Here is a 56,709-nt window from a genome sequence, read left to right on the forward strand (position 1 = left end):
AAACCTGACAAACATCAACCAACAGGCTGACAAAAACAACCACACCCACAAACGGGAAAACAGGGTGCAGCCAAAAACAACAAACAAAAACCACCAAACACACTATTGAGTTCTCAAACAACACGCCCGATCGCGGGCAACCCTGACACTGTACTGCACGTGACCAGGGAGGTCAAAACCGCGTCCGCCGGGGCCCTTCCGGGCTCGTGGCCGTCGGTATGACCAAAGCTTACGCCGAAGGACCGCAGACCTTCAAATCCGCAGCTCAACCCGGCTCGAGGCGCCTCGTTGCGCCCGCAACCACCGCCGCTACGGGCGCCGTCAGGCGACGCGTTCGATCTCCGCGCCCAGGCTCTTGAGGTTCTCGACGAACAGCGGATAACCGCGGTCGATGTGGAACACGTCGTGGACCTCGGTGTCGCCGTCGGCCACCAGGCCGGCCAACACCAGGCCGGCGCCGGCGCGAATGTCCGACGCCCACACCGGCGCGCTGGAGAGCTGCGGGATGCCCCGCACCACCGCATGGTGTCCATCGGTCCGCGCGTCGGCGCCGAGCCGGATCATCTCCTCCACGAACCGGAACCGCGCTTCGAAGACGTTCTCGGTGATCATCGAGGTCCCGTCGGCGATCGCCGCCAGGCCGATGGCCATCGGCTGCAGGTCGGTCGGGAAGCCCGGGAACGGCAGCGTCGCGACGTTGACGGCCTTCGGCCGCTCGTACTGCACCACCCGGAAGCCGTCGTCGTGCTGGGTGACGGTCGCACCCGCGGCGTGCAGCTTGTGCAGCACCAATTGCAAATGCTGCGGGTCGACGCCGGTGACGGAGATGTCGCCGCGAGTCATCGCCGCCGCTATCCCCCACGTCGCCGCCACGATCCGGTCGCCGATCACCCGGTGCTCGGTGGGATAGAGGCGCGTCACGCCCCGGACCGTCAGCGTCGACGATCCGGCGCCCTCGATCTCGGCGCCCATCTGGCTGAGCATCGTGCAGAGATCCACCACATCGGGTTCGCGGGCCGCGTTGTGGATGACCGTGGTGCCCTCCGCGAGCACGGCGGCCATCAGGATGTTCTCTGTCGCGCCCACCGACGGGAATTCCAGCTGGATCTCCGCGCCGCGCAGGCTGTCGGCCTCGGCCACGACGCAGCCGTGCTCGATGTTGCACCGAGCGCCGAGCTGGCGCAGGCCCGCCTGGTGCATGTCGAGGGGACGCGAGCCGATGGCGTCGCCGCCCGGGAGTGCCACCTTCGCGCGTTTGCACCGGCCGACCAGCGGCCCGAGCACACACACCGACGCCCGGAACTGGCGCACCGCGGCGAAGTCGGCGTCGTACTTGAGCTCGTCGGGCGAGGTGACGCGCACCGTGTCGCCGTCGAGGTCGACGTTGGCGCCGAGCCCGCGCAGCACCTCCGCCATCAGTGGCACGTCGAGGATGTCGGGGCAGTTGGTGATCGTGCTGGTGCCTTCGGCCAGCAGGGCGGCCGCCATCAGTTTGAGCACGCTGTTCTTCGCGCCACCGACGGCAACTTCACCCGACAACCGGGTACCGCCGGTCACGACGAAGCGGTCGCTCACGCCGGTCAGTGTAGGTGAGCGCCAACGGCGGTGTCAGTTCCGCGCGGTACGGTTTGGCCCATGGCCGTGCACCTGACCCGCATCTACACCCGCACCGGTGACGACGGCACCACCGGGCTGAGCGACTTCAGCCGGGTCCCGAAGTCCGATCTGCGGCTCATCGCCTATGCCGACTGCGACGAGGCGAATGCGGCGCTCGGCGTGGCGGTCGCGGTGGGTGAACCGGACGAGCGGCTGGCAGCGGTGCTGCGTCAGGTGCAGAACGATCTGTTCGACGCGGGCGCGGATCTGTCGACACCGGTGGTCGAGCACCCGAAGTATCCGCCGCTGCGGATCACCCAGGACTACATCGACCGGCTCGAACGCTGGTGCGACGAGTTCAACGACCCGCTGCCCGCGTTGCACTCGTTCGTGCTGCCCGGCGGCACGGCGCTCTCGGCGTACCTGCACGTGGCGCGCACCGTCACGCGGCGGGCAGAGCGGTCGGCGTGGGCGGCGGTCGACGCGCATCCGGAGTCGGTCAGCCCGCTGCCGGCCCGATACCTGAATCGGCTCTCGGATCTGCTGTTCATCCTGTCGCGCGTGGCGAACCCCGACGGCGACGTGCTGTGGCAACCGGGCGCCAACGGCTAGACCGTGCGTCTGCGGGCGCGCGGCGACGGCCGTGACTCCAGCCAGGACAAGAAGGCAGTCAGCGCTCCCCGGTCGAGGGCCAGCTCGTAGCCGCGGCGCGCGTCGGGTGCGGTGTCGCGCAGTTCGAGCACCACGATCTCGGCGGTCATGATGTCGAACTCGTCGCCGCGCGGAGCCCGACGGGCGACGATCTCGATGCCCCGCCGACTCAGCCGGCGGTCGGGCCACAACCGGACGCTCGACAGCCGGTAGAAGTCGGCCTCGCCGCCCTTGTAGCGGACCACGCCGTGGCGCCAACCGTGCCCTCCCACAGCGGGGATGTCACGCAGGATCGCCGCGGTGCCGCCCTGCCGGAGCTTCCACAGCCGGTAGAGCAGGGCGAGCACCGCGAGGAACAGCACAGCCGTCAACGCGGCCATGACGATCAGGGGCGCGCTCACGACGGGGCTATCGGCCCGGTACGCAGGTGACCACGAGACAGCTGCCCGCGACGCCTGCGCTCATGTCGACGCCCGCCTAGTCGATCTGTCCGAGCGCGCGCAGCCTGGCGCGGCCCCGGGCGGCGGTGCGTTCGTCGTCGGACTCGGCGTCGCGACGGGCGGCGTCGGCGTCGATCTCGTCCTCGAACTCCGCCGACTCCGCGAGGATGATGACCCCCTCGTCGGTGACGGACAGGAAGCCGCCGTCGATTGCGATCCGCAGATCGTCCTCGCCGTCCCGCTCGACGCGCACCATGGCGTCGTCCACCAGCTGCGCGACCAGCGGGATGTGCCTCGGCAGGATGCCGATCTCCCCGGTCGTGGTGCGGGTGAAGACGAACGTCGCCTTACCCGACCAGATCTCGCGCTCGACGGCGACGATGTCGACGTCCAGGTCGGCCATCGTCAGTCGTCCTTGCCGGCGTCGCCGTCCTCGGCGTCCCCGTCCTTCTGCTCGCCCTGGCCGTTGTCGGACGGCGCGGGCGCGCCGTCGCCGCCACCCTGGTCCATCTTGACGCCGAGGCTTTCCGCCTTCTTCGCGAGATCCTCGAGGCCGCCGATCAGGAAGAACGCCTGCTCGGGCAGGTGGTCGAATTCGCCCTTGCTCAAACGGTCGAAGGCCTCGATGGTCTCCTTGAGCGGAACGGTCGAGCCGGGCTGACCGGTGAACTGCTCGGCGGCCATCATGTTCTGGCTCAGGAAGCGCTCGATGCGACGCGCCCGATTAACCAGCTGCTTGTCCTCTTCGGACAGCTCGTCGACGCCGAGGATGGCGATGATGTCCTGCAGGTCCTTGTAGCGCTGCAGGATCCGGATGACCTCCTGCGCCACCCGGTAATGCTCGTCGCCGACGACGCCCGGATCGAGGATCGTCGAGCTCGACGCCAGCGGATCCACCGCCGGGAAGATGCCTTTCGAGAACACGCTTCGGCTGAGTTCCGTGGTGGCGTCGAGGTGCGCGAACGTCGTGGCGGGCGCCGGGTCGGTGTAGTCGTCGGCGGGCACGTACACGGCCTGCATCGAGGTGATCGACCGGCCGCGCGTCGAGGTGATGCGCTCCTGCAGCTCACCCATCTCGTCGGCCAGCGTCGGCTGGTACCCCACCGCCGACGGCATGCGGCCCAGCAGCGTCGACACCTCGGAGCCCGCCTGGGTGAAGCGGAAGATGTTGTCGATGAACAGCAACACGTCCTGCTGCTTCTCGTCGCGGAAGTACTCCGCCATGGTCAGCGCGGACAGCGCGACACGCATACGCGTGCCGGGCGGCTCGTCCATCTGGCCGAACACCAGCGCGGTGTCCTTCAGCACGTTCGCGTCCCCGAGCTCGACCCACAGGTCGTTGCCCTCACGGGTGCGCTCGCCGACACCGGCGAACACCGACGTGCCGCCGAAGTTGCGGGCGATGCGGTTGATCATCTCCTGGATGAGCACCGTCTTGCCCACGCCGGCGCCGCCGAACAGCGCGATCTTGCCGCCGCGGACGTAGGGCGTCAGCAGGTCCACGACCTTCAGGCCGGTCTCCAGCATCTCGGTGCGGGGTTCCAGGTCGGAGAATGCGGGCGGCTTGCGGTGGATGGACCAGTGCTCGAAGTCCTTGCCGTATCCCGGGTCGTCGAGGCAGTCGCCGAGCGCGTTGAAGACGTGCCCCTTGACACCCTCGCCGACCGGCACCGAAATGGAGTTGCCGGTGTCGGTCACCTCGACGCCCCGGACCAGGCCGTCGGTGGGCTGCATCGAGATGCACCGCACGAGGTTGTCGCCGAGGTGCTGCGCGACCTCCAGCGTCAACGTCTTCGACAGCTCCTTGAAGTTGATGTCGACGTGCAGCGCATTGAAGAGTTCGGGTACCTCGCCGCGCGGGAACTCGACGTCCACGACGGGGCCGGTGATCCGCACGACGCGGCCCGTCGTGTCCTTGTTCTTGGTGCTGGTTTCTTTCTCAGCGGTGACAGTCATGGTCTTTCGCTTTCTGCAGGGGGTCTACTGGCCAGCGGCATCGGCGAGCGCGTTGGCGCCACCAACGATTTCGCTGATCTCCTGGGTGATCTGGGCTTGACGCTCACGGTTGGCCTGCAGCGTGAGGTCCCGGATGAGGTCGTCGGCGTTGTCGGAGGCGGATTTCATCGCCCGCCGCCGCGCCGCGGACTCCGACGCCGCCGCTTCGAGCAGCGCCGCATAGATCCGGGTCGCGACATACCGCGGCAGCAGCGCGTCGAACAGGGTGTCGGCGCTCGGCTCGAACGAGAACAGCGTCTGCGGTGCGTTGTCCTCCTCCTCGACGTACTCCACGACCATCGGCGCGATCCGCCGCGCCTCGGCGCTCTGCGAGAGCATCGACTTGAACTCGGTGAACACGATGTGCAGCTCGTCGACGCCGAGCACACCGTCCTCGCCGGGATCGTCGCCCTCGTCGTCGGCGCCGGACATGAAGGACGCCACCAGCTTCTCGGCGATGTCCTGCGCGTGCTCGTAGGTCGGCTGTTCGGAGAAGCCGGTCCAGGAGTCCACGACGTCGCGCTGGCGGAACGAGTAGTAGCCCAGCGCCTTGCGGCCGACCGCGTAGACCACCGGCTCCTTGCCCTCGTCACGCAGCAGCGCCATGAGCTCCTCGGCCCGCCGCAGCACGTTGGAGTTGTAGGCGCCGCACAGCCCGCGGTCCGAGGACACCACCAGCACGGCCGCCCGCTTCGGGTTCTCCCGCGCCACCAGCAGCGGATGATCCAGCGCGCTGGCCCCCGCGAGGTTGGTGAGCATGTTGGTGATCTCGGCGGCGTAGGGGCGAGCGGCCTCCACCCGCGCCTGCGCCTTGGAGATGCGCGATGTCGCGATCATCTCCTGCGCCTTGGTGATCTTCTTGATCGACCCCGCGGACCGGATACGGCCCCGGAGCTCCCGCAGTGTGGCTGCCATGCCCTACTTCTTCTTCGGCTTCGGCTTGCGGACCTGGACCGACTCCTTGCCGACCTCGTCGGAATCCATCGCCTCGACGTTGTCGTCCTCGGGCACGACCGAGCTGCCGTCGGAGGCGGAGAAGCCCTTCTTGAAGTCGGCGATGACGTCTTCGAGCTTGCGCTCGGTGTCGTCGGACAGCTTCTTGGACTCGCGGATGTCGTCGAGGATCTCCGTGTGGCTGCCCTTGATGTGCTCGAGGATCTCCCGCTCGAAGCGCTGCACGTCCTCGACCGGCACCGAGTCGAGGTGACCCCGGGTACCCAGGAAGATGGCGACCACCTGGTCCTCGACGGGCATCGGGCTGTTCTGTGGCTGCTTGAGCAGCTCGACCAGCCGGGCGCCGCGGTCCAGCTGCGCCTTGGAGGTCGCGTCCAGGTCGGACGCGAACGCCGCGAAGGACTCCAGCTCGCGGTACTGCGACAGGTCCAGGCGCAGACTTCCCGCCACCTCTTTCATCGCCTTGATCTGCGCGGCGCCACCGACGCGGGAGACCGACACGCCGACGTTGATGGCCGGCCGGACGCCCTGGTTGAACAGGTCGGTCTCCAGGAAGCACTGGCCGTCGGTGATGGAGATGACGTTGGTCGGGATGTAGGCCGAGATGTCGTTGGCCTTGGTCTCGATGAGCGGCAGGCCGGTCATCGAACCGCCGCCGAGCTCGTCGGACAGCTTCGCGCAACGCTCCAGCAGCCGCGAGTGCAGGTAGAACACGTCGCCGGGGAACGCCTCGCGGCCCGGCGGGCGACGCAGCAGCAGCGAGATCGCGCGGTAGGCCTCGGCGTGCTTGGTGAGGTCGTCGAACACGATCAGCACGTGCTTGCCGTCGTACATCCAGTGCTGGGCGATCGCCGAGCCGGTGTAGGGCGCCAGCCACTTGAAGCCGGCCGAGTCGGACGCCGGCGCCGCGACGATGGTGGTGTAGTCCATCGCGCCGCCCTCTTCGAGGGTCTGCCGCACGCTGGCGATCGTGGTGCCCTTCTGGCCGATCGCCACGTACACGCACCGCACCTGCTGGGCGGGATCGCCGGTCTCCCAGTTCTGGCGCTGGTTCAGGATCGTGTCGACGCACACCGCGGTCTTGCCCGTCTTGCGGTCGCCGATGATGAGCTGACGCTGGCCGCGGCCGATCGGCGTCTGCGAGTCGATGGCCTTGATGCCGGTCTGCAGCGGTTCGCCGACGCCCTGGCGCTGCACCACCGTCGGGGCCTGCAGCTCCAGTGCCCGGCGCTCGTTGGTCTCGATGTCACCACGGCCGTCGATCGGCTGGCCCAGCGGGTTGATGACGCGACCCAAAAAGGCGTCGCCGACCGGCACCGACAGCACCTCGCCGGTCCGCTTGACCTGCTGGCCCTGCTCGATCTGCTCGAAGTTGCCGAGGATGACGGCGCCGATCTCGCGCTCGTCGAGGTTGAGGGCCACCCCGAGCACGCCGCCGGGGAACTCGAGCAGCTCCTGGGTCATCACCGAGGGCAGGCCCTCGACGTGGGCGATGCCGTCACCGGCGTCGATCACGGTGCCGACCTCTTCGCGGTCGGTGTCGGAGGAGAAGTTCGCGACGTACTGCTCGATCGCGCCCTGGATGTCGTCAGCGGAGATGGTCAACTCAGCCATGTTCGTCTTTCTGCCTTGAAGGTCTGGGGTGGGTTAGTCGGGCAGTTGCGTCTCGGCGGCGGCCAGGCGGCTCGCGAGCGATCCGTCGATCACCTCGTCGCCGACCGCGATCGACAGTCCGCCGAGCAGGGCCGGATCGATCTCCAACTGGATGGCGACGGGCCGGCCGTAGATGCGGCCGAGCACCTCGGCGAGCCGTTCGCGCTGACCGTCGGACAGCTCGGCAGCGGCGCGCACCTGGGCGACCGCCTCGCCGCGCCGCTCGACCGCGAGTTCGGCGAGCTCCAGGACCGCCTCGTCGGCGCGCTGGCCGCGCAGCAGCCCGATGGTCTGCCGTAGCAGCGCGGCCGCCGTGGCGTTGGCGGCGTTGCCGTCGCCGAGCACGGAGTCCAGCAGCGCCAGGCGGCCGTCGAGCGGCGTGGTGTCGTCGCTCAGCAGGCTGGTCAGCCGCGCCTCGGTGTCGAGGATCCGACCGAAGCGGAACAGCTGGTCCTCGACCTCGTCGACGTCGCCGTCGCGCTCGGCCCGCACCAGGAGCGCCAGCCGGGCGACGTGCTCGACCGCGTCCACCAGGTCGTCCTCGGCGGACCACCGCTGCGACACGGCGGTGCGCAGGATGTCGAGCGTGGCGTCGGCCACCTTGCCCGACAGCAGCGCCTCGACCAGCCCCACCTTTGCGGTGGGGTCGTCGGCCGGCTCCGCGAGGTGCTTCTTGACCACGTGTTCGCGGACCAGCAGCCGCGCCACGGACGCCAGCTCGTCGGCGAGCGTCGAGAGGTCGGCAGCGCTGCCACCGTCGGTGACCTCGTCGAACGTGTCGGTGGTGGCGCCCAGCGCCTCGCGGCTGGCCGAGCGCAGCTTCGCCGCGGTGGTGGGACTTTCCAGCGTGGTGCCGGACGGCGCCATGTCGGCGAGCTCGTCGAGGAAGCGATCGACGGTCTGCGACTGCCGCTCGCTGTCGGACACGTGCTCGCGGACGAGCTCACCCGCCCGGCGCACCGACTGCACGCCAAGCTCGGCCCGGAGCTGGCGGACCAGCTGTGCGTGCAGCAGCTGAACCTGCTGCGCGCCCTGGATCTTGATCCGTTCGACCTCGGCGTCCGCCTGCGCCCGCAACTGCTCGCGGATGCGCTCGGCGTCGGCGCGCGCCTCCTCGGTGATCCGCTTCGACTCGCGCTTGGCCTCGTCGAGCGCCTTGGCGTGCGCCGCGTCGGCGCCCTCGAGCTTCTTCGCCGCGGCCTCGCTCTCCTCGAGCTGCCGGCGCACCGTCTCCTGCTGCGTCTGCATCATGCCGCGGACCAGCGGGACGACCCACCGCCACACGACGACGATGATGACGACGAAGCCGATGAGCTGTCCGATGAACGTTGACATGACCTACCGTCCCGATCCGGTTGCCGCCGTCGACGACACGTCCACGCCGAGCACCCGGCTGGCCAGTGTCGCCGACAGCGTGTCGATGGACGACCGCAGTTCCGCCGTCGCCCGCTCGCCCTGCCGGCGTAGGTCCTCGCTCGCCTGCTTGAGCATCGCCGATGCCTCCTCGCTGGCGCGGCCGCGGTGCTCCTCGACGATCGCGCGCCCCTCGGCGCGGGCCTCGTCGCGGATCCTGGCGGCCTCGCTGCGCGCGGCGTTCAGCTCCTTGCGGTAGTCGGCGTCGGCCGCCGCCGACAGCTCGGCGGCCTTCCGGTTGTCCTCGGCCGTCTTGGTGACCATGGCTTCGCGGTCGCGCAGCACCTGACTGATCGGCGGCACGACGAATTTGCCGATGACGCCGAGCACGATCAGGAAGATCAACAGCACGAAGAAGAACGTGCCGTTGGGGATCAGGAAGTTGCTCTGACCCCCCTCTTCGGCTGCCAGGACGATGGCCGTCACGTCACCCATGCCGCTGGACTACTTGACGGGGGTGGCGAAGACGAACAGCGCCATGAAGGCCAGGTTGATGAAGTACGCCGCCTCGACCAGACCGACCGTGATGAAGAACGGGGTGAAGAGCCGTCCCTGCGCCTCGGGCTGCCGCGCGATGCCGGCGATCAGCGCGTTACCGGCGATGCCGTCACCGATGCCGGCGCCGATGGCGCCACCGGCCATGATGAGTCCGCCGCCGATGAGGGCGCCGGCCGCGATGGTGGGATCCATTCCTTATCCTCCTTGATAACTGGTAGTCGTCCTACCAGGACGGGTACTGCTTCGAGCGGTCAGTGGTCGGCGTCCTGTTCGTCGTGCTCGAGCTCCATCGACTGCCCGAAGTACAGGACGGTCAGCAGCGCGAAGATGAAGGCCTGGATCAGGCCGACGAAGAGGTCGAACATCTTCCAGATCGCGTTCGGCGCCCACATGATGTACGGCGGGAACAGCGCGATCAGCGCGACCAGGATGCCGCCGGCGAAGATGTTGCCGAAGAGCCGCAGCGACAGCGAGATCGGCTTGGCGAGCTCCTCGACCAGGTTGATCGGGGCGAGGATCGCCACGTGGCCCTTGACCAGCCGGACCGGGTGGCCCAGCACGCCCCGGCGCCAGAAGCCGGCGGCGTGGTAGCAGATGAAGACGAACAACGCGAGCGCCAGCACGAAATTGATGTCGCTGGCCGGCGGCTTGAGCAGCTCGTGGATCGCGCCGCTGGAGTCGGTGTACTGCACCGGCAGTACCGAGAGCCAGTTGGATACGAGGATGAAGACGAACAGGGTGACCGCCAGCGGCAGCACGAAGCCGGCGATCTTCATGCCGATGGCGCTCTCGATCTGATTGCGCATCTGCACGGTGACGGCCTCGAAGAACAGCTGCACGCCGTTGGGCACGCCGCGCGACGTGACCTTGGATCGCAGGAAGAACGCCAGCGCGATCACGATGGCCGCGGCGATGGCGGTGGCCAGCACGGTGTCGGTGTTGACGGTGAGGCCGAACCACTTCGCCTCGGTGTGGTGGCCGACCTGGATACCGGACTCGGCGGCGAGAACCGTGTCGATCATTTCGCGGGCTCATTCCCTTCGTAACCTTCGGCGGCGTTCTCGGCGCGCATGGCGCGAAGCACCGGCAGCGAGGTGGAGAACACGAGCAGCACCTGGAACAGCGCCAACCCGAACACCACGGCCAGCCCGTCGGGCCGGAACGCGAATGCGATGGCCAGCCCTACCGCCGTGATGATCAGCAGCCGGGTGGCGGAGTTCATGGCCATCTTCTTCTTGAGCGGATGGTCGCGGGCGGTGATGGCCTGCACCGAACGCTGCACCAGCAGTGCGTTGATCAGCCCTAGCCCGAGACCGACTCCGAAGAAGGCGCCGAACATGACGCGGTCGAGGAGTCCGGCGGCCACCAGCGCGAGGGCAGTGAGTGCCACGCAGATCGCCGCGAGCCGCACCGGTCGGAACGCGACGTGCGGAAACACCAACGGCGCATCCTGCGCTGGCGTCGTCACTGACTTGACCTCAATCCCGCGTTGTGGAGTTGCTACCCGGCTGACCTGTGCGTGGCCCGCCGAGCGTATCGAACGGCGGACATCGCGCTGGAATCACCCAAGGGGCAGCTCCCTTTGTCGGTCGATGTGACCCTCTCGAAGGGTTTTCGAGTGGGCCGATGGCCGGCAACCCGCGAGGCTTCTTTCGGGTTCTGAAAGGACCGTACCACATGGTCAGCGGCCCTAAACGGGGTCTACTACTTTTCGTCGTATTCGTCGCCGGCGGGGCGCAGCAGCGGGATGGCGGTGACGATCACGGCCACCGCGATGGCGGCCAGCATGACGGCCCCGGCGTAGACCGGCGGGAAGAAGATGGTGCTGGCGGTGCCGAATGCCACGATGCCCACCCACAGGTACACCAGCAGCACGACGCGGCGGTGCGAGTGACCGATTTGCAGCAGCCGATGGTGCAGGTGCATCTTGTCCGGGCTGAAGGGGCTGCGGCCGGCCCGGGTGCGCCGCACGATCGCCAGCAGCATGTCGAGCGCGGGGACGAACACCACCGCGACGACGAGCAGGAACGGCGACAGCAGCGCGAACACGTCGCGGGCGCCGTAGGCGCTCTGCGAGATGGGCCCCGCCGCGGTGGTCGAGGCGGCGGCCAGCATGAGCCCGATCAGCATCGAGCCCGAATCGCCCATGAAGATTCTCGCGCGGTGGAAGTTGTGCGGCAGGAAGCCGAGGCACGCCCCGGCGAGCACCACGGAGATCACGGCCGGCGGATAGAACAGCACGTCGCCGCCGTGGTCTCGCAGCAGGCCCACCGAGAACAGGCAGATGGCCAGCGCGGTGATCAAGCCCAGCCCGGCCGCGAGCCCGTCGAGGCCGTCGACGAAGTTCATCGCGTTGACGATCGCGACCGTGAGCGCCAGCGTCAGCAGGATCGACGACACCTGGTCCAGCACGATGGTGCCGACCCCGCCGAGCGGGATGTACAGCACGCTCCACGCGACGCCCATCGTGACGAGGATGCTGGCGGCGGTGATTTGGCCGGCGAACTTCGTCAGCGCGTCGAGGCCCCACTTGTCGTCGATCAGGCCGACCGCCATGATGACGCCGCCGGCGACCAGTACCGCCGGCATGCCCGACGAATAGACGAAGCCGCGGTTGAGCGCGGGCAGCTGGGACGCCAGGAGCACCGCGCCCAGCACCCCGATGTACATCGCCAGCCCGCCCATCCGCGGTACCGGCGCGACGTGCACGTCGCGCTCCCGCGGAACGGCGACGGCCTTCACGCGGATGGCCAGCGAGCGCACCCAGCCGGTGCAGAAGTAGGTGATGATCGCCGCGGCGAGGCCCACCAGGGCCAGCTCCCGCAGCGGCACCCCGGCGCCGCGTTCGGTGAGTGCGAGCGGGGTCACGGGGCGTCCGTCAGGTCGGCGGCGTCGATGCCGAGCACGGCGGCGATCGCGTCGGCGGACACCGGGCCGGTGCGCAGGATGCGCGGCGCGGCGCCGGTGAGATCGCAGATGGTCGACGCGGCCTGCTGCGGCGCCGGCCCACCGTCGAGATAGACGTCGACGAGGTCGCCGAGCTGGCGGCGCGCATCGTCGGCGGTGACGGCCGCGGGCTGCCCGGAGATGTTGGCGCTCGACACCGCCATCGGGCCGACCTCGCGCAGCACCTCGATGGCGACCGGGTGCAGCGGCATCCGGAGCATGACGGTGCCGCGGGCGTCGCCGAGATCCCACTGCAGGGAGGGCGCCTGCCGGACGATCAGGCTGAGCGGCCCGGGCCAGAACGCGCGGATCAGTTCCCGCGCGGCCGGCGGCACGCTGAACACCAGACCCTCGATCGAGTGCCACGAACCGACGAGGACGCCGACCGGCATGTCGCGACCGCGCCCCTTGGCCGAGAGCAGCGCGGCGACGGCGCTGCTGTCGAACGCGTCGGCGCCGAGCCCGTAGACGGTGTCGGTGGGCATGACCACCAGCCGGCCGTCCCGGACGGCGGCCACGGCCGCCGCGATCCCGGCGGTGCGCGCCACCGGATCGGTGCAGTCGAAGAACTGGCTCACCGGTTCACCGTCCCATCCGCTGGAGTTACGACGCGCGTCGCGGTGACGAACCGCGGCCGGCCCGTCCAGTCGTCGCGGGGCGTCACGTCGACGAAAGCGCCGGTGCGGGCCAGCACCTGGACAGTCTGTGCCGACGTCGTGTCGTCGTGCTCGACGGCGAACCGCCCGCCGGGGCGGAGCCAGCGGGCGGCCTGCTCGGCGATGGCCGTGATCACCCGCATGCCGTCGGGCCCGCCGAACAGCGCGTGGGCCGGGTCGTGTCCGGCGACCTCCGGTTCCAGGGGCGTGGCGTCGGGCACGTACGGCGGGTTGGCGACGAGCAGGTCGACCGCCGCGTCGAGCTCGGCAAGCAGGCCGGGCGCCGTCACGTCGGCGCGCACCAGCTCGACGCCGGTGCCCTCGGTGTTGCGGCGGGCGTATCGCAGCGCGTCGGCCGAGTCGTCGACCGCGATCACCCGTGCCCCCGGCCGGTGGTGGCGCAGCGCCAGGGCCAGCGCGCCGGAGCCGGTGCACAGGTCGACGATCGTGGCGTCGGCGGGCAGTGGTTGCGCCATGGCCCATTCCAGCATGGCCTCGGTCTCGGGTCGCGGGACGAAGACGCCGGGGCCGACGCGCAGCGTCACGGGCCCGAAGGCCGCGGTGCCCGTCAGGTGCTGCAGCGGAACCCGCTGGGAGCGGGCGTCGACGAGCTCGGCGTAGCGGACGAAGAAGTCGTCGCCGGGTGGGTCGAGCAGCGGCAGCATGCCGCGCGAGGTGCCGGCGGCGAACGCGGCCAGGCTCTCGGCGTCGACGCGCGGCGAGTTGACACCGGCTGCGGTGAGTGCGGCGGCGGCGGCGTCGACGACCTGCCGGAGTCGGGTCAGCTGCGGGTGGTGAGCGCGCATCCTTCGCTCACGCCTGCTGCAGCCGCGCTTGCTTGTCGGCGGTCGCGAGCGCGTCGAGCAGCGCGTCGAGATCACCGTCGAGCACCTGGTCGAGGTTGTGCGACTTGAAGTTGATGCGGTGGTCGGCGATGCGGTTCTCGGGGAAGTTGTAGGTCCGGATGCGCTCGCTGCGGTCGACCGTGCGGATCTGGCTGGCGCGGTCGGCGGAGGCGTCGGCGAGCGCCTGCTCCTCGGCGAGCGCCTGGAGCCGGGCGGCGAGCACCTGCATCGCGCGGGCCTTGTTCTGCAGCTGCGAACGCTCGTTCTGACAGGTGACGACGATGCCGGTGGGCAGGTGGGTGATGCGGACCGCGGAGTCGGTGGTGTTGACCCCCTGGCCGCCCTTGCCGGAGGACCGGTAGACGTCGATGCGCAGATCCGCCTCGTCGATCTCGACCTGCCCGACCTCCTCGGGCTCCGGGTAGACGAGGACTCCCGCGGCGGAGGTGTGCACGCGGCCCTGCGATTCGGTGACCGGCACCCGCTGGACGCGGTGCACGCCGCCCTCCCACTTCAGCCGGGACCACACCCCGTCGGCGGAGTCGCCCCTGCTGGCGATCGACAGCGTCGCTTCCTTGTAGCCACCGAGGTCCGACGTCGTCTCGTCGAGCACGGTGACCGACCACCCGTGCCGCTCGGCGTAGCGGATGTACATCCGCGCGAGGTCGGCCGCGAACAGCGCCGACTCCTCGCCGCCCTCCCCCGACTTGAGCTCCAGGACGACGTCGTCGGGGTCGTGCGGATCGCGCGGGGCGAGCATGTCGGCCAACTGGTCTTCCAGGTGCGCCACCCGCTGCTGCAGCTCGACGACCTCGGCGGCGAAGGAGCTGTCGTCGGCGGCGAGCTCGCGGGCGGTGTCAAGATCGCCGCGGGCCGCTTCGAGCTTCCGGTAGGTCGCCACGATGGGCGACACCTGCGCGAACCGCCGACCGACCCGGCGGGCGGCGCCGGGGTCGGCGTGCAGTGCCGGATCGGCCAGCCGGTGTTCGAGCTCGGCGTGCTCAGCCAGCAGCGCGTCCATCGCCGGTGCGCTCTGCGTCACTGATCCTCCTGTGCCGATTGCCCGTCAGACGCGAACCGGCGCCCGGCCTGGCACCTCGGTGCGACAGAGCGGGCGCCGGTGGCGGAATTACTTGTCGGCCGCGGCCTGACCGGTATTGCGCTTGCCGTAGCGCTTCTCGAAGCGCGCCACCCGCCCGCCGGTGTCCAGGATCTTCTGCTTGCCGGTGTAGAAGGGATGGCACTGCGAGCACACCTCGACCACGATGTGGCCGCTCTCCTTGGTGCTGCGCGTCTGGAACGTGTTGCCGCAGCCGCAGACCACGGTGGTCTCGTGGTAGGCCGGGTGGATGTCCGATTTCATGGTGTCCTCTGCAATCGTGGCCGCCGGGTCGCCTGCACGCGCGCGCGTGCGAGACGTGAACCGGAACCGAGGGGTCTGGCGGTCGATTATGCCAGCTGGGCCGCCGCGTTCATAAACGCCGCCGAGGCGGGCGCTATTCCGGCGCTGCCGGTCACCGACCCGCTCGCGTGGCGGCGTCCTCGCGGCGACGGAACGTCGTGCGGCCGTCGCGCACCCACAGTTCGCCGCCCTCGACGTCGGTGCCGCGCGCCCGCAATTCGCGTTTGAGGATCTTGTTGGTGGCGGTCGTGGGCAGCTCGTCGGCGATCCACAGGTACCGCGGCCACGCCTTGGGTGACAGGTCGGGCTGTTCGGCCAGGAACGCCTCGAAGTCCGCCGGCGAGAGCGTCGCGCCGTCCTGCAGCACCACCGCCGCCATCACCTGGTCGCCGACGTGCTCGTCGGGCACCGGGTACACCGCCACCTGGTTGATGGCGGGCAGCCGCTCCAGGATCCGCTCGATCGGGGCGGCGGTCAGGTTCTCCCCGTCGACGCGCAGCCAGTCGCCGCTGCGGCCGGCCAGGTAGATCCAGCCGTCGGCGTCGCGGTAGGCCAGGTCCCCCGACCAGTACATGCCGTGGCGCAGCCGCTGGCCGGTGGCATCCGGGTCGTTGTAGTAGCCGCGGAACAGCCCGGCGCCGGCGGTGTTGACGAGCTCCCCCACCGCGTCGGCGGCGTTTCGCAGCGCGCCGTTCTCGTCGAATTCGGCGACCGCACACGGCTGGACGGTGTCGGGATGGTAGATCTCGACACCCGGGAAGCCCTTGCCGATGGAGCCGGGCGGGGTGTTCTCGGGCCGGGTGATGATGACGGCCGTCTCGGTGGAGCCGAAGCCGTCCCACACCGCGGCGCCGAAGCGGCGACCGAACGCCTCGATGTCTCGCTCGCTGGCCTCGTTGCCGAAGGCGATCCGCAGCGGGTTGTCGGCGTCGTCGGGTCGTTCGGGCGTGGCCAGGATGTAGGCGAGCGGTTTGCCGACGTAGTTCATGTAGGTGACGCCGTATTCGCGGACGTCGGACAGGAACCGGGACGCCGAGAAGGTGGCCGGCACCATCGCGGCGCCGGCGTTGACCGCCACCCCCCATCCGGCGTACACGGCGTTCGAGTGGAACAGCGGCATGGCCAGGTAGCAGGTGTCGGCCGGCCCGAGGCCGTACCGCTCGACCAGCGCCTGGCCGGCGAACAGCACCGTCAGGTGTGCGACCTGGACGGCCTTCGGGTCGCCGCTGGTGCCGGAGGTGAAGATGAGCATGAAGGTGTCGTCCGCGGCGACCTCGCGGTACGGCGTGAGCGCTCCCGCGCCGGCCAGCAGCTGCTCCCACTGCGGGCTGGACGTGTCGAGCACGGTCACGCCCGGCAGCTCGAGACCGTCGAGCAGGTGGCGGTGCTGCGCGTCGGTCAGCAGCAGCTGGCACTCGACGCGCGCGATGTCGCGGGCCAGTCCGGCGCCGCGGCGGGTGGTGTTGATACCGCACAGGGTGTAGCCGCCGAGCGCTGCGGCGGCCAGCGAGGTGAGCATGTCGGGGGTGTTGCCGAGCAGGACGCCGATGTGCATCGGCCGTGTCCGGTCGGCGGCACCCAGCAGGGCAGCGGCCCACGTGCCCGCTTCGGCCAGATGCTCGCGCCATGTCCAGGTGCGGCCCGCGTACTTGACCGCGACGGTGTCGTCGGACGAGCGCTCCCGGAGCAGTTGTTGCAGCGTCTCGGCCACGTTCCAGCCCACCTCTTCGTCGAGTGAACACTTGACAGAAAGTGTTCACTATAGGCTCGGCGAGCGGAACTGAACCGCCGCTTCGACGGAAGGGAGCCTGCGCGCGTGGCCGCCGACGACGAGACGAAAAGCGTCCGCGACCGCCTGATCGAGGCCACCAAACAATCGCTGGCCACCAAGGGCATCCGCGGGACGACGGTGTCGGATGTCGCCGACGCGGCCGGCGTGTCGCGCGGTTGGCTCTACCGCCACTTCCCGGACAAGACGTCGCTGATCGGCAGCGCCATCGTCCGCCTGAACGAAACGTTCTGGGCGGAGTCGCACGCGGGCCTGGCAGGGGTGACGACGCTCGCCGAGCAGATCGCCACCGCACTGCGCGTCGGACGCGAGGCGTACGACACCCCCGGCGCACTAGCGCTGAAGCTGCGGTTGTCCGAGCCGGCGGAGTTCGCGGCGTGCGCGGGCCACGGCGTCGCGTCGTTCGTGCCGGATCTCGCCGAGTTCTGGGAGCCGTACCTGGAGGCGGCGCGCGACCGCGGTGAGATCCACCCGGACACCCGCATCGCCGAGGCAGCGGAATGGGTTGCGCGCGTGCTGATCTCGTTGGGCACCGTCAGCGGCGAGACGCTCGACACCGAGGATCACGCCGCGGTGCTGCGGTACATCCGGCGTTACGTCATGCCGGGGCTGCGCGCCGATCCGGCGGACGCCTGAAACCTCAGTTGTCGGCGTCCATGCCGGGCGCCGTCTTCGACACCTGCACCAGGAACTCGTAGTTGTTCTTGGTCTTGCGCAGCTGGCTCATCAGCAGGTCGATCGCCTGGTGGCTGTCCAGGCCGGACAGCACGCGACGCAGCTTGTGCACGATCGCGAACTCGTCGGGCGAGAGCAGCAGTTCGTCCTTGCGGGTGCCCGACGGGTTGACGTCGACGGCCGGGAAGACGCGGCGCTCGGCGATCTTGCGGTCGAGTTTCAGCTCGGCGTTGCCGGTGCCCTTGAACTCCTCGAAGATCACCGTGTCGCCGGTGGAGCCGGTCTCGACCATGGCCGTGGCGACGATGGTCAGCGAGCCGCCTTCCTCGATGTTGCGGGCGGCGCCCAGGAACCGCTTCGGCGGATAGAGCGCCGTCGAATCCACACCGCCGGACAGGATGCGGCCCGACGCCGGTGAGGCGTTGTTGTAGGCGCGGCCCAGCCGGGTGATGGAGTCGAGCAGCACGACGACGTCCTTGCCCTGCTCGACGAGGCGCTTGGCCCGTTCGATCGCCAGCTCGGCGGCCTGCGTGTGGTCGGACGGCGGGCGGTCGAACGTCGAGGCGATGACCTCGCCCTTGACCGAACGCTGCATGTCGGTCACCTCTTCGGGCCGCTCGTCGACGAGCACGACCATCAGGTGACACTCCGGGTTGTTGCGGGTGATCGCGTTCGCGATGTCCTGCATGATCGTTGTCTTGCCCGCCTTGGGCGGCGACACGATGAGCGCGCGCTGACCCTTGCCGATCGGCATGATCAGGTCGATCACGCGGGTCGTCAGCTTCTCGCTCGAGGTCTCCAGGCGCAGCCGCTGGTTCGGGTAGAGCGGCGTGAGCTTGCCGAACTCGGGGCGCTTGCGGGCGTCCTCGACCGGACCGCCGTTGACGGTGTCGAGCCGGACCAGCGGGTTGAACTTCTGGCGCGAGTTGCCGCCGTCGCCGCCGCCGCCGTCCTTGGGGACGCGGACTGCGCCGGTGATCGCGTCACCGCGCCGCAGGCCGTTCTTGCGCACCATGTTCATGGACACGTAGACGTCGTTGGGGCCGGCGAGGTAACCCGAGGTTCGGACGAACGCGTAGTTGTCGAGGACGTCGAGGATGCCCGCCACCGGCTGGACGACGTCGTCCTCCCGCAGGTCGGTGTCGGTACCGCCACCGCCGCCCGTGTTCTCGCCGCCGCGCTCGCCACGGCGTCGGCGATCGCGGAACCGGCGGCCCCGCCGGCCCTGGCGGCCGTCACCGTCGTCGTCGCCGTCGGCGTTGTTCGCGTTATTGGCGCTGTTGGCGTTGTTGCGGTTCTGGTTCTGGCGATCGCCCTGATCGTTGGTGCGCTGGTCATTGCGCTGCTCGTTGGCGCGCTGCTCGTTGGCGCGCTGCTCGCCGTCGCGCTGGTGGTCCGCCCGGCGGTCGGCGTTGGTGCGGCCGCCGCCGGTGGCACGGGCTCCGTCGCTGCGGGGCGTTTCCGCTGCCGCGGGCGCGTCCTGCGCGGGCGTGTCGACCTTCGCCTCGGCGGCCGGCGCCTCCTGCGCGGGCGCCCTTTGCGCGGGCGCCTCGACGGCGGCCGGCGCCTCCTGCGCGGGGACCTCGACGGCGGCGGGCGCGTCTTGGGCGGGCGCCGCTGCGGCGGCCGGCTGGCCGTTCGGCTCGTCGACGGGCGCGCCGGCGGCGCGGGACGCCGTACGGCGCGAGCGCCGCGCAGCGGTGGCGGCCGGCGCGTCCTGGCCGCCGTTGCCGCCGTTGCCGTTGGCCTGACGTTCCTGGATGGCGGCGATGAGGTCGCTCTTGCGCATCCCGGAGGTGCCCTTGACGCCCGCACGGGCGGCCAGGGCGCGCAGCTCGGGCAGCACCATGGTGCTCAGCGACGGGGCGCTCGGCGCCTCGGCGACCGGCGCGATGTCGGTGGCCGTCGCCGGCGCGACCTGGGCGGTGCTGTCCTCAGCAGTGATGAGGTCCGTATCTGTCACGGATTTCCCTTTCCTCCCCCGCTGATGACGTCACGCGAGGGGAACCTGTGCGTTCAGCAGACCGCCGAACGCAAGTCACACCGCGGGCTTCGCCACGGTGATCGCCTGAGATTCGCGGTAGCGCGAACCGTCAGTCCACGAGTTGAACTTCGAAAAGATGAGGAGTCGTCCTATTGTCGGCGCAGGTAGAGTCGCTGCGGTTGCCGGACGGAACCGAGGATAACCCGGTTGGGTGACCGAAGCAAGAAACCCCTCGGCGGTGTCGTCGGCCGGCTCAGCGTGCCGTTTCGATCCCGGCACGCCATCGCACGGCATCCCCCACGCCCGTCGGGCGGATGGTGAACCCGTGGGCGACGCCGGCCGCCGTCACCGCGGCGGGCAGCTCCGGCTCGGTGGTCAGGGCGATCACCGAAGGCCCCGCGCCGGAGAGCACCGCCGCAATGCCACAACGACGCAGCTGGCGCAGGTATTCCGCGGAGGCCGGCATGGCGGCCTCGCGCTGCGGCTGGTGCAGCAGGTCCTCGGTCGCGGGGAACAGCAGATCGGGGCGCTCGGTCAGCGCGACCACGAGCAGCGCCGCCCGGCTGACGTTGAAGCTGGCGGCGTCGTGGCGCACGGTGTCGGGCAGCAGCACCCGGGTCTCGGCGGTGGACGAGCGCTGCTCGGGGACCGCCACCACCAGCCGGATGTCCGGGTGCAGGCGCAGCGGCGCCGCCGCGTACACCGGGGTCGCCGCGGTGCCCGAGGTCCACGACACCACCGCGCCGCCCAGCACGGCGGCGGCGGCGTTGTCCGGATGCCCCTCGAACTCCGACGCGAGCTGCACCAGCTGCGCCCTGCTCAAGATCGGGTGCCCGGTCTGCGCCACGAGTGCGTTCGCGACGGCGAGCCCGCCGGTCACCGCGGCCGCGGACGAGCCCAGGCCCCGCGAGTGCGGGATGACGTTGCGGCAGCGGACCTTCAGCCCGGCGACGGCCACACCCATCGCCTCGAGTCCGGTGTGGATGGCCCGCACCACCAGGTGGTCCGGCGTGCGGGGAACCTGGCCGGCGCCTTCGCCGACGACCTCGATGTGCAAGCCGGATTCCGTTGTCTGCGCGCTGATCTCGTCGTACCAGTCGAGTGCCAGGCCGAGGCTGTCGAAGCCGGGGCCCAGGTTGGCGCTCGAGGCGGGCACCGCGGCCGCAGCCGTCAGCCCGGCGGGCAGCGTTGAGATCACGGACCCGATACCGCCCTACGACAGCCCGAGCTTGGCGACGACCAGCGAGGCGTCGACGGGCACCGGCGAGACCGTCGGCATGTCCCGCAGCGCGGTGTCGGGGTCCTTCAAGCCGTTGCCGGTGACCGTGCAGACCACCGTCGACCCGCGTTGCACCCAGCCGTCCTCGATGGACTTCAGCAGGCCGGCGACGCTCGCGGCGGACGCCGGTTCGACGAACACCCCTTCGCGCTCGGCGATCAGGTGGTACGCCGCGAGGATCTGCTCGTCGGTGGCGGCGAGAAAGCGGCCGTCGGAGGCCTGCTGCGCCTCGACCGCGGGCTGCCACGACGCCGGGGAGCCGATGCGGATGGCGGTGGCGACGGTCTCGGGGTTGGCGACGGGCTCGCCCGACACCAGCGGCGCGGCGCCGGCGGCCTGGGTGCCCAGCATCCGCGGCAGCGTGTCGGCCAGCCCGTCGCGGTGGTACTCGGTGTAGCCCTTCCAGTACGCGGTGATGTTCCCGGCGTTGCCGACCGGCAAGGCGTGCACGTCGGGGGCGCGGCCGAGCGCGTCGACGATCTCGAACGCGGCCGTCTTCTGGCCCTCGATGCGCACCGGGTTCACGGAGTTCACCAGGGCGATGGTCGGGAAGTCGTTGGTCATCTTCCGGGCGAGTTCGAGGCAGTCGTCGAAGTTGCCGTCGATCTGGATGATCTTGGCGCCGTGCATGACGGCCTGCGCCAGCTTGCCCATCGCGATCTTGCCCTGCGGCACCAGCACGGCGCAGGTGATGCCGGCGCGGGCCGCATACGCCGCGGCCGACGCCGAGGTGTTGCCGGTGGACGCGCAGAGCACGGCCTGCTGACCGCGGGCGATGGCGTCGGTGACGGCCATCGTCATGCCGCGGTCCTTGAAGGAGCCGGTGGGGTTGAGGCCCTCGACCTTCAGGTGCACCTCGCAGCCGGTCAGCTGCGAGAGGTACTGCGCGTGGATGAGCGGCGTGCCGCCTTCGAGCAGCGTGATGGGCTGCCAGTCGTCGCCGACGGGGAGCCGGTCGCGGTAGGCGGCGATGAGCCCGGGCCAGGGCCGGTGCACGGGCTCGGCTTTGCGCTTGATCATTCGCTGAAGCCTTCCAGGCGCAGCACGCTGGTGACCTCGCGCACGGCTTCCAGGTCCTGTAGCGCGGCGACGGTCTCGGAGAGCGCGGCGTCGGTGGCCGTGTGCGTCACGACGACGACGCGGGCGCCGACGCGCTGGCCGTCCTCCACGACGCCTTCCTGGCGCACCTCGGCGATGCTGACACCCCGGGTGCCGAATTCCGTGGCGACGGAGGCGAGTACGCCCGGGCGGTCGTCGACGTTGATGCTGACGTAGTAGCGGGTCGGGACGACGCCGATGGGGGCCACGGGCAGCTGCGCGTACTTGGACTCGCGCGGTCCGCGACCGCCCTGCACCCGGTTGCGGGCCGCCATCACCAGATCGCCCATCACCGCCGACGCGGTGGGCGCACCGCCCGCGCCCTGGCCGTAGAACATCAGCCGACCGGCGGCTTCGGCCTCGACGACCACCGCGTTGAAGGCGCCGGTGACCGCGGCGAGCGGATGGGTCAGCGGCACCAGCGCCGGATACACCCGCGCCGAGACGCGCTCCTGGCCGTCGCCGGAAATACGTTCGCAGATCGACAGCAGCTTGATGGTGCAGCCGAGCGCGCGTGCCGACTGGAAGTCCTCGGCGGTGACCTTGGTGATGCCCTCGCGGTAGACGTCGTCGGCCGTGATCCGGGTGTGGAACGCGATGGAGGCCAGGATCGCGGCCTTCGCGGCGGCGTCGTACCCCTCGACGTCGGCGGTGGGATCGGCCTCGGCGTAACCGAGTGCCCCGGCCTCGGCGAGCGCGCTGTCGTAGTCGGCGCCGGTGCTGTCCATGGCCGACAGGATGTAGTTGGTGGTGCCGTTGACGATGCCCGCCACCCGGACCACCGAGTCGCCGGCCAGCGACTGGGTGAGCGGCCGGATCACCGGGATCGCGCCGGCGACCGCGGCCTCGAAGTAGAGGTCGACGTGGGCGCGCTCGGCGGCCTGCGACAGCTCGCCGGTGGATTGCGCGAGCAGCGCCTTGTTGGCGGTCACCACCGACTTGCCGCGCTCCAGCGCGCCGAGGATGGCCTTGTGCGCCGGTTCCACGGGACCCATCAGCTCGACGACGATGTCGACGTCGTCGCGGGCGACCAGGTCGTCGATGTCGGTGGTGAGCAGTGCGGCGGGGACCCCGCGGTCGTCGGCGACGCGACGCACACCGACACCGCGCAGTTCGAGCGGCGCGCCGATGCGGGCGGCGAGGTCGGCGGCGCTCTGCCCGATGATGCGCACCACTTCGCTGCCGACATTGCCCAGGCCGAGCACCGCCACGCCGACCGGCTTATCCGTGCTGCTCATCGAGCGGTCACCTCCAGACTCAACAGATCGTCGACCGTCTCGCGGCGCAGGATCACCCGCGCCTGCCCGTCGCGCACGGCCACCACCGCCGGGCGGCCGATCAGGTTGTAACGGCTCGACATGGAATAGCAGTAGGCGCCGGTGGCGGCGACACCGATCAGGTCGCCCGGCGCGATGTCGTCGGACACCCAGGTGTCGCGCACGACGATGTCGCCGCTCTCGCAATGCTTTCCGACGATGCGGGCGAGCGCGGGCGGTGCGTCGCTGCGGCGAGACACCAGCCGCGCGTCGTACTGCGCGCCGTAGAGCGAGGTGCGGATGTTGTCGCTCATGCCGCCGTCGACGCTGACGTAGCGCCGATGCGAGTTCGACGACACCGCAACGTCTTTCACGGTTCCCACCTCGTAGAGCGTGATGGTGCCGGGGCCGGCGATCGCGCGGCCGGGCTCGACGACGAGCTGCGGCGTCGGCAGCCCCAGCGCGTCGGCCTCGTTGCGGACGATCGCGCTCAGTTTGTCGGCCAGCTCGCCGACCGGCGGCGGATCGTCTTGCGGCAGATATGAGATGCCCAGACCGCCACCCAGGTCGACCGTCGCGATCTGGCTCGTCTTGTCGACGCCGAACTCGTCGACCACGTCGTGCAACAACCGCAAGACCCGCCGGGCGGCGATCTCGAAGCCGCCGACGTCGAAGATCTGCGAGCCGATGTGGCTGTGCAACCCCACCAACCGCAGGTGGTCGGCGGCGAACACGCGGCGCACGGCCGCCATCGCCTGACCGCCGGCCAGCGACAGCCCGAACTTCTGGTCCTCGTGCGCGGTCGAGATGAACTCGTGCGTGTGGGCTTCGACGCCGACGGTCACGCGGATCAGCACGTCCTGCACGGTGCCGGCGTCGGCGGCGATGGCGTCGAGGCGCTCGATCTCGGTGAGCGAGTCGACGACGACGTGGCCCACCCCCGCCGTGACGGCTGCCGCGAGCTCGGCGATCGATTTGTTGTTGCCGTGCAACGCCATTCGCTCGGCGGGGAAGCCGGCATGCAGCGCAACGGCGAGCTCGCCGCCCGAGCAGACGTCGAGCGCCAGGCCCTCCTCGTCGAGCCAGCGGGCGATCTCGCTGCACAGAAACGCCTTTGCGGCGTAGCGCACGTTGTCGCCGCCGCCGAACGCCTCGACCATGTCGCGGCAGCGGGAGCGGAAATCGTCCTCGTCGATGACGAACAGCGGTGTGCCGTACTGCTGTGCCAACTCCGTGACCGCGACACCGCCGATGTGGGCGACGCCGTCGTCGTCGCGGACCGTGCTGCGCGGCCAGACGTTCGGCGCGAGGGTGAGCATCTCCTGCGCCGACGACGGCCGCGGCGGCGCGCCGGCGTGGCTGATCTCCTCGGCGTGGCGGGGGCCGGCGGGGTGGGCGTTCACATGCGCTCCGGGGCGGTGACGCCGAGGATGTGGAGCCCGTTGGCGATCACCTGCCGGGTGGCCGCGCACAGCGCGAGACGGGCGGCGTGCAGGTCGCCCGGTTCTTCGTCGCCCAGCGGCAGCACGCGGCAGGAGTCGTAGAAGCGGTGGTAATCGCCCGCGAGGTCCTCCAGATACCGGCAGACGCGGTGCGGTTCCCGCAGCGCCGCAGCGCTATTGAGGATCCGCGGGAACTCGCCGAGGTTGCGGATGAGCGCGCCCTCTTTGTCGTGGGTCAGCAGCTCCAGGTGCTCGGTGGCCGGCGCGATGCCGAGATCGGCGGCGTTGCGCGCCAACGCCGACAGCCGGGCGTGCGCGTATTGCACGTAGTAGACCGGGTTTTCGTTCGACGCCGAGGACCACAGCGACAGGTCGATGTCGATCGGGGTGTCCACCGACGAGCGGGTCAGCGAATAGCGGGCGGCGTCCACGCCGATCGCCTCGACCAAGTCGTCGAGCGTGATGACCGTGCCGGCGCGCTTGCTCATCCGGACGGGCTGGCCGTCGCGCACGAGGTTCACCAGCTGACCGATGAGCACCTCGACGGTGTCGGGGTTGTCGCCGAGCGCCGCCGCGGCGGCCTTGAGTCGGGCGATGTAGCCGTGGTGGTCGGCGCCGAGCATGTAGATGCAGAGGTCGAAGCCACGCTGGCGCTTGTCGAGGTAGTACGCGAGGTCACCGGCGATGTAGGCCGGGTTGCCGTCGCTCTTGATGACGACCCGATCCTTGTCGTCACCGAACTCGGTGGTGCGCAGCCAGGTCGCGCCGTCCTTCTCGTAGATGGCGCCGTTCGCGCGCAGCTTCGCGATGGCCTGCTCGACGCGACCGCTGGTGTGCATCGAGTCCTCGTGGGTGAACACGTCGAAGTCGGTGCCGAAGTCGTGCAGGGACTGCTTGATGTGGGTGAACATCAGGTCGACGCCGATGGACCGGAACGACTCGCGCATCCGGTCGTCCGGCTGGTTGAGGATGTCGGGCGCCACCTCGCGCACCTGGGCCGCGATGTCCCCGATGTAGGCGCCGGCATAGCCGTCCTCGGGCGTCGGCTCGTTTCTCGCGGCGGCGATCAGCGAGTCGACGAAGCGGTCGATCTGCGCGCCGTGGTCGTTGAAGTAGTACTCACGGGTGACGGCGGCGCCCTGGGTCGACAGCAGCCGACCCAGCGCGTCGCCCACCGCGGCCCACCGGGTACCGCCGATGTGGATGGGGCCGGTCGGGTTGGCCGAGACGAACTCGAGGTTGATGCGGGTGCCGGCGTAGTCCTGCGAATGGCCGTAGGCGGCGCCGGCGGCGATGACGCCGGCGACGATCTCGTTCTGCGCCGACGCCTCGATGCGCAGGTTCACGAAACCCGGACCCGCCACCTCGGCGGCTTTTATCCCGGGGCTTTCCTCCAGCGCCGCCGCCAGCCAATCGGCGAGGTCGCGCGGGGAGACGCCGACCCTCTTGCCGAGCTGCAGCGCCAGGTTGGTCGCGTAGTCGCCGTGCTCGGGGTTGCGCGGACGCTCCACCGTGACCGCCTCCGGCAGCGCCGCCGTGTCCAGGTCACGCTCGGCCAGCACCGCGGTCGCGGTGTTCTTGAGCAGGTCGGCGAGGTCGGCGGGTGTCACGACCGTCCATCCTATGGGCTGCGGTCCGCTAGCCCCGAATCGTCAACCCGCGGTGATGCGCTACGCTGACCACGCCCATCGGCGCACGTCATGTCATGCGCCCCCGTAGCTCAGGGGATAGAGCGTCTGCCTCCGGAGCAGAAGGCCGCAGGTTCGAATCCTGCCGGGGGCACCAGGGTCAGACAGCGAATTCGTGCGAGCCGGATGTCGCGTGCTATCTGCGCGCTATCCGCTCACGTTCGACGCGCACTTCGCGCCGGTCGTGGCCCACGCTCCACCTACTCGCCTCGTCCGTTGGACGGACGACATCGACTCGCCTCTGGCGCCGAAATCGCATATCGGCGTCCAATTGGTAGCTACTATTCGCCGCCATGGGGGATGCAACACCACCGCCTGCCGGCTGGTATCCAGATCCATACACGGGCCAACAGCGTTGGTTCGATGGCACCAATTGGGGTCCGTTTGCGCCGCCGCAGAGCGCACCGCCGACCACCAACTCCGGTGAGAGCAGGTTCACGATCCATTACGGGTTCGCGCTCCTGGCCATATTCGCGCTGCTCGGCACAGTCATTCCTGCCATGGTGATGTTCTCGACGGCAAGCGACCCGGACACAGGTGGCTTCGGAGCCGTCTTCGGCGGATGTGGCTGCTGTGGGGCGGCATGTGGACCGTCGTATGGATAGCTTTCGCCGTTCACCACACGCTGCGCAGTCGGCGATAGACCTATTCGGCCCTCTGAGGCGCCTTTCGATCTAGCGAAGCTACGCCTCGCTGAGCTTGTTGGACCGCTGAGGACCGGAGCTGATGAAGACTGACCGGCGAATCGCGGTGCGGTGCATCCAACGCAACTAGGATCATGAATCCGATGAGATCGCAGGATTTGAATCGCTTTCCGGCGGTGTCGCAACTCTTGTCGTGCGACTACATCAACGCTACTGGCGGCTGAGCGTTATGTCACCGAGAAGGTGTTGTTCTCGCTTCCGAGAGGACGGGTCGGCCTGCTTCAACGAGACCGACTACGCGGACGGTTGGTGCCGCCACGTCGATTACCCTGGCTTTACTCGGCCCGATGCAAGGCGTGCACCCGCTTGTTTGGGAGCCCCTCAAGCACATAGACCAAAGTGTTGTCGCGCCAATCTTGATCGAGCTTGTCGACGGGCCACTGAACGAAGGCGGTGCCGCAGCAGTGAAGCGCACTAATCGGCGTGATCTCTCCCGCTGATCGCTATGCGAACTACGATCCGCTCGCCAAGCGCCTCCCTGCGATAGGTCGTTGGGCGGGTGGAGGCGCGACTTCGGCCGGCCCCGCTCCCTGCACGCCGATCAAATCGGTGAGGCGCGTCCCCGACGGTCGGCGGAGGTTTCGATAGCGCCAACGAAGGCGCTGCAGCACTTCCCTGGCGGCAGGAGTAGCTGCCGTAGCCGTCGGCGTGTTCTTGCATTCAGGATAGGGGCGAGCGCTGATCCGACCCGATTAAGCCAGCGGACGCAGGTCGACTGACCAGAGCGCGGTTGAACTTCGTGTATCTCTCCGCCCAAAACGTGCGCGATTTCGGCCTAGGAGCCGCCAGCGGCGTGCAGGTTGGCCACGGCGAGTAGGCCTGTCTCCGCTGCCTGTTGGGTGGCGTGCGGCATGGCCAAACCTGCATCACCGGCCCAAGCACGCTGATCGCCTCGTTCCCGGAGAATGCAGGACACGCACGTCGGTCGCAAGTCGGGCGGTATGGTCGAAGTTGATATGTACCCAATATCGACATCGCCGTAGATCGTGACGCGGTCGCGATCGCCGCCGCTGTCGCCCCAATACTTGTCGAGCACCTCGCGCGCGTCCTGCGCTGGGCTGTACGGCATTGCTTCCCTCCCGTCGAGTCGTTGTTTGCCGAATCACTCCGTATACCCGGACGGTACGACATTGCTTATGCGCGGCGAGGTAGCTGACCGGTGCCTGTTGTCTACCCACCGATGCGGCGGCGCATCCACGCGGGCGGCGGAGCCCGGCCCGAGGTGACACGGCGGGCGACGTCGGCCATGTTCACGACGTGCATCTGCCGGCCGATGGTATCGCTGAGCACGTCGAAGGCGACCACCGCCGCCGCCACCGGTCGGGCCGATGCGCGCCGGACTGCCACGTCCGCGCCTAGCGCTCGAAGTCGGGCAGGTACGCCGCGTCGGGATTCACACCACCCACAGTATTCGCACACACGTTCGACAGCCAGGGCGAGCAGTCGAACCTGTGGACAAACCCGCGGCTGGGGACAACCGGCCGCCGCCGCTGCAGAGCGCTTACTCGACCACGAACACCGGGATCTGGCGATCGGTCTTCGCCTGATACTCGGCGTAGGGCGGGTAGGCGGCCACGGCGAGTTCCCACCAGTGCTCGCGCTCGGCGCCGTCGACTTCGCGGGCAGTGCCCTCGAACACCTTGTCGCCGTCCTGCACCGTCACCTTGGGGTTCGACTTGACGTTGAAGTACCAGCTCGGGTGCTTCGGATCGCCGCCCTTCGACGCCACCATCGCGTAGCGGCCGTTCTCCTCGACCCGCATCAGCGGCACGTACCGCTTCTTGCCGGACTTCGCGCCGATCGTGGTGAACAACACGACCGGCCGATCGAATACCTTGACGCCCTCCGTCGTGCCCTGGGCCAGGATGCGCTCGGTCTGCTCGCGAACCCAGTCGGTGGGGCTCAGTTCCACGTCGTTGCTCATGTCAAGCGCGAACACCGCCGGCCGCTTCGCTATTCCCGATCTCGAGGTGACGACGCCCGGCGCAACCGACGTGTCGGTGACCCGTGGTTCGATCGAAGCCGTGACCGCGCTCGCCGACGTCGCGACCGCCTCCCGGGAGGTGGCCGCCACCCGGTCGCGGCTGACGAAGACGCGGCTGCTGGCCGAGCTGTTGCGGCGGGTCGACCCCGACGACGTCGCCGTCGTGGTGTCCTGGCTGGCGGGCGACCTACCGCAACGACAGATCGGCGTCGGGTGGGCGTCACTGCGCACCCTGCCGGAACCGGCGGCGCAGCCGTCGCTCGCCGTCGCAGCGGTGCACCGGACGTTCGACGAGATCAAAGCCACCAGCGGCAAGGGGTCCAAGGAGCGGCGGGCCGGCCTGCTCGGCGAGCTGTTCGGCGCCGCCACCGCCGACGAGCAGCTGTTCCTGCGTCGCCTGCTGGGCGGTGAACTGCGGCAGGGCGCGCTCCTCGGCGTGATGACCGAGGCGATCGCGGCGGCGGCGCAGCTGCCGGCCGACGGGGTGCGTCGGGCGGCGATGCTGCGCGGCGATCTGCCCGCCGTGGCCGCCGCGACCTTGACCGGCGGCGCGGCCGCGCTCGCGGAGTTCCGGCTGCAGGTGATGCGTCCGGTCGGCCCGATGCTCGCGCAGTCCGCGTCGTCGGTAACCGATGCGCTCGACGCGCTGGGCGGCGAGGCTATTTTCGAGGCGAAACTCGACGGCGCCCGCCTGCAGATCCACCGCGACGGCGCCGACGTCGCGCTCTACACCCGCAGCCTCGACGACGTGACGGCGCGGCTGCCCGAGGTGGTCGACGCGATCCGCGCGCTGCCGGTGCGGTCGCTCGTCGCCGACGGCGAGGCCATCGCGCTGCGCGCCGACGGCCGCCCCCAGCCGTTCCAGGTGACCGCATCGCGTTTCGGGCGGCGGACGGTGACACCCGACCAGCTGCCGATGTCGGCGTTCGTGTTCGACGTGCTGGCCGTCGACGGCGACCAGTTGCTCGACGCGCCCACCGCCGACCGGCACGCGATCCTCGACCGCATCGTGCCGCCCGCCGCGCGGGTCGACCGGCTGCGCACCACCGATCCCGTTGCGGCGCAGGCGTTTCTGCAGCGCACCCTCGACGCCGGACACGAGGGCGTCATGGCCAAGGCGGTCGGCGCGCCGTACGAGGCGGGACGACGCGGCGCCGCCTGGCTCAAGGTGAAGACCGCCCACACGCTCGACCTGGTGGTGCTGGCCGTCGAATGGGGATCGGGCCGCCGCCAGGGCAAGCTGTCGAACATCCACCTCGGCGCCCGCCATCCCGACGGCGGGTTCGTGATGCTCGGTAAGACATTCAAGGGCATGACCGACGAGATGCTCGAGTGGCAGACCCGCCGCTTCACCGAGCTCGCCGACGGCCCCACCGACGGCTACGTCGTTGCGGTCCGGCCCGAACAGGTCGTCGAGATCGCGTTCGACGGCATCCAGGCGTCCACCCGCTATCCGGGCGGCATGGCGCTGCGGTTCGCGCGGGTGCTGCGCTACCGCGACGACAAGACCGCCGCCGACGCCGACACCGTCGACACGGTGCGGGCGCTGTTCGCGGCGCAACACGGGGGTTAACCCCCGCCGGAAACTCCGGAAAACGCCGTACCGCCACGGCGGCCGCGTTCCTACGGTTGGTGCCATGGTCGCAGTCCTGCCCGATACGGCACCGCCCCCGCCCGTCACCCCACCGCGCCGCCGGTTCGGCGGTCACCTCGGCGTGCTGCCCACCGCGTCGCTGGTGTGCGGCGCCGTGATCGGCGTGCTCTGGCTGTGGATCCCGATCACGATCCTCGTCGCCGGGCTCTCGTCGATCCTGTCGCTGGTCGGTTTCCTGGTGGCCGCCGTGGTGTTCGCCTACCTGATGCGCGGGGTCGAACACGCCGAACGGGTGCGCAGCGAAGCGGTCTTCGGCATGGGCATCGCCGTGCCCGTCCGCAAGCGCACCCCCTTCGACGGGTTCAAGGGCTGGGCGCACCAATTGCTGCTGGACTACAGCAGCGCGCGGTTCTGGAAGGCGTGCGCCCACCACCTGCTGCGCGCGCTCTACGACACGGCCGCCGTCGCCGTCGCCGTCGCGCTGCTCGCGTTCGCGTTCCTCGCGCCGCCCGCCGCGATCGCCGTCAGCCGCAGCGACCAGGCCGCGGGGCTGCGCTTCCTGCCGACCCCGCTCGCCGTGCTGTTGGCCGTCGTCGCGCTGGCCGCCGCGATCGCCATCCTGGTCATCGCCCCGGCGCTCGACGCCGTGATCGACCGCTGGCTGCTGTCGCCGTCGCGCACCGCCGCGCTGGAATCGGAGGTCACCGCGCTCGCCGACGCCCGCGCCGGCGCCGTCACGTCCGCACAGCAGGAACGCAGCCGCATCGAGCGCGACCTCCACGACGGCGTCCAGCCGCGGCTGGTGTCGCTGGCCATGACGATCGGCCTGGCCCGCACGAAGTTCGACGACGATCCGGCCGCCGCCAAGGCGCTGATCGGCGAGGCGCACGACGACGCGAAGGCCGCGCTCGCCGAGCTGCGCAACGTCGTCCGCGGCATCGCGCCGACCATCCTCGCCGACCGCGGGCTCGACGCGGCGCTGTCGGCCGTGGTGCAGCGCGCGCAGAACTCCGGCGTGCCGACGACGCTGCACCTGGAACTGCCGCGTCGGCTGCCCGAGGAGGTCGAGGCGTGCGCCTACTTCGTCGTCGCCGAGGCGCTGACCAACGTCGCGCGCCATGCCGGCGCGTCGACCGCGGTGGTCACCGTCCGGCACGACCAGACCACCGACCGGCTGCACGTGTCGGTGTTCGACGACGGCCGCGGCGGCGCCGTCATCGCCGCCGACGGTGCGGACGCGACCGGTCTGCGCGGGCTGGCGCAACGCGTGCGCGCCGCCCGCGGCACCTTTTCGGTGTCGAGCCCGCCGACCGGGCCGACGATCGTCACCGCGGAGCTCCCATGCGGATCGTGATCGCGGAGGACTCGGCGCTCCTGCGCGCGGGCATCGAGCGCATCCTCGACGACGCCGGCCACGAGGTCGTCGCCGGCGTGCCCGACGCCACCGATCTGCTGCGCATCGTCAACGAGACGCGGCCGGACCTCGCGATCGTCGACGTCCGGATGCCGCCGACGTTCACCGACGAGGGCATCCGGGCCGCCGCACTGCTGCGCACGCAGAACCCCGAATCACCGGTGCTCGTGCTGTCCCACTACGTCGAGGAGCGCTACGCCGCCGAGCTGATCGCCTCGGACACCCGCGGCTTCGGCTACCTGCTGAAGGACCGGGTGGCCGACGTCCCGGCGTTCCTCGACGCGGTCGCCGTCGTCGGCTCCGGCGGCACGGTGCTCGATCCGGAAGTGGTGTCGCAGATCCTGGTGCGCAGCCACCGCCGAGCCGTCCTCGACGCGCTGACACCGCGCGAACGCGACGTGCTGCAGCTGATGGCCGAAGGCCGCACCAACTCCGCGATCGCCGCGACGCTGCACATCTCCACCGGCTCGGCGGAAAAGCACATCGCCGCCATCTTCACCAAGCTCGGCCTGGCACCCGACGACAGCGGGAACCGCCGCGTCCTCGCGGTGCTCCGCTACCTCGAGAACACCCACCCCCGAGACGAGGACTTCGCATGACCGCTGCCACGCCACCACCGTCCGTGTCCCCCGGCACCCGCGTCGCCGTCCGGGTCGCTCTCGTCGTCGTCGCGTCGCTGACCCTGCTCGCGACCGTCGGCACGCTGGCCGTCGGCGCAGTGGGCATCGGCACCGCGCGCGTGCTCACCGACAGCCAGCCCCTGCCCGCCGCCATGCGTTCGCTCGTCATCGACGGTGGCGACACCGGTGTGCGCATCCAGATCCACACCGACGAGAAGGCCCGCGAACCGCGTGTCGAGCTCACCGCGCTGTCGTTCCGCGGCGCCGACCGCCGGCTGCAGGTCACCACCGAAGGCGATCGGGTGCGACTGCAGGCCGCCGGCGACGACCGCGGCGACGGGTTCGGCGGCGGCTGGCCCGGCTGGGGACCGGCCGAACTCGACGTGACACTGCCGCCCGCCACCGCCCGCCGGCTGGCCGTCGACACCACGCAGCGCAACGGCATGCTGCGGGTCGACGGAGCCCTCGACGCGCTGACCGCCCGCCTCGACAACGGCGCCGTGGTGCTGCGCGGCAGCGCCACCAGGGTCGACGTGGCCGTACGCAACGGGTCGGTGCGCACCCGCGCCGACTACGCGGTGCAGCAGTCGTTCACCGCCACCGCCGGCAACGGCGACGTCGAAGCCCGCTTCGCGGCCGACGGCCCCGACACGGTCGACGCCGGCAGCCGCAACGGCGACGTCGCGCTGCAACTGAGCGGACCGGGGCCCTTCCTGGTGCGGACGCAGGCCCGCAACGGCGACACCGAGGTGACGGTTCCGGAGACGTCGGATCCGGCACGCGCCGCGACGACGGTCGACGCCCACACCGAGAACGGCGACGTGACGGTGACCGGCTCGCGCTAACCGGCCGTGCCGGGCCGGCGTTGGCGCTCCTGCGCCCGGTACGCGTCGGCGAGCCCGGCCACGTGCGGCGGCAGCGCGCCACCCGCGACGTCGGCCAGCGTGGTCTCCTCCAGCACCGAGCGCATGCTCGCCCGCAGCGCCCGCCACACGTCGGTGAGCGCGGCGGTCGGCCCCGCGTAGCGCAGGTCGCCGAGCCCGATGTCGCGGACGCTGGCCAGCGGCCCGTCGATGCAGCGCAACACGTCGGCGATGCTGATGCGGTCGGCGGGGCGGGCCAACTCGTAGCCGCCGTCGCGGCCGCGGTGACTGCGCACCAGGTGGTCGGCGCGCAGGTCGGACAGGATGTCGACCAGGAACTGCGGCGGGATGTCCTGCGCCCGGGCCAGCTCGTCGGTCTTCACCTTCACGCCGGCGCCCACGGTGGCGAGCTGGATCATTGCCCGCACGGCGTACTCCGCCTTGGCCGACATGCGCATCAGCTGGTGACCGCCAGCACCGCCGCGGCCAGCTCGGGCCGGCAGATCACCAGGTCGGGCAGGGTCGGATCGGGCTGGTTGTAGCGCAGCGGCGCCCCGTCGATGCGCGATGCGTGCAGGCCCGCGGCCCGGGCCACCGCGAACGGCGCGGCGTTGTCCCACTCGTACTGCCCGCCCGCGTGCACGTACACATCCGACCGACCCTGCACCACCGACGCAACCTTGGCCCCGGCCGAACCCATTTCGACCAGCGTGCCGCCCAGCGCGTCACGCACGTCGAGCGCGAGCTGCGGCGGCCTCGTCCGCGAGACGACGATCCGCGGGACGGCCGGCGGCGACGGCGGCGCCGCCACCTCCGGGGTGGCCAGCGTGACGCCCTGCGCGGGCAGCGCGACCGCACCGGCGACGATGTCGCCGGCGTGATCCTCGCCCCGCACCCACAGCGCCACGTGCACCGCCCAATCGTCGCGCCCGGCCTCGGAGAACTCGCGGGTGCCGTCGAGCGGGTCGACGATCCACACCCGGTCCGCCGACAGCCGCACCGGATCGTCGGCACCCTCCTCGGACAGCACGGCGTCGCCGGGCCGGGCGTCGGCCAGCGCCGCCATCAAGAACTCATGGGACCGCCTGTCGCCGGCCGCTTTTCGCTCGGCGGCCGGCGCGTCGGCGAACTCCGCGCGGACCCGCAGCAGCAGTTCCCCGGCCGCGGTCGCCAGCCGGGCGGCCAGTTCGTGGTCGTTGCTCATGCCCGGCCGTCCAGCAGCTCGATCACGCGGTCGGCCATCTCGTCGAGCGTCACGTCCGGCGTGAGCCGCAGGTCGGGGTCCTTGGGCCGCTGGTACGGGCTGTCGATCCCGGTGAAGTGGGTGATCTCGCCAGCTCGTGCCTTGGCGTACAACCCCTTCGGGTCACGCGCCTCGCAGTCCGACAGCGGGGTGTCCATGAACACCTCGACGAAGTCGAAGCCCTGGGCGGCGTGCACGGCGCGGGCGAGCTCCCGGTGCTCGTTGAGCGGGCTGATCGCCGGCACCAACACCGTCAGCCCGGAGTCGGCCATCAACGTCGCGATGTGGGCGAGCCGGCGCAGGTTCTCCGCACGGTCCGCCATGGAGAACCCGAGGTCGGCGTTCAACCCGTGGCGCAGGTTGTCGCCGTCGAGAACGTAAGCGGGACACCCGCGTTCGAGCAGCTTCTGCTCCACCCGCATCGCCACCGACGACTTGCCCGAACCCGACAACCCGGTGAACCACACCGTGCGGCCCTTCGACAGCCGGTCCGCGGCGCTCACCAACGACTGGTGGCGGACCGTGTTCGGCGTTGCCTTGCGTTCGGCAACCGGGGTGGTGGCCCGCACCATCCCGGCGGCCACGGTGCCGAAGGTGTCCGGATCGATCAGGATGAACGACCCGGTGGCGGAGTTGCGGCTGTACTCGTCGAGCAGCAGCGGCTGCTGCGTGCGCAGCGTGACCCGGCCGAGTTCGTTGAGCTTCAGGGCGGTGGCGCCCTTGTCGCGGTGCAGTGTGTTGACGTCGAGCCGGTAGTCCAACGAGACCACCCGGGCGCGCGTCGTCCTCGTGGTCTGCTTGATCAGGTAATCGCGTCCGGGTTCGAGCGCGGAATCGTCACCCATCCAACACACCGTGGCGTCGAACTCGCTGGTCACCTGCGGGCGGTTGTTCGGGCGCGCCAGCATGTCGCCGCGGGAGATGTCGATGTCGTCGGCCAAGCTGACCGACACCGCCATCGGCGGAAACGCCTCGGTCACCGGGCCGGTCGGCGAATCGATCGCGGTGATGGTCGACGTGCGCCCGCTGGGCAGCACCACCACCTCGTCGCCCACCCGCATCACACCGCCCGCGACGGTGCCGGCGTAGCTGCGGTGGTCGGCGTGCTCGCGGGTCTGCGGCCGGATGACGTACTGCACCGGGAAACGGACGTCGACGAGGTTGCGGTCGCCCGCGATGTACACCTCCTCCAGGTGGCTCAGCAGCGCCGGACCGTCGTACCAGGGCGTGTTCTCCGACTTGGTGACGACGTTGTCGCCGAGCAGCGCGGACATCGGGATGGTGGTGACGTCGCCGATGTCGAGCCGGGCCGCGAACGCGTGGAATTCGTCGCGGATCTGCTCGAACTTCTCCTGGCTCCAATCGATCAGGTCCATCTTGTTGATCGCCAGCACCACATGCTGAACGCCGAGCAGCGACGCCAGAAAGGCGTGCCGGCGCGACTGTTCGAGCAGGCCGTGCCGGGCGTCGACGAGCACGATCACCAGTTCCGCGGTCGACGTGCCGGTGACCATGTTCCGGGTGTACTGGATGTGGCCGGGGGTGTCGGCGATGATGAATTTCCGCTTGGCCGTGGCGAAGTAGCGGTAGGCGACGTCGATCGTGATGCCCTGCTCCCGCTCGGAGCGCAGCCCGTCGGTGACCAGCGCGAGGTCGGTGTAGTCGTTGCCGCGTTCCTTGGAGGTGCGCTCGACGGCGGCGAGCTGGTCTTCCATGACGGCTTTGCTGTCATAGAGCAGCCGGCCGATCAGCGTCGACTTGCCGTCGTCGACCGAGCCGGCGGTCGCGATGCGAAGCAGCGTCGTCCCAGCAGATACCCCGTCGCTTCGCTCGCCCCACATCAGAAGTACCCCTCACGCTTGCGGTCTTCCATCCCGGCTTCGGAGATCCGGTCATCGGCGCGGGTCGCACCCCGCTCGGTCAGCCGCGACACGGCGGTCTCGGCGATGATGTCCTCGACGGTGGCGGCGGTCGATTCGACGCAGCCGGTACAGGTCACGTCCCCGACGGTGCGGAACCGCACGCTCTTCTGCACCACCTCTTCGTCCTCGCGCGGCTGCATGAACCGGTGGACGGCCAAGAGCATCCCGTCGCGGGCGAACACCGGCCGGGTGTGGGCGTAGTAGATCGCGGGCAGCGTGATGCGCTCGGCGCCGATGTAGGCCCAGATGTCGTACTCGGTCCAATTGCTCAACGGGAAGACCCGGATGTGCTCGCCCTTGCGGTGCCGGCCGTTGTAGAGGTTCCACAGCTCGGGCCGCTGCGCCTTCGGATCCCACTGGCCGAACTCGTCGCGGAAGCTGAACACCCGCTCCTTGGCGCGGGCCTTCTCCTCGTCGCGGCGCGCACCGCCGAACGCGGCGTCGAAGCGGTTCTCGCGGATGGCGCGCAGCAGCGTCACGGTCTGCAGCGGGTTGCGCGACGGCCCGTTGTCGACGACCCGGCCGGCGTCGATGTCGTCCTGCACGGACGCGACGACGAGCCGCACCCCGTTCTCGGCGACCAGCCGGTCGCGGGTCTCGATCACCTCGTCGAAGTTGTGCCCGGTGTCGACGTGCATCACCGGAAACGGCAGCCGCGCCGGCGCGAACGCCTTGAGCGCCAGATGCAGCATGACGATCGAGTCCTTGCCGCCGGAGAACAGCAGCACCGGTCGCTCGAACTCGGCGGCGACCTCGCGGATGATGTGGATCGCCTCGGCCTCCAGCGAGCGCAGCTGGCTCAGCTCGTACTGCCCGGCACCGGGCACGGCGGTTGCGGTCATGCTTCCTCATTATGTTGGTCTTATTGGTCAGGATTGCGGCATTGCCGGAGATTCAAACAGCCAACATCGGGACTGTCAACGGTCGCGCGGAAGCCTCAGTCGAGCGCTGCGGCGACGTCGGCCGCACGTCGCAACTGCTCGGGATCGGAGCTGGTGGGGATCAGGTGCACCTCGTCGGCGCCGATGTCGGCGAAGCGGCGCAGCACCTCGACGAGTTCGGCCTCGCTGCCGGCCCAGCCGGTCGTCGGGGCCATGGCGTCGACGAGCTCGGCGGGAATCCAGTTCATGTAGCGCCGCAGGTGCCGGTGCACCTGGGCACGCGCGTCCTCACCGCCGAGCGCGAACCAGAACGAGGTCGCGAGGTGCGGTGCACCCTTGCCGGCCTCGGCCCAGGCGGCTCGGGCGACGTCGAAGAGCGCGTTGACGCCGCCGACGTCCAGGTCGAGCGTCGTACCCGCCAACCCCGTCGCCCACTGTGCCGCGCTGCGAACGGTTTTCGGACCGATGGTGCCGACCAGCAGCGGCGGACCTCCGTCCTGCACCGGCGGCGGGCCGACCGGCAGCGTCGAGTCGGTGACCTTCTCCTGAGCCCACACCCGCCGCATCACCGCGACCCGCTCCGCCATGCCGCGGATGGTCTGCGTCGCGGGATCGGCGCCCACGGCGGTGTAGTCCTCGTGACGGCCGCCGACGCCCAGCCCGACGGTCAGCCGGCCGCGGCTCAGCAGGTCGCCGGTGGCCAGCGCTTTGGCCAGCAGCACCGGATCGTGCAGCTGCGGCACGATCACCGTCGTCACCAGCCGCACCCGGCGTGTCCAGGCCGACAGCGCGCCGAGCAACGTCAGCGAGTCCGGATTGTCGAACGCGATCCGCTCACCCCAGCACAGCGACGAGAACGGGCCGTCGTCGATGGTGGTCGCCCACACGTGGAGGAGGTCGGCGTCGAGATCCGGCTCCATCACCGGCATCGTCATCCCGATGTGCACGCCGTTTTTCTCCCCTCGCTCCGCTCGCCCCGGCGCCAATGCTAGGTGAGCGACCGCACGATCTCGGCGGCCGGCGCACCACGGGCGCGGCGGAAGCCGGTGCCGGCCCACAGGCTTACCGCGTGCGGGTCGCCCGCCTTCACCGCCGCGGCGCGCAGCGGGCCGGTGAGGTAGTGCAGCTCCGGATAGCCGAACGGCGCCTGCGGCTCGTGCTCGTCGATGAACCGGTTGCGCAGCCCGCGGGCGTAGCGGCCCGAGAACGCCTTCGTCACCGCGGTTTCGGTGAATTGGGGATCGCGCAGCGCCGCGCGGTGCACCGGGTTGGTGCCGGCCTCGTCGGCGAGCAGGAACGCGGTGCCGCACTGCACGGCGACGGCGCCGTCGGCCCGGGCGCGCGCCACGGCGTCGGCCGTCGTGAGCCCGCCGGCGGCGATCACCGGCGCACCGAAGTTCCGAAGCCCCGCCAGCAGTTCCGACAGCGGTTCGGTGGCGGGCTCGGCGGTCGGGTCGAGGGTGCCGCGGTGCCCGCCGGCGTCGGGTCCCTGCGCAACGACGGCGTCGACGCCGCGGCCCGCGGCCTCGTCGGCTTCGGCGACGGTGGTGATGGTGCCCCAGCTGGCGATGCCGGCGCCGCGCAGCCGGGCGACGACCTGCGCCGACGGCAGCCCGAAGGTGAACGACACCACTTCCGGCCGCACCTCGACGAGCAGCTCGAGCTTGGCGGACCAATCGTCGTCGTCGTAGCGCGGTTCGCCCAAGGCCACGTCGTAGCGCGCGGCGTCGGCGGTCAAGGCGCCGACGTAGCGTTGCAGCGCGTCGGGCGTCGCGGCGCTGGGCTGCGGCACGAACAGGTTCACCCCGAGCGGACCGGACGTGAGTTGCCGTGCGGCGCTCACCCGATCGGCGAGTACCTCCGCCTTCAGGTAGCCGCCGGGCAGGAAGCCGAGGCCGCCCGCGCCGCTGACGGCGGCCGCCAGCTGCGGCGTCGACGGCCCGCCCGCCATCGGCGCCGCGACCACCGGCGTCGCGAGGTCGCGAGGATCGAAGACCATGGCGCCAGGGTAGGCGGCCGAGCACACTGGGGATATGCCCATCACCTTCAACCACACGATCGTCGCGTCGCACGACAAGCAGGCATCGGCGGAGTTCTTCGCCGACTTGTTCGGCCTGCCGGAGCCCAGGGCGATGGGTCCCTTCCAGGTCGTCGCCCTGGAGCACGACGCCAGCCTCGACTTCGCCGACAGCCCTGGCGACATCGCACCGCAGCACTACGCGTTCCTGGTCTCCGAGGACGACTTCGACGCGATCTACGGCCGCGTCCGGGAGCGCGGGCTCGAACACTGGGCAGATCCGCGCGGCGCCCGGCCCGGCGAGATCAACCGCAACGACGGCGGCCGCGGCGTCTACTTCCGCGACCCGTCGGGTCACAACCTCGAGATCATCACCCGGCCCTACGGCTCGGGCGGTTAGCCCGCCACCTCGTTCCGGCGCGGACGGCGGAGTCGAACGCCGGTCGCCGGCCCGTTCTCCTACGCTGGGCCGATGAGCCGGCGCCGGTGCGAGTCCACGTGACCCGTTTCCTGCTGCGCCGGTTCCTCAACTACCTGCTGCTGCTGGCTATCGCGTCGTTTCTGACGTTCCTGCTGACGTCCTGGGCGTTCCACCCCTTGGAGAGTTTGCTGCAGCGCAATCCGCCGCCGCCGCCGCAGGTGATCGACGCCAAAGCCGCCGAACTGGGCCTCGACCTCAATCCCGTGGTGCGCTACGGACGCTGGCTCGCCGGAGCGGTGCGCGGCGACTTCGGCACCACGGTGACCGGAGCGCCGGTGGCCGACGAACTGTGGCGGCGGGTGGGGGCCAGCTTGCGGCTGGTGGTCATCGGTTCGGTGGCAGGTGCTGCGGTCGGCGTGCTGCTCGGCGCCTGGGGCGCCATCCGGCAGTACCGGCTGTCGGACCGCGTCGTCACCGGCTTCTCGCTGCTGACCCTCAGCATGCCGACCTTCGTGATCGGACCGCTGCTCATTCTCGTTGCGCTGCAGATCAACACGACGACGGGCGTGCAGGCGCTGGAGTACATCGGCGAGACGTCGTCGGACGTCACCGGCGGGGCGTGGGGCGCGGTGGTGGATCGGCTGCAGCATCTGATCCTGCCCACCCTGACCCTCGCGCTGACGTCGACGGCGGTCTACAGCCGCTACCAACGCAACGCCATGCTCGACGTGCTCGGCCAGGACTTCGTCCGGACCGCCCGCGCGAAAGGACTCACCCGGCGCCAGGCGCTGCTGCGCCACGGCCTGCGCACCGCGCTCATCCCGATGGCGACGCTGTTCGCCTACGGCGTCGCCAGCCTCGTCACCGGTGCGGTGTTCGTGGAGAAGATCTTCGGCTGGCACGGCATGGGCGAGTGGGCCGTGCAGGGCATCGCGACGCAGGACACCAACATCGTCGCCGCCGTCACCGTGTTCGCCGGCGCCACCGTGCTGCTGGGCGGGCTGCTTAGCGACGTGCTCTACGCCATCCTCGACCCGCGGGTGCGCAGCTCATGACCGCGCCCGCCTTCGTGGGCCGCCGCCGGCTGGTGGTGCGGCGATTCCTGCGCAACCGCCCGGGCGTCGTGGCGCTGGCGCTGCTGGCGGCGCTGTTCGTCGGCTGCTACGCCCTGCCGCCGCTGCTGCCCTACGACTTCAGCTATCTCGACTACTACGCGCTGCAAGAACCGCCCAGCCCGCAGCACTGGTTCGGCACCAACGCGCTGGGCCAGGACGTGCTGGCGCAGACGCTGCGGGGCATGCAGAAATCGCTGGTGATCGGCCTGTGCGTCGCCGTCGTCTCCACGTTGCTGGCCGCGACCGCCGGCGCCGTCGCCGGCTACTTCGGTGGCTGGCGCGACAACGCCCTGATGTGGCTGGTCGACCTGCTGCTGGTGATCCCGAGCTTCATCCTCGTCATGGTCGTCACGCCCCGCATCGGCCATTCCGGCAACATCGTCGCGATGGTCGCGCTGCTGGCGGCGTTCAGCTGGATGATCAGCGCCCGCATGGTCCGCGGCCTGACGCTCAGCCTGCGGCAACGCGAATTCGTCCGCGCCGCACGCTACATGGGCGTGCCCGACCGGCAGATCATCGTCCGCCACATCCTGCCCAACGTGGCGTCCATCCTCATCGTGGACACCGCGCTCAACGTCGCGGTCGCGATCCTCGCCGAAACCGGCCTGAGCTACCTGGGATTCGGCGTGCAGCCGCCGGACGTCTCGCTGGGCACGCTGATCGCGGCGGGCACCGGCTCGGCGACCACGTTTCCGTGGGTGTTCCTGTTTCCCGCCGGCACCCTGGTGCTGATCCTGGTGTGCGCCAACGTCGTCGGTGACGCGCTGCGCGACGCTCTCGATCCGGGCAGCGCGGCCCTGCGCCGAGGCCGGCCATGACCCCGGTGCTGCAGGTGAGCGACCTGTCGGTGACGTTCCCGACCGACGGCGGCGACGTCGCGGCGGTCCGCGGCCTGAGCTACCGCGTCGACGCCGGCGACGTGCTCGCGATCGTCGGCGAATCCGGCAGCGGGAAGTCGGCCGCCGCCATGGCGGTGATCGGGCTGCTGCCCACCTACGCCCGCGTGACCGGTTCGGCGCGGCTTGGCGGCGACGAGCTGCTCGGCCGCTCCGATCGCGAGCTGTCGCGGATCCGCGGCCGGCGGATCGGCACGGTGTTCCAGGACCCGATGTCGGCGCTGACGCCGGTGTACTCCGTCGGCGACCAGATCGCCGAGGCGGTCCGGGTGCACCGGCGCGACGTCGGGAAGCGCGACGCGCGGCGGCGCGCCGTCGAGCTGCTGGAGCTGGTGGGCATCGGGCAGCCGGCGCGCCGCGCGAGCGCCTTCCCGCACGAACTGTCCGGCGGCGAGCGGCAGCGGGTGGTCATCGCCATCGCGATCGCCAACGACCCCGAGCTGCTGATCTGCGACGAGCCCACCACCGCACTCGACGTCACCGTGCAGGCGCAGATCCTCGACGTGTTGCGCACCGCCCGCGACGTGACCGGCGCCGCGGTCGTCCTCATCACCCACGACCTCGGCGTGGTGGCGGAGTTCGCCGACCGCGCCGTCGTGATGTACGCCGGGCGGACGGTCGAAACCGCCGCGGTCGCGACACTTCTCGACGCGCCGCGAATGCCCTACACCGTCGGCCTACTCGGCTCGGTGCCGCGCCTCGACGCCCCGCAGGGCGCCCGGCTCGTGCCGATTCCGCCCGGGACGGGCACGGCCGCACCGGGATGTTCGTTCGCGCCGCGCTGCCCGCTGGTGACCGACGACTGCCACCGCGCCGAACCGCCGCTCGTCGCCGTGGGCGTGGGCCACGCGGCGGCCTGCATCCACACCGACGCGGTCGCGGGCCGCAGCGCCGCCGACATCTACGGCGTTGCCACCCAGCCGTCGGGGCGGGCGGAGCGGGAGCCCGGCCCGCCGGTGCTGGCGGTCCGCGACCTGGTGCGCACCTACCGGCTCGCCACCGGAGCGCTGCTGCGCCGACAGGTCGGGGAGGTCCGGGCCGTCGACGGCGTGACGTTCGAACTACCGCGGGGCCAGACGCTGGCGCTCGTCGGTGAATCCGGTTCGGGCAAGACCACGACGGTCCACGAGATCCTGGGGTTGACGGCGCCGCACGCCGGCAGCATCGAGGTGCTCGGCGAGGACGTGGCCACCCTGGACCGGACGCGGCGGCGGGCGCTGCGCAGGGAGCTGCAGGTGGTGTTCCAAGACCCCGACGCCTCGCTCGACCCACGCCTGCCGGTGTTCGACCTGGTCGCCGAACCGCTGCGGGCAGGCGGACATGAGCCTGCCGCGATCCGGACCCGGGTCGGCGAACTGCTCGACACCGTCGGGCTGCCCCGCGGCGACGCCGCCCGCTATCCCGGCGAGTTCTCCGGCGGACAGCAGCAGCGCATCGCGATCGCGCGGGCACTGGCGACGCGGCCGCGGATCCTCGCGCTCGACGAGCCGGTGTCCGCGCTGGACGTGTCGATCCAGGCCGGCATCGTCAACCTGCTGCTCGACCTGCAGGACGCGTTCGGCCTGTCGTATCTCTTCGTCTCCCATGACCTCTCGGTGGTGAAACACCTCGCACACCGGGTCGCGGTGATGCGGCGCGGCAAGCTCGTCGAGCAGGGCGACGCCGACGAGGTGCTCGCCAACCCGCAGCACGACTACACCCGCGCGCTCGTGGCGGCGGTTCCGCGGATGCGGCCTCGCTAGCATCGCTTCCGTGACTGCGCTGCGGACGGCCCTGGTGACCCTGCTGACCGCGGTGCTGCTGCTGACCGGCTGCAGCGCGGGCAACAACGGCGCGAGCGTCGGCGGCAGTGCCGAACTCGGCGCGACCAACGACGTCAACCCGCAAGACCCCACCACGCTGCGCGAGGGCGGCAACCTGCGGCTGGCGCTGTCGGAGCTGCCGCCCAACTGGAACGGCATGCACCTCGACGGCAACACCGTCGACCTCCACGCGGTGAACAAGGCGACGCTGCCGCGGGCGTTCATCATCGCGGCCGACGGCTCGGCGACCGTCAACACCGACTACTTCACCAGCGTCGAGCAGACCGGCAGCGATCCCCAGCAGATCACCTACACGATCAACCCCAAGGCCGTGTGGTCCGACGGCACGCCGATCACCTGGGAGGACATCGCCTCGCAGGTGCGCGCCAACAGCGGCAAAGACCCGGCCTACCAGATCGCGGCACCCAACGGCTACGACCGCGTCGACAAGGTCACTCGCGGTGTCGACGACCGGCAGGCCGTGATCACCTTCGCCAAGCCCTACGCGGAATGGCGCGGCATGTTCGCCGGCAACGCCACCTTGCAGCCGCGCAGCATGACGGCGAACCCCGAGGTGTTCAACACCGGGCAGCGCGACAAGCCCGGCCCGTCCGCCGGCCCGTTCGTCGTCACCGGCATCGACCGCAGCGCCCAGCGGATCACGCTGTCCCGCAACCCCAGATGGTGGGGCGCCACACCCCGGCTCGACACCATCACTTTCTTGGTGCTCGACGACGCCGCGCGGATCGGTGCGCTGCAGAACAACGAGATCGACGCGACCGGCATCGCGAACGTCGACGAGTTGACGAAGGTGCGGCAGACCGCGGGACTGACGGTGCGGCGGGCGCCCTCGGCGGCGTGGTCGACCCTGACGTTCAACGGCGCGCCCGGCGCGATCCTGTCCGACCGGGCGCTGCGGCAGGCGATCGCCAAGGGAATCGACCGGCAGCTCATCGCCGACGTGCTGCAGCGGGGTCTCACCGACAACCCGACGCCGCTGAACAACCACATCTACGTCGCCGGTCAAGAGGGCTACCAGAACAACAGCGCCGTGGTCGCTTTCGACCCCGACGCCGCCCGCCGCCAACTCGACCAGCTCGGATGGCGCCTGGACGGCGCCGTGCGCCGCAAGGACGGCAAGCCGCTCGTGGTGCGCAACGTCGTCACCGCGACGTCCTCCGGTGACCGGATCGCGCGCATCCTGCAGGACAACCTCCGCGCCATCGGCGTCGACCTGCGGATCGAGGCCAAACCGGCGGCGGGCTACTTCACCGACTGGATCACCGTCGGCAACTTCGACATCGGCACCTTCGGCTGGGGTGGCGACGCGTTCCCGCTGTCGGGGCTCACGCAGATCTACGCGTCGAACGGCCAGAGCAACTTCGGCAAGATCGGGACTCCGGAGATCGACGCGAAGATCGAACAGACCCTTGCCGAGCAGGATCCCGGCACGGCGCGGCGGCTCGCCAACGAGGTCGACGTGCTGCTGTGGGACGAGGTGTTCAGCCTGCCGCTATTCCAGGCCGCGGGCAACGTCGGCGTGCGTTCCGCGCTCGCCAACTACGGCGCACCGGGCATCGCCGACGTGAACTACACCGCCATCGGCTTCATGCCCTGACCGCCGAGCGGATCAGGTCCGACGCCTTCTCGCCGATCACGACCGCCGGTGCGTGGGTGTGGCCGCGGATGATCTCCGGCATCACCGAGGCGTCGGCGACCCGCAGTCCTTCGACGCCGCGCACCCGCAGCTCCGGATCGACGACGCTGCGCTCGTCGCGGCCCATGCGGCAGGTGCCCGTCGGGTGGTACAGGGTCTGCGACGTGGTGCGCAGTGCCTCGGCGAGGATCTCGTCGTCGATGTCGTCGACGTACAGCTCCCGCTGTGCGCCGCTGGCCTGCGGCAGCGGCCGGGCCACCTTGCCGAGCACGTCGCGCAGCGCGGGTGCCCGAGCGATCTCCGCGCTCATCCGCAGGCCGGTCATCATCGCCTCGCGGTCTCGCTCGTCGGCGAGGTACCGCGGGTCGATGCGGGGCTTGGCCGTCGGGTCGGCCGAGGCGAGCGTGACGCTGCCGGTGCTGCGCGGGCGGACCAGGATCGGACCGAGCACCACCGCGTGGGTGTCGTAGCGGTCGCCGAGGCCCTCGTCGAAGAACGGCGCGGGCGCGAACAGCAGCTCGAGGTCGGGGAGTTCGAGGTCCGGCCGCGACCGGACGAACCCGTACGCCTCGCCGACGTTCGACGTCAGCATGCCGCGCCGCCGGATGAGGTAGTTGAGCAGTTCGAGCGGCTTCTCGGCGGTGAAGAGGCTGTCGTGTTTGACGTCGAAGCCCAGCGGCGTGCAGAGGTGGTCCTTGAGGTTGCGGCCCACCTCGGGCGCGTGATGGACCACGTCGATACCGTGCTCGGCCAGCTGGTCGCGGTCGCCGATGCCCGACAGCAGGAGCAGCTGCGGGCTGTTGACGGCGCCGCCGCACAGGACGACCTCGCGGCGGGCGTGGACCACCTGCCGCCCGGACGCCGTCTGGTATTCGACGCCGACCGCCCGACCGCGCTCGACGAGCACCCGGGTGGCGAGCGCGCCGGTGGTGACGGTGAGGTTCTTGCGGTGCGCGGCCGGCTTGAGGTAGCCGTCGGCGGTGCTCCACCGCGCGCCGCGCCGCTGCGTCACCACCGTTTCCGTGAACCCTTCCGGCTGCGCCGAATTCGGCTTGGCCAGCGGGTGCCCGCACTGCTGGACCGCGGTGAGGTAGGCCGCGGTGGCGCTGCGGGGGCTGCGCTGCCGGGAGATGTGCAGCGGCCCGTCGCTGCCGCTGGCGGTGCGGTCGACGACGGTCGCGGCGTCGCGGGTGTTCTCGATCCGGCGGAAGTACTCGAGCACTTCCCGGTAGCTCCACTCCGGCCCGGCGAGCTCGGCCCATTCGTCGTAGTCGGCCGCGAAACCGCGAACCCACATCATCGCGTTCATCGACGACGACCCGCCGAGCAGCTTCCCGCGCGGCCAGTACACCCGCCGACCGCCCAGCGCGGGCTGGGGCTCGGTCGCATAGTCCCAGTCCAGCTCGGTGCGGAACAGCTTGGAGAACGCCGCCGGGACGTGGACGAACCGGTTCGAGTCTGGTGGCCCCGCCTCGAGCGCCACCACCGAGACCTGCGGGTCGGCGCTGAGCCGGTTCGCCAGGACGGCGCCCGCCGAGCCGGTGCCGACCACGACGTAATCGGCGGTGGTGGGGGGACTGTCGGTTGTGGAAGCCACGCGGCACTCCTCTTGGCTGGGCGACGCTGCCGGAACAGTTGAGCTACCCGATGGGCGTCGCGCGAAACGGCGTCAGCGGGTCAGCGCGATGTGTTGGGCGCCGTCGACCGTGCGGTACCGCTCCGGCGTGCAGGTGAGCACGATGACCTGCCCGTCGCCGCCGACCGCGTCGAAGACGGCGCCCATCTTCGCCAGCCGCTCGGTGTCGGTGAACCCGAGCGCATCGTCGAGGATCACCGGCACGCTGTCCTCCTTCGCCACCAGCGCCGCACCGGCCAGCCGCGCCACGATGTTGAGCTGCTCCTTCGCGCCGCCCGACAGCGACTCGTAGGGCACCGTGCGCCCGGCGAGCGTGCGGTTGGTGATGCACAGGTTGCTGTCGACCGCCACCTCGAAGTCCGGCCCGAACACCAGCCGCCCCAGGCGCTGCACCTCGCCGCGGAACGGCTCGACGTACCGCCGGCGGGCGGTGTCGCGGTGGCGCAGCATCACCTCGCGCAGCAGCTCGACGGCCCGCGCCCGCCGGCCGATGCGCTCACATTCGGCGGCGGCGTGCGCCAGCTCGGTGCGGGCTGCGTCCAGCCGGCCCTTGCGCCCTTCGCCGCCGTAGACGCTGAGCCGCGTCGCGACGTCGCGGAGCTCGGCGGCGACGGCGGCGGTGCGCTCGGCGAGCGCGTCGGCCGCGTACTGCGCCTCGGCGAGCTCGGCATCGACCGCCTCGGGCGCATACCCGGCCAGCTCCGCCCCGGCCGCCGCCACGAGCTCCTCGGCGGCGAGCACCGCCTGCGCGTCGGCCTCCGCCGCCGCGGCGACCGCCTCGTCGGGGTCGGCGGCCCGTTCGGCGGCGAGCCGCTGCTGCGCGGCGACGTGCTGGGCCTCGGCGGCCGCCACCGCCTCACGCAGCATCGCCACCCGGGTGGCGGCCGCCGTCGCCCGGGCCCGCGCCTGCTCGCCGTGGCGGCGCTGTTCCTCGCGGACCGTGGCCACCTCGTGCCGGTCGCCGGTGGCCTCGATGAGCTCGGTGCGGGCATCGTCGAGGGTCACGGTGACGTCGGTGGCGGCGGGCCGAGCCCGCAGCTCCGCCCACCGCGCGCGCAGCGCCGCGACGTCCTCGTCCTGCTCCAGCCCGCGCAGCGTCGCGCGCAGCTCGTTGCGCCGCTCGACGAGCCGCCGTCGCTGCCCGGCCGCGGCACGCGCGGCGTCGAGGTCGGTGACGCCGGCCTGCTCCAACGCGTCGGTCAGCACGGCCTGAGCCCGGTCGAGCTGCGCCTGCACCTCCGCGGCCGACGCGCCCGGCACCAGCCGCGCCGTCAGCACGTCGGCGACCTCGACCACCGTCGGCGTGGCGCCGGTGGTCGACCACGTCTCCCCGCGCCGCAAAGCGACCTCGATGTCTCCGAACCGCAGGGTCACGTCCGCGGCGGCGGTCAGCTCCAGGCGCGCCGACACCAGCTCGGCGCGCCCGGTCAGCATCGCGACCGTCGAGCTCGCCGACTCGATGTCGGACAGCAGATCGTCGGTGACGGCGGCGGCAGACAATTCGGTCTCGGCGGCGGCGAGCTCGGCCGCCGTCGCGTCGATGGTGGCGATGCGGCCCGCCAGCCGCTGTTCGTCGGCGCGGTCCTTCAGCTCGTCCACGGCGCGGCGGGCCCGGTCCTTGCGCTCGTCGGCAGCGACCAGCGCCTCATCCGCGGCGGCCTCGGCAGCCTCGGCCGCCGCCACCGCCTGCGCCGCGGCGGCCGCTTCCCCCTCGGCGGTCGCCAGGGTTTCCCGGTGCGCGGCAACTCGTGCCGCGTGCTCGTCGACCTCGGCCTGCCGTCGCCGGCGCTCGGTCAACGCCGCAGCGGTGGCTGCCGCGCGCCCGGCGGCGCCCGCCGCCGCGGCCACCGCCTGCTGCAGCCGGGCGCGCACCGCGGCGACCGCCTCGGCCGCCGTGCGGGCGCGGTGCAGTCGCTGCGTGATGGCCGGCCGCTCCCCGGCGAGCCGGGCGGCCGTCGCGGTCAGCTCGTCGTGGCGGGCGAGGTCGGCATCGACCTCGGCGACCGCGCGGGTCCAGTGCGCCACCTCGGCCTCGGCGGCCTGCAACCGCTTCTTCGCCGCGGCCCACATCCCCGTCGGCCGACCGCTCTTCGCCGTGAAGTAGCGCGCGTACTCCTCGTCGATCCGGTCGATCAGCAGCGGTTCGGCACCCGACAGCTCGGCCGCCTCGCCCGCGGCGACGTCGAGCGCCCGGGCCAGCGCGTCACAGCCCGACAGATCGACCGGCGCCGTCGACGACGCCTGCAGCACCCGCTGAGCGCGCCACAGCCCGGTGTCGACGGTCTCGGCGAGCATGGCGAGCACCCGCTCGTGCGCCTCGTCGCCGGTGAGTTGTGCACGCCGCGGCGCCAGGACCGTCAGCCGGGTCTCAGGCTTGCGGTGGAACCGCTTGAAGTACTCGAACCGGTAAGGACCGGTGCTGATCTCGGCGCACACCTCCGCGCCCACGTCGGCGTGGGTGGGCTTGACGTCCTTGACGTCCTTCTTGCCGGACCGGTCCTTGCATTCGAGCAGCAGATCCAGCGCCTCCACCATGGACGACTTGCCGATCTCGTTGGCGCCGCTGAGCACCACGACACCGCTGTCGGGGAAATCGATCTCGCGGTGCGCGACGCCGCGGAAGTTCGTGAGGGTCAACCGGTGCAGCTTCATGCCGCGCCCCGATCCAGCAGCCGCAGCAACAGCCCCAGCGCCGCCTGCGCGTCCTCACCGGTACCGGGCGCCGCCGCCGCGGCGACCAGTTCGTGGACCGCGTCGGCCGCGAACCCGCCCACCCCGAGATCGGCGAACTCGCCGTCGGCCGGCATCACCGTGAGCTGAGTCCAGTTGTCCCACAACTCCAGTGACGCGAACCGCCGCGCGTAGCGGTCGAGGCAGGCGTCCAGCGCGGCGCGGTGGGTGACCGTCAGCGTGCCCGTGAGGCCGAGCCGAACGGCGGTGCGGTCCTTGTCGGCGAGCTGGTCGAGGTTGAGGTCGAGATCGGCGACGTCGCGGTCGTCGTCGACGGTGCGCCGCAGCGCGACGAACCGCCAGCGCCCCACCCGCTCCGCCCGTACCGTCGCCGGTCGCTCGGCCGTCGCCTCGTCGATGTCGACGACCAACACATGCCCGGGATCGGGTTCGACGTCGTCGAAGTTGGTGACCTCCGGCGCGCCCGAGTACCAGACGCGCCCGCTGCCGCCGACCTGCATCCGAGAGTGCTTGTCGCCCAACGCCACATAGTGCAGCGCGCCGCGGCCGATGGCGTCGTCGAGCACGGCGGTGCGGATCACCGAGGGCCGCGACGGATCGGGGTCGAACAGGTCGATCCCGCCGTGGGCGACCAGCACCCGGACCGTGCCGTCGTCGTCGAGCCCGTCGAGCGCCTCGGCCACCAGATCGCGCGTGGGGCGCTTGGACCGCCACGGTGCGGCGACGAGCTGCACGCCGGGGCGCACCTCGACCACCCCGGACCGGTCGAGCACGACGACGTTGTCCGGCTTCTCGGCGCGGAACAGCGCGCTGGTGTACACCGACGACGCGTCGAGCGGATCGTGGTTGCCGGGCAGCAGGTACACCGGGATCCCGATGCCGCGCATGGCTTCCAGCGACTGGCTGACCACCCGCGGATCGAGCTGGTTGTCGTCGAACACGTCGCCGGCGACCACGACGAACTCGGCGCCGGTCCGGCGCGCCAGCGCACCCAACCCCGCCACGGCGTCGCGGCGGGCCGCGGAGTAGCGGGCCTGCGCCTCCCCCGCCAGGTAGTGCCGCGTCATGCCGAGCTGCCAGTCAGCGGTGTGCAGGAATCGCATCGCCCGAGCCCCCTTCGTCCAGCCGTCCGTTCGAGCACCGCGAGCGTACGACCGGCCACCGACAAATCCGCGGAACCGCTGGGACGCGGGCCCGTCCCGGCGCCGTACGGTCGCCCCATGAGCCGGACGCTGCTGCTGATGCGCCATGCCAAGTCGGGCTATCCGCCGGGGGTGGACGACCACGACCGGCCACTGGCAGCGCGCGGCGAGCGGGAGGCCGGCCTGGCCGGCGATCTCCTGCGCCACCGCGGCATCGACGCCGTGCTGTGCTCCTCGGCGCGCCGCACCCGGGACACGCTGGCGCGCACCGGCATCGACGCGCCGGTGCACATCGCGACCCGGCTCTACGACGCGGCGCCGGAAACGGTGCTGGCCGAGATCCGGGAGGCCGACGCCACCTTCGGCGCCGAGGTGCACACCCTGCTGGTCATCGGCCACGAGCCGGCCATGAGCGGGCTCACGCTCGCGCTGGCCGCCCCGGGCGTCTCCGACGCTCCCGCCGCCCCGGGCGTCTCCGACGCCGCTGCCCTGCGGCGCGTTGCCACGAAGTTCCCGACGTCGGCGATCGCCACGCTGCACGTCGACGGACCGTGGGACACGCTGGGCGCCGGCGGCGCGGTCCTGACGTCGTTCGACGTGCCGCGCTAGCTGGTGGTCTGCAACGTCAGCTCCATGAGCTTGACGGCCGGCTCGCAGGCGTCCTCACCCGGCGACTGCGGGTTCACCCACCAGCCGACCACGCCCTGCGCGTCGCTGACCACGCCGCAGGAGCCGTTCGGATCGTTCGGACGGACCACGATGGACCGGATGCCGGAGATCGCGCGGTTCTCGATCGCGTAGCCCAGCTGCTCGGTGACGCTGATCTCGTTGTCGAGGCTGCCCTCCTCGAACCAGAACCGGGTGATGTCGACGAGGTTGCCGCGCTTGGTGATCGACTGCCAGCGGCACACCGCCCCGACGAACGTGCTCATGATGTCGCCCTCGTTGGCGCCGATGGCCTCGGTGAGCGTCTTCTCGTCGAGCTGGTCGCACTCCCGCAGCAGGTTCGGATACTGCTGCTCGGAGGACCGGCCGCGGTCCCCGGCGCCGGCCTTCACGGCGGTGCCCTCGACCGCGCGCGAGCAGCCGGCGACCAGCAGCACCGCGGTCACCGCCGCCAATACGCACAGCAGGCGGCGCATCATTTCGACGCCCGGATCGACTGGGCGGTGAGCTCCCGCGCGACGTTGCACGCGTCCGGGAAGGGCTGCTCGTTGAAGGAGATCGACCATTCGATGAAGTCGTTGTCGAACTGGATGCCGATCTCGCAGAGGTACTTGCCGAGCCCAGGCTGGTCGTTGACCGCGATGAAGCCGCTGTGACCTTCGATCTCGACGTCCTCGACGCTCGTTCGGGTGAGTTCCTCGGTCTTGCGTTCCCGGCCGATCGGGCTGCCCCGAAACCAGGAGAACGAGAAGTGCGGGCCCGACACACTGCCCTGCACCAGCCACTGACAGCCCACCGAGTTCTTGGCGGTGGCGATCAGGCCGCGCACCTGCGTCAGCTGACCCACCGTGTCGTCGCCGACGCCGCCGCACACCGGGAAGAACGGGCCGTGCTTGACGTCGCCGTTCCCCGACGCCTCACCGCCGCCTCCGCCGCCGGACTGCGGATCGTCGCTGCCGCAGCCGGAGAGCGCCAGCGCCGTCACCACCGCGAGCCCGGCCCACGTCCGCGTCGTCCTGCGTCTGCGGGCGCCGCGTCCCTGGCTGCTGATCACGCAAGCAGAATAGCCAACCACCCGTCGCGCACCCGCCGGACACGCGTTGACCTGCCCATACCGTCGGCTGTGCGACAGTGTCGGGATGCTTGGGGCGCTGCTGCGGCGGTTCGTGCCGCCCTACCGGCGGCTGCTCGCCGCGGTGGCCGTGCTGCAGGTGATCAGCACGCTGGCGTCGCTGTACCTGCCGACCGTCAACGCCGCGATCATCGACGACGGCGTCGCCCGCGGGAATACGGCCCGCATCGTCGAGCTCGGTGCGGTGATGCTGGGCGTCACCGCCGGGCAGGTCTGCTGTTCGGTGGGCGCGGTGTACTTCGGGTCGCGCGCCGGCATGGGGTTCGGCCGCGACCTGCGCTCGGCGGTCTTCGGCCGCGTCCTCGGGTTCTCGGCCGCCGAGACCGCCCGGTTCGGGGCGCCGTCGCTGCTCACCCGCACCACCAACGACGTACAACAGATCCAGATCCTGGTGCAGATGAGCGCCACCGTGCTCGTCACCGCACCGATCATGTGCGTCGGCGGCGTCTTCATGGCCCTGCACCAGGACGCCGGGCTGGCGTGGCTGCTGATCGTCGCCATCCCCGTACTCGCGCTGGCGAACTACCTCATCGTGTCCCGGATGCTGCCGATCTTCCGCCGCATGCAGCAGCTCGTCGACGGCATCAACCGGGTGATGCGCGAACAACTCTCGGGGATCCGGGTGATCCGGGCATTCGCCCGCGAGGACGTCGAGCGGCGACGATTCGCCGACGCCAACGCCGCGATCTCCGACACCGCGCTGGAGGCCGGCCGCTGGCAGGCGCTGATGCTGCCCGTGACCACGCTCGTCATCAACGTCTCGTCGGTCGCGGTCATCTGGTTCGGCGGGCTGCGCATCGACGACGGTCGTATGCAGGTGGGGTCGCTGATCGCCTTTCTGTCCTATTTCATGCAGATCCTGATGGCGGTGCTCATGGCGACGCTCATCATGATCATCGTTCCGCGGGCCACGGTGTGCGCCGAACGCATCACCGAGGTGCTCGACTGCGAGCCCGCCGTCCGCAGCCCCGCCGCACCCGTCGCGGTGGACCCCGCCGGCCTGGTCGAATTCGACCGCGCCACCTTCTGCTACCCCGGCGCCGACCGTCCGGTGCTGCAGGACGTCTCGCTGACGGCGCGGCCCGGCACCACCACGGCCGTCGTCGGCGGCACCGGGTCGGGGAAGTCGACGCTCGTGGCGCTGCTCTGTCGGCTCTACGACGTCACCTCCGGCGCGGTCCGGGTCGACGGCGCCGACGTCCGTCACCACGACCTCGAGACGCTGTGGGCGCGCATCGGACTCGTGCCGCAGCGCGGCTACCTGTTCACCGGAACGGTCGCCGACAACCTGCGCTACGGCCGGGCCGACGCCAGCGACGACGACATGTGGGAGGCGCTGCGGGTGGCCGCCGCCGACGACTTCGTGCGCGCCCATCCCGACGGGCTCGGGATGCGGGTCGCCCAGGGCGGCGCCAACTTCTCCGGCGGCCAGCGGCAACGGCTCGCGATCGCCCGGGCGGTGATCCGCCGCCCGGGCGTCTACGTGTTCGACGACGCGTTCTCCGCACTCGACGTCCACACCGATGCGCGGGTGCGCGCGGCGCTGGCCGAGGTCGCCGCCGACGCGACGGTGATCATCGTCGCGCAACGCATCTCCACGATCTCCGGCGCCGACCAGGTGGTGGTGCTCGACGACGGCGCCGTCGTCGGCACCGGGACCCACGCATCGCTGCTGGCCGACTGCCCGACCTACGCGCAGATCGTCGACTCGCAGCTGGTGGCGGCGGGCTCGGCGTGAGCGCTCCGATGCGGGCGGCGCAACCGCCGGTGCAGCGCTCCCGCGACTTCCGCGGCTCGGCGATCCGGCTGCTGCAGCGGCTGACGCCGCAACGCCACATCGCGGCGGCGGTCGTCGGGCTCGGCATCGGCGGGATCGCGCTGGGGGTGATCGGACCGCGCATCCTGGGTCACGCGACCGACCTGCTGTTCCGCGGCGTCCTCGGACGCACGCTGCCGGCCGGCATCACCCGGGAGCAGGCGGTCGACGCCGCCCGCGCGCGCGGCGACGACACCTACGCCGACCTGCTGAACGGCATGGCCGTGATCCCCGGGCAGGGGGTGGACTTCGCCGCCGTCGGGCGCACGCTCGCCGGCGCGCTGGCGCTGTATCTCGTGGCGGCGCTGCTCGTCTGGCTGCAGGCCCGGCTGCTCAACGTCACGGTGCAGCGGACGGTGCGGGCGCTGCGCGCCGACGTCGAGGACAAGGTGCACCGGCTGCCGCTGGCCTACTTCGACAGCCGCCAGCGCGGCGAGCTGCTGAGCCGGGTGACCAACGACGTCGACAACATCTCGAACTCGCTGACGATATCCGTCAGCCAGCTGCTGACCTCGGCGCTGACGGTGTTCGCGGTGCTCGCGATGATGCTGTCGATCTCCCCGCTGCTGGCGGGCCTGACGCTGCTGACCGTGCCGCTGTCGCTGCTCGCGACCCGGGTCATCGCCCGGCGCTCCCAGCGCGCATTCGTCGCGCAGTGGCGCAACACCGGGCGGCTGAACGCCCACATCGAGGAGACCTACAGCGGCTTCACGCTGGTCAAGACGTTCGGGCACCGGGCGCACGCGCAAGCGCGGTTCGCCGAGCTGAACGCCGACGTGTACCGGGCGAGCTTCGCTGCGCAGTTCCTGTCCGGGCTGGTGTCGCCGGCGACCATGTTCATCGGCAACCTGTCCTACGTCGCGGTGGCCGTGGTCGGCGGGCTGCAGGTGGCCACCGGCCAGCTCACGCTCGGCAACATCCAGGCCTTCACGCAGTACGTGCGGCAGTTCAACCAGCCGCTGACCCAGGTCGCCGCGATGTACAACACGCTGCAGTCCGGCGTCGCGAGCGCCGAGCGGGTGTTCGACCTGCTCGACGCCGACGAGGAGCCGCCCGACGTCCCGCGCGGGCTCCCCGGGCCGCTGCGGGGCCGGGTCGAGTTCGAGCACGTGACGTTCGGCTACGCGCCCGACATGGCACCTGGGGCGAGCGAAGCGACGAGGAAGACACCGGTGATCGAGGACCTGTCGCTGGTCGCCGAGCCCGGCGCCACCGTGGCGATCGTCGGGCCGACCGGCGCCGGCAAGACCACGCTGGTAAACCTGCTCATGCGGTTCTACGACGTCGACGCCGGCCGCATCCTGCTCGACGACGTCGACATCACCGCCATCAGCCGGCACGCGTTGCGGTCCCGGATCGGGATGGTGCTGCAAGACACCTGGCTGTTCGCCGGCACCATCGCCGAGAACATCCGCTACGGCCGGCCCGACGCCACCGACGCCGAGGTGGTCGCCGCGGCCACAGCGGCCTACGTCGATCGGTTCGTGCACTCGCTGCCCGACGGCTACGACACGGTGGTCAGCGACGACGGCGGCACCATCAGCGCCGGCGAGAAGCAGCTCATCACCATCGCGCGGGCGTTGCTGGCGCGACCGCAGCTGCTGATCCTCGACGAGGCGACCAGCGCCGTCGACACCCGCACCGAGGTGCTCATCCAGCAGGCCATGGTGGAGCTGCGCCGCGACCGGACCAGTTTCGTGATCGCCCACCGGCTCTCGACCATCCGGGACGCCGACGTGATCCTGGTGATCGATCGTGGCCGGCTCGTCGAGCAGGGCAGCCACGCCGAACTGCTCGCGCGCCGCGGGGCCTACTGGGAGATGACGCGGGTCTAGCGGCGACGGGTCACAGCTGCGGACCTTCGGCCCGCAGGTCGTCGACCTCGGCCATGGCCTCGCGGAGCTTGGTGAGCCACTCCTCGGCGTGCTCACCGACCAGCCGCACCGACCACGCGAGCGCGTCGGCGCGCGACCTGGCGACCCCGGCGGCCACGAGGGTGTCCAGCACCTGGCGTTCGGGCTGGCGCAGCCGCGTCATCACCGGCACCGCGAGGTGGGTGAACATGATGCGCTCACCAGAGCCGACAGCTCCGACAGCTCCGACACCTCCGACATCGACGCCCCACGACACCGTCCGGCCGTAGCGGGACTGCGCCTCGTCGGCGATATGCATGCGCTCGGCGCGGGTCTCCTCGCGGAAGCGGGCGGCGCGGCCGGCGTTGCGGGCCGGCGCT

52 protein-coding genes and 1 tRNA gene (1 of these 53 only partly in view) are annotated in these 56,709 nt (G+C 70.9%); 16 read left to right on the top strand and 37 right to left on the bottom strand.

Annotation, left to right across the window (positions count from 1 at the left end; genetic code table 11):
* Positions 1-321: 321 nt before the first annotated feature.
* Positions 322-1,575: a UDP-N-acetylglucosamine 1-carboxyvinyltransferase gene (murA, locus tag LV457_RS00005; protein WP_232168282.1), complete on the bottom strand. Its 1,254-nt coding sequence runs from the start codon at positions 1,573-1,575 to the stop codon at positions 322-324.
* Between the two features lie 60 nt (positions 1,576-1,635).
* On the opposite strand from murA, the gene LV457_RS00010 reads away from it, so the two are divergent.
* The gene (locus LV457_RS00010; RefSeq protein WP_232168283.1) at positions 1,636-2,208 is read left to right on the top strand and encodes a cob(I)yrinic acid a,c-diamide adenosyltransferase; all 573 of its coding nucleotides are present in this window, start codon (positions 1,636-1,638) and stop codon (positions 2,206-2,208) included.
* Here the strand turns inward: LV457_RS00010 and LV457_RS00015 are convergent.
* The 16 genes from LV457_RS00015 to fadD1 form a co-directional block, all read right to left on the bottom strand.
* Positions 2,205-2,648 carry a DUF2550 domain-containing protein gene (locus tag LV457_RS00015; protein ID WP_232168284.1) on the bottom strand — a complete coding sequence of 148 codons (444 nt, stop codon included), beginning with the start codon at positions 2,646-2,648 and terminating at the stop codon, positions 2,205-2,207. The genes LV457_RS00010 and LV457_RS00015 overlap by 4 nt on opposite strands.
* Positions 2,649-2,724: 76 nt before the next feature.
* Positions 2,725-3,090: a F0F1 ATP synthase subunit epsilon gene (locus LV457_RS00020; RefSeq protein ID WP_232168285.1), complete on the bottom strand. Its 366-nt coding sequence runs from the start codon at positions 3,088-3,090 to the stop codon at positions 2,725-2,727.
* Positions 3,091-3,092: 2 nt separating this feature from the next.
* Positions 3,093-4,643, bottom strand: coding sequence for a F0F1 ATP synthase subunit beta (gene atpD, locus LV457_RS00025; RefSeq protein WP_232168286.1), 1,551 nt, complete (start codon positions 4,641-4,643; stop codon positions 3,093-3,095).
* A gap of 24 nt (positions 4,644-4,667) precedes the next feature.
* Positions 4,668-5,597 carry a F0F1 ATP synthase subunit gamma gene (locus LV457_RS00030; protein WP_232168287.1) on the bottom strand — a complete coding sequence of 310 codons (930 nt, stop codon included), beginning with the start codon at positions 5,595-5,597 and terminating at the stop codon, positions 4,668-4,670.
* Positions 5,598-5,600: 3 nt separating this feature from the next.
* Positions 5,601-7,250, bottom strand: a complete 1,650-nt coding sequence (atpA, locus tag LV457_RS00035) for a F0F1 ATP synthase subunit alpha (RefSeq protein ID WP_232168289.1) — start codon at positions 7,248-7,250, stop codon at positions 5,601-5,603.
* A 33-nt stretch (positions 7,251-7,283) separates the two neighbouring features.
* Positions 7,284-8,624 carry a F0F1 ATP synthase subunit B/delta gene (locus LV457_RS00040; RefSeq protein ID WP_232168291.1) on the bottom strand — a complete coding sequence of 447 codons (1,341 nt, stop codon included), beginning with the start codon at positions 8,622-8,624 and terminating at the stop codon, positions 7,284-7,286.
* A gap of 3 nt (positions 8,625-8,627) precedes the next feature.
* Positions 8,628-9,137, bottom strand: a complete 510-nt coding sequence (locus LV457_RS00045; protein ID WP_232168292.1) for a F0F1 ATP synthase subunit B — start codon at positions 9,135-9,137, stop codon at positions 8,628-8,630.
* 9 nt (positions 9,138-9,146) lie between these two features.
* On the bottom strand, positions 9,147-9,392 hold the full coding sequence (locus LV457_RS00050; RefSeq protein ID WP_059158422.1) for a F0F1 ATP synthase subunit C: 246 nt from the start codon (positions 9,390-9,392) through the stop codon (positions 9,147-9,149).
* A gap of 59 nt (positions 9,393-9,451) precedes the next feature.
* On the bottom strand, positions 9,452-10,222 hold the full coding sequence (gene atpB / locus LV457_RS00055; RefSeq protein ID WP_232168293.1) for a F0F1 ATP synthase subunit A: 771 nt from the start codon (positions 10,220-10,222) through the stop codon (positions 9,452-9,454).
* Positions 10,219-10,668, bottom strand: a complete 450-nt coding sequence (locus tag LV457_RS00060; protein WP_232168294.1) for an ATP synthase subunit I — start codon at positions 10,666-10,668, stop codon at positions 10,219-10,221. Before LV457_RS00060 ends, atpB begins: the two co-directional genes overlap by 4 nt.
* A 236-nt stretch (positions 10,669-10,904) precedes the next feature.
* Positions 10,905-12,068, bottom strand: coding sequence for a glycosyltransferase family 4 protein (locus LV457_RS00065; protein ID WP_232168295.1), 1,164 nt, complete (start codon positions 12,066-12,068; stop codon positions 10,905-10,907).
* Positions 12,065-12,724: an L-threonylcarbamoyladenylate synthase gene (locus LV457_RS00070; RefSeq protein WP_232168296.1), complete on the bottom strand. Its 660-nt coding sequence runs from the start codon at positions 12,722-12,724 to the stop codon at positions 12,065-12,067. The genes LV457_RS00065 and LV457_RS00070 overlap by 4 nt, the downstream gene beginning before the upstream one ends.
* Positions 12,721-13,587 (bottom strand): peptide chain release factor N(5)-glutamine methyltransferase, encoded by an 867-nt coding sequence (gene prmC / locus LV457_RS00075; RefSeq protein WP_232169161.1) that lies wholly within the window; start codon positions 13,585-13,587, stop codon positions 12,721-12,723. Before prmC ends, LV457_RS00070 begins: the two co-directional genes overlap by 4 nt.
* Positions 13,588-13,615: 28 nt before the next feature.
* The gene (gene prfA, locus LV457_RS00080) at positions 13,616-14,668 is read right to left on the bottom strand and encodes a peptide chain release factor 1 (protein ID WP_232169162.1); all 1,053 of its coding nucleotides are present in this window, start codon (positions 14,666-14,668) and stop codon (positions 13,616-13,618) included.
* Positions 14,669-14,776: 108 nt separating this feature from the next.
* A complete protein-coding gene (gene rpmE, locus LV457_RS00085; RefSeq protein ID WP_232168297.1) occupies positions 14,777-15,010 on the bottom strand; it encodes a 50S ribosomal protein L31 in 234 nt (77 codons plus the stop codon).
* 151 nt (positions 15,011-15,161) lie between these two features.
* Positions 15,162-16,760: a fatty-acid--CoA ligase FadD1 gene (gene fadD1, locus LV457_RS00090; protein ID WP_232168298.1), complete on the bottom strand. Its 1,599-nt coding sequence runs from the start codon at positions 16,758-16,760 to the stop codon at positions 15,162-15,164.
* A gap of 105 nt (positions 16,761-16,865) precedes the next feature.
* Here fadD1 and LV457_RS00095 point away from each other — a divergent pair, with 105 nt between their 5' ends.
* The gene (locus LV457_RS00095) at positions 16,866-17,474 is read left to right on the top strand and encodes a TetR/AcrR family transcriptional regulator (protein ID WP_232168299.1); all 609 of its coding nucleotides are present in this window, start codon (positions 16,866-16,868) and stop codon (positions 17,472-17,474) included.
* Between the two features lie 4 nt (positions 17,475-17,478).
* Here the strand turns inward: LV457_RS00095 and rho are convergent, their stop codons facing one another.
* The 6 genes from rho to argS form a co-directional block, all read right to left on the bottom strand.
* Positions 17,479-19,476: a transcription termination factor Rho gene (gene rho / locus LV457_RS00100; protein WP_232168301.1), complete on the bottom strand. Its 1,998-nt coding sequence runs from the start codon at positions 19,474-19,476 to the stop codon at positions 17,479-17,481.
* A 274-nt stretch (positions 19,477-19,750) separates the two neighbouring features.
* Positions 19,751-20,695, bottom strand: a complete 945-nt coding sequence (gene thrB / locus LV457_RS00105; RefSeq protein WP_232168302.1) for a homoserine kinase — start codon at positions 20,693-20,695, stop codon at positions 19,751-19,753.
* A 15-nt stretch (positions 20,696-20,710) separates the two neighbouring features.
* Positions 20,711-21,796 (bottom strand): threonine synthase, encoded by a 1,086-nt coding sequence (gene thrC / locus LV457_RS00110; protein WP_232168303.1) that lies wholly within the window; start codon positions 21,794-21,796, stop codon positions 20,711-20,713.
* The gene (locus LV457_RS00115) at positions 21,793-23,112 is read right to left on the bottom strand and encodes a homoserine dehydrogenase (RefSeq protein ID WP_232168304.1); all 1,320 of its coding nucleotides are present in this window, start codon (positions 23,110-23,112) and stop codon (positions 21,793-21,795) included. The genes thrC and LV457_RS00115 overlap by 4 nt, the downstream gene beginning before the upstream one ends.
* Complete coding sequence (lysA, locus tag LV457_RS00120) at positions 23,109-24,449, bottom strand: diaminopimelate decarboxylase (RefSeq protein WP_232169164.1); 1,341 nt, start codon at positions 24,447-24,449, stop codon at positions 23,109-23,111. The genes LV457_RS00115 and lysA overlap by 4 nt, the downstream gene beginning before the upstream one ends.
* An 80-nt stretch (positions 24,450-24,529) precedes the next feature.
* On the bottom strand, positions 24,530-26,182 hold the full coding sequence (gene argS / locus LV457_RS00125) for an arginine--tRNA ligase (protein ID WP_232168305.1): 1,653 nt from the start codon (positions 26,180-26,182) through the stop codon (positions 24,530-24,532).
* A gap of 99 nt (positions 26,183-26,281) precedes the next feature.
* On the opposite strand from argS, the gene LV457_RS00130 reads away from it, so the two are divergent.
* Both LV457_RS00130 and LV457_RS20240 read left to right on the top strand, forming a co-directional pair.
* A tRNA-Arg gene (locus LV457_RS00130) sits at positions 26,282-26,357 on the top strand.
* 196 nt (positions 26,358-26,553) lie between these two features.
* Positions 26,554-26,865 (top strand): DUF2510 domain-containing protein, encoded by a 312-nt coding sequence (locus LV457_RS20240; RefSeq protein WP_374198671.1) that lies wholly within the window; start codon positions 26,554-26,556, stop codon positions 26,863-26,865.
* Positions 26,866-28,134: 1,269 nt separating this feature from the next.
* On the opposite strand, the gene LV457_RS00135 is transcribed toward LV457_RS20240, so the two are convergent.
* Positions 28,135-28,311, bottom strand: coding sequence for a hypothetical protein (locus LV457_RS00135; RefSeq protein WP_232168306.1), 177 nt, complete (start codon positions 28,309-28,311; stop codon positions 28,135-28,137).
* A gap of 154 nt (positions 28,312-28,465) precedes the next feature.
* Positions 28,466-28,888 carry a nitroreductase family deazaflavin-dependent oxidoreductase gene (locus tag LV457_RS00140; RefSeq protein WP_232168307.1) on the bottom strand — a complete coding sequence of 141 codons (423 nt, stop codon included), beginning with the start codon at positions 28,886-28,888 and terminating at the stop codon, positions 28,466-28,468.
* Between LV457_RS00140 and LV457_RS00145 the strand changes: the two genes are divergently transcribed.
* The 4 genes from LV457_RS00145 (at position 28,887) to LV457_RS00160 (ending at position 33,421) form a co-directional block, all read left to right on the top strand.
* Positions 28,887-30,521 (top strand): ATP-dependent DNA ligase, encoded by a 1,635-nt coding sequence (locus LV457_RS00145; RefSeq protein ID WP_232168308.1) that lies wholly within the window; start codon positions 28,887-28,889, stop codon positions 30,519-30,521. The genes LV457_RS00140 and LV457_RS00145 overlap by 2 nt on opposite strands.
* A gap of 64 nt (positions 30,522-30,585) precedes the next feature.
* Positions 30,586-31,896, top strand: coding sequence for a sensor histidine kinase (locus LV457_RS00150; RefSeq protein WP_232168309.1), 1,311 nt, complete (start codon positions 30,586-30,588; stop codon positions 31,894-31,896).
* Positions 31,884-32,555, top strand: coding sequence for a response regulator transcription factor (locus LV457_RS00155; RefSeq protein WP_232168310.1), 672 nt, complete (start codon positions 31,884-31,886; stop codon positions 32,553-32,555). The genes LV457_RS00150 and LV457_RS00155 overlap by 13 nt, the downstream gene beginning before the upstream one ends.
* Complete coding sequence (locus LV457_RS00160) at positions 32,552-33,421, top strand: DUF4097 family beta strand repeat-containing protein (RefSeq protein ID WP_232168312.1); 870 nt, start codon at positions 32,552-32,554, stop codon at positions 33,419-33,421. Before LV457_RS00155 ends, LV457_RS00160 begins: the two co-directional genes overlap by 4 nt.
* Here LV457_RS00160 and LV457_RS00165 read toward each other — a convergent pair.
* The 6 genes from LV457_RS00165 to LV457_RS00190 form a co-directional block, all read right to left on the bottom strand.
* Positions 33,418-33,897 carry an RrF2 family transcriptional regulator gene (locus LV457_RS00165; protein ID WP_232168314.1) on the bottom strand — a complete coding sequence of 160 codons (480 nt, stop codon included), beginning with the start codon at positions 33,895-33,897 and terminating at the stop codon, positions 33,418-33,420. The genes LV457_RS00160 and LV457_RS00165 overlap by 4 nt on opposite strands.
* Entirely contained in the window at positions 33,897-34,643 is a 747-nt protein-coding gene (locus LV457_RS00170; RefSeq protein ID WP_232168316.1) for a 3'(2'),5'-bisphosphate nucleotidase CysQ, read from the bottom strand. Before LV457_RS00170 ends, LV457_RS00165 begins: the two co-directional genes overlap by 1 nt.
* Positions 34,640-36,523, bottom strand: a complete 1,884-nt coding sequence (gene cysC / locus LV457_RS00175) for an adenylyl-sulfate kinase (protein WP_232168317.1) — start codon at positions 36,521-36,523, stop codon at positions 34,640-34,642. Before cysC ends, LV457_RS00170 begins: the two co-directional genes overlap by 4 nt.
* Positions 36,523-37,446, bottom strand: coding sequence for a sulfate adenylyltransferase subunit CysD (gene cysD, locus LV457_RS00180; RefSeq protein ID WP_232168318.1), 924 nt, complete (start codon positions 37,444-37,446; stop codon positions 36,523-36,525). Before cysD ends, cysC begins: the two co-directional genes overlap by 1 nt.
* Positions 37,447-37,541: 95 nt before the next feature.
* On the bottom strand, positions 37,542-38,420 hold the full coding sequence (locus LV457_RS00185) for an LLM class flavin-dependent oxidoreductase (RefSeq protein WP_232169166.1): 879 nt from the start codon (positions 38,418-38,420) through the stop codon (positions 37,542-37,544).
* A 53-nt stretch (positions 38,421-38,473) separates the two neighbouring features.
* Complete coding sequence (locus LV457_RS00190) at positions 38,474-39,484, bottom strand: nitronate monooxygenase (protein ID WP_232168319.1); 1,011 nt, start codon at positions 39,482-39,484, stop codon at positions 38,474-38,476.
* 34 nt (positions 39,485-39,518) lie between these two features.
* Between LV457_RS00190 and LV457_RS00195 the strand changes: the two genes are divergently transcribed.
* From LV457_RS00195 to LV457_RS00215, 5 genes are all read left to right on the top strand, one after another.
* Entirely contained in the window at positions 39,519-39,902 is a 384-nt protein-coding gene (locus tag LV457_RS00195) for a VOC family protein (RefSeq protein WP_232168320.1), read from the top strand.
* A gap of 98 nt (positions 39,903-40,000) precedes the next feature.
* Positions 40,001-40,978, top strand: a complete 978-nt coding sequence (locus LV457_RS00200; RefSeq protein ID WP_232168321.1) for an ABC transporter permease — start codon at positions 40,001-40,003, stop codon at positions 40,976-40,978.
* Positions 40,975-41,856, top strand: coding sequence for an ABC transporter permease (locus LV457_RS00205; protein ID WP_232168322.1), 882 nt, complete (start codon positions 40,975-40,977; stop codon positions 41,854-41,856). Before LV457_RS00200 ends, LV457_RS00205 begins: the two co-directional genes overlap by 4 nt.
* A complete protein-coding gene (locus LV457_RS00210; protein ID WP_232168323.1) occupies positions 41,853-43,676 on the top strand; it encodes an ABC transporter ATP-binding protein in 1,824 nt (607 codons plus the stop codon). The genes LV457_RS00205 and LV457_RS00210 overlap by 4 nt, the downstream gene beginning before the upstream one ends.
* A gap of 10 nt (positions 43,677-43,686) precedes the next feature.
* Positions 43,687-45,354 carry an ABC transporter family substrate-binding protein gene (locus tag LV457_RS00215; RefSeq protein ID WP_232168324.1) on the top strand — a complete coding sequence of 556 codons (1,668 nt, stop codon included), beginning with the start codon at positions 43,687-43,689 and terminating at the stop codon, positions 45,352-45,354.
* Here LV457_RS00215 and LV457_RS00220 read toward each other — a convergent pair.
* The 3 genes from LV457_RS00220 to LV457_RS00230 form a co-directional block, all read right to left on the bottom strand.
* Positions 45,344-46,990 (bottom strand): GMC family oxidoreductase, encoded by a 1,647-nt coding sequence (locus LV457_RS00220; protein ID WP_232168326.1) that lies wholly within the window; start codon positions 46,988-46,990, stop codon positions 45,344-45,346. The two genes, LV457_RS00215 and LV457_RS00220, sit on opposite strands and share 11 nt — an antisense overlap.
* 72 nt (positions 46,991-47,062) lie before the next feature.
* Positions 47,063-49,681 carry an AAA family ATPase gene (locus LV457_RS00225; protein ID WP_232168328.1) on the bottom strand — a complete coding sequence of 873 codons (2,619 nt, stop codon included), beginning with the start codon at positions 49,679-49,681 and terminating at the stop codon, positions 47,063-47,065.
* The gene (locus tag LV457_RS00230) at positions 49,678-50,823 is read right to left on the bottom strand and encodes an exonuclease SbcCD subunit D (protein WP_232168330.1); all 1,146 of its coding nucleotides are present in this window, start codon (positions 50,821-50,823) and stop codon (positions 49,678-49,680) included. Before LV457_RS00230 ends, LV457_RS00225 begins: the two co-directional genes overlap by 4 nt.
* Positions 50,824-50,940: 117 nt before the next feature.
* On the opposite strand from LV457_RS00230, the gene LV457_RS00235 reads away from it, so the two are divergent.
* Complete coding sequence (locus LV457_RS00235) at positions 50,941-51,471, top strand: histidine phosphatase family protein (RefSeq protein WP_232168331.1); 531 nt, start codon at positions 50,941-50,943, stop codon at positions 51,469-51,471.
* On the opposite strand, the gene LV457_RS00240 is transcribed toward LV457_RS00235, so the two are convergent.
* Positions 51,468-52,007 carry a DUF3558 domain-containing protein gene (locus LV457_RS00240; protein WP_232168332.1) on the bottom strand — a complete coding sequence of 180 codons (540 nt, stop codon included), beginning with the start codon at positions 52,005-52,007 and terminating at the stop codon, positions 51,468-51,470. The two genes, LV457_RS00235 and LV457_RS00240, sit on opposite strands and share 4 nt — an antisense overlap.
* Entirely contained in the window at positions 52,004-52,579 is a 576-nt protein-coding gene (locus LV457_RS00245) for a DUF3558 domain-containing protein (RefSeq protein ID WP_374198713.1), read from the bottom strand. Before LV457_RS00245 ends, LV457_RS00240 begins: the two co-directional genes overlap by 4 nt.
* Before the next feature lie 88 nt (positions 52,580-52,667).
* Here LV457_RS00245 and LV457_RS00250 point away from each other — a divergent pair, with 88 nt between their 5' ends.
* Together LV457_RS00250 and LV457_RS00255 are read left to right on the top strand one after the other, a co-directional pair.
* Positions 52,668-54,398: an ABC transporter ATP-binding protein gene (locus LV457_RS00250; protein WP_232168334.1), complete on the top strand. Its 1,731-nt coding sequence runs from the start codon at positions 52,668-52,670 to the stop codon at positions 54,396-54,398.
* Positions 54,399-54,406: 8 nt separating this feature from the next.
* Positions 54,407-56,311, top strand: coding sequence for an ABC transporter ATP-binding protein (locus LV457_RS00255; protein ID WP_232169167.1), 1,905 nt, complete (start codon positions 54,407-54,409; stop codon positions 56,309-56,311).
* A gap of 10 nt (positions 56,312-56,321) precedes the next feature.
* Here LV457_RS00255 and LV457_RS00260 read toward each other — a convergent pair whose 3' ends face one another.
* Positions 56,322-56,709: the 3' portion of a hypothetical protein gene (locus LV457_RS00260; RefSeq protein ID WP_374198672.1), read on the bottom strand. Its footprint extends 137 nt past the window's final position; the window shows 388 of its 525 coding nt (coding positions 138-525); its start codon lies beyond the right edge, outside the window; the stop codon is at positions 56,322-56,324.

It is taken from the genome of Mycobacterium sp. MYCO198283 (assembly GCF_021213805.1).
Classification (GTDB): domain Bacteria; phylum Actinomycetota; class Actinomycetes; order Mycobacteriales; family Mycobacteriaceae; genus Mycobacterium.

What these genes read in the sequence shown, in the direction of transcription:
- LV457_RS00010 (WP_232168283.1), top strand. Translation starts at nt 1,636, where the DNA reads ATGGCCGTGCACCTGACCCGCATCTACACCCGCACCGGTGACGACGGC.
- LV457_RS00020 (WP_232168285.1), bottom strand. Translation starts at nt 3,090, where the DNA reads ATGGCCGACCTGGACGTCGACATCGTCGCCGTCGAGCGCGAGATCTGG.
- atpD (WP_232168286.1), bottom strand. Translation starts at nt 4,643, where the DNA reads ATGACTGTCACCGCTGAGAAAGAAACCAGCACCAAGAACAAGGACACG.
- LV457_RS00030 (WP_232168287.1), bottom strand. Translation starts at nt 5,597, where the DNA reads ATGGCAGCCACACTGCGGGAGCTCCGGGGCCGTATCCGGTCCGCGGGG.
- atpA (WP_232168289.1), bottom strand. Translation starts at nt 7,250, where the DNA reads ATGGCTGAGTTGACCATCTCCGCTGACGACATCCAGGGCGCGATCGAG.
- LV457_RS00040 (WP_232168291.1), bottom strand. Translation starts at nt 8,624, where the DNA reads ATGTCAACGTTCATCGGACAGCTCATCGGCTTCGTCGTCATCATCGTC.
- LV457_RS00045 (WP_232168292.1), bottom strand. Translation starts at nt 9,137, where the DNA reads ATGGGTGACGTGACGGCCATCGTCCTGGCAGCCGAAGAGGGGGGTCAG.
- LV457_RS00050 (WP_059158422.1), bottom strand. Translation starts at nt 9,392, where the DNA reads ATGGATCCCACCATCGCGGCCGGCGCCCTCATCGGCGGCGGACTCATC.
- atpB (WP_232168293.1), bottom strand. Translation starts at nt 10,222, where the DNA reads ATGATCGACACGGTTCTCGCCGCCGAGTCCGGTATCCAGGTCGGCCAC.
- prfA (WP_232169162.1), bottom strand. Translation starts at nt 14,668, where the DNA reads ATGGACGCGCTGCTGGCTGAGCACGCCGAGCTCGAACACCGGCTGGCC.
- rpmE (WP_232168297.1), bottom strand. Translation starts at nt 15,010, where the DNA reads ATGAAATCGGACATCCACCCGGCCTACCACGAGACCACCGTGGTCTGC.
- thrC (WP_232168303.1), bottom strand. Translation starts at nt 21,796, where the DNA reads ATGATCAAGCGCAAAGCCGAGCCCGTGCACCGGCCCTGGCCCGGGCTC.
- LV457_RS00115 (WP_232168304.1), bottom strand. Translation starts at nt 23,112, where the DNA reads ATGAGCAGCACGGATAAGCCGGTCGGCGTGGCGGTGCTCGGCCTGGGC.
- lysA (WP_232169164.1), bottom strand. Translation starts at nt 24,449, where the DNA reads ATGCTCACCCTCGCGCCGAACGTCTGGCCGCGCAGCACGGTCCGCGAC.
- LV457_RS20240 (WP_374198671.1), top strand. Translation starts at nt 26,554, where the DNA reads ATGGGGGATGCAACACCACCGCCTGCCGGCTGGTATCCAGATCCATAC.
- LV457_RS00145 (WP_232168308.1), top strand. Translation starts at nt 28,887, where the DNA reads ATGTCAAGCGCGAACACCGCCGGCCGCTTCGCTATTCCCGATCTCGAG.
- LV457_RS00140 (WP_232168307.1), bottom strand. Translation starts at nt 28,888, where the DNA reads ATGAGCAACGACGTGGAACTGAGCCCCACCGACTGGGTTCGCGAGCAG.
- LV457_RS00150 (WP_232168309.1), top strand. Translation starts at nt 30,586, where the DNA reads ATGGTCGCAGTCCTGCCCGATACGGCACCGCCCCCGCCCGTCACCCCA.
- LV457_RS00155 (WP_232168310.1), top strand. Translation starts at nt 31,884, where the DNA reads ATGCGGATCGTGATCGCGGAGGACTCGGCGCTCCTGCGCGCGGGCATC.
- LV457_RS00160 (WP_232168312.1), top strand. Translation starts at nt 32,552, where the DNA reads ATGACCGCTGCCACGCCACCACCGTCCGTGTCCCCCGGCACCCGCGTC.
- LV457_RS00165 (WP_232168314.1), bottom strand. Translation starts at nt 33,897, where the DNA reads ATGCGCATGTCGGCCAAGGCGGAGTACGCCGTGCGGGCAATGATCCAG.
- LV457_RS00170 (WP_232168316.1), bottom strand. Translation starts at nt 34,643, where the DNA reads ATGAGCAACGACCACGAACTGGCCGCCCGGCTGGCGACCGCGGCCGGG.
- cysC (WP_232168317.1), bottom strand. Translation starts at nt 36,523, where the DNA reads ATGTGGGGCGAGCGAAGCGACGGGGTATCTGCTGGGACGACGCTGCTT.
- cysD (WP_232168318.1), bottom strand. Translation starts at nt 37,446, where the DNA reads ATGACCGCAACCGCCGTGCCCGGTGCCGGGCAGTACGAGCTGAGCCAG.
- LV457_RS00185 (WP_232169166.1), bottom strand. Translation starts at nt 38,420, where the DNA reads ATGACGATGCCGGTGATGGAGCCGGATCTCGACGCCGACCTCCTCCAC.
- LV457_RS00190 (WP_232168319.1), bottom strand. Translation starts at nt 39,484, where the DNA reads ATGGTCTTCGATCCTCGCGACCTCGCGACGCCGGTGGTCGCGGCGCCG.
- LV457_RS00195 (WP_232168320.1), top strand. Translation starts at nt 39,519, where the DNA reads ATGCCCATCACCTTCAACCACACGATCGTCGCGTCGCACGACAAGCAG.
- LV457_RS00205 (WP_232168322.1), top strand. Translation starts at nt 40,975, where the DNA reads ATGACCGCGCCCGCCTTCGTGGGCCGCCGCCGGCTGGTGGTGCGGCGA.
- LV457_RS00210 (WP_232168323.1), top strand. Translation starts at nt 41,853, where the DNA reads ATGACCCCGGTGCTGCAGGTGAGCGACCTGTCGGTGACGTTCCCGACC.
- LV457_RS00225 (WP_232168328.1), bottom strand. Translation starts at nt 49,681, where the DNA reads ATGAAGCTGCACCGGTTGACCCTCACGAACTTCCGCGGCGTCGCGCAC.
- LV457_RS00230 (WP_232168330.1), bottom strand. Translation starts at nt 50,823, where the DNA reads ATGCGATTCCTGCACACCGCTGACTGGCAGCTCGGCATGACGCGGCAC.
- LV457_RS00235 (WP_232168331.1), top strand. Translation starts at nt 50,941, where the DNA reads ATGAGCCGGACGCTGCTGCTGATGCGCCATGCCAAGTCGGGCTATCCG.
- LV457_RS00240 (WP_232168332.1), bottom strand. Translation starts at nt 52,007, where the DNA reads ATGATGCGCCGCCTGCTGTGCGTATTGGCGGCGGTGACCGCGGTGCTG.
- LV457_RS00250 (WP_232168334.1), top strand. Translation starts at nt 52,668, where the DNA reads ATGCTTGGGGCGCTGCTGCGGCGGTTCGTGCCGCCCTACCGGCGGCTG.
- LV457_RS00255 (WP_232169167.1), top strand. Translation starts at nt 54,407, where the DNA reads ATGCGGGCGGCGCAACCGCCGGTGCAGCGCTCCCGCGACTTCCGCGGC.